The organism is Streptomyces sp. NPDC005752 (genome assembly GCF_040630715.1).
Taxonomy (GTDB): domain Bacteria; phylum Actinomycetota; class Actinomycetes; order Streptomycetales; family Streptomycetaceae; genus Streptomyces.
Genome location: NZ_JBEXYB010000019.1, coordinates 57,672 through 115,011, shown reverse-complemented (window position 1 = coordinate 115,011; position 57,340 = coordinate 57,672). Strand labels below are relative to the sequence as shown.

Genomic DNA, 57,340 nt, shown 5'->3' with positions numbered 1-57,340 from the left:
GGCATCGCCGCCGAACTCACCCTCGCCCGCGACCTCCTCGTCGACCTCGGACTGAAGGAGCTGCCATGACCGAATCCGGCACCAGCACGCGTCCCACCCCCCTCCTCGTCCTCGACGTCGTCGGGCTCACCCCCCAACTGCTCCAGCACATGCCGAACCTCCGGTCCATGGCCGGAGCAGGCACGAAGGCCCCACTCTCCACCGTCCTGCCCGCGGTCACCTGCGCCGCCCAGTCCACCTTCCTCACCGGCACCACCCCCTCCGAACACGGCATCGTCGCCAACGGCTGGTACTTCCGTGAGCTCGGCGACGTCCTCCTGTGGCGCCAGCACAACGGGCTGGTCGCGGGGGACAAACTGTGGGACGCCGCACGGCGCGCCCACCCCGGCTACACCGTCGCCAACATCTGCTGGTGGTACGCGATGGGCGCCGACACCGACTGGACCGTCACCCCGCGCCCCGTCTACTACGCGGACGGCCGCAAGGAACCCGACTGCTACACCAGGCCCCCGGCACTCCACGACGAGCTGACCGAGAAGCTCGGCACCTTCCCCCTCTTCCACTTCTGGGGCCCGGGAGCCGACCTCGTGTCCTCGCAGTGGATCATCGACGCCACTCGGCACATCCTCGCCACCCGCACCCCCGACCTGGCTCTCTGCTACCTCCCGCACCTCGACTACGACCTCCAGCGCTACGGGCCCGACGACCCCCGCTCCCACCGCGCCGCGGCCGAACTCGACCGCGCCGTGGCACCCCTGCTCGACGACGCCAGGGCAGAGGGGCGCACCGTCGTGGCCCTCTCCGAGTACGGCATCACCCGTGTCGACCGGCCCGTCGACATCAACCGCGCCCTGCGCCGCGCCGGACTGCTGGAGGTCCACACCCAGGACGGCATGGAGTACCTCGACCCGATGGCCTCCCGTGCCTTCGCGGTCGCCGACCACCAGCTCGCCCACGTCTACGTACGCCGGCCCGAGGACCTCGAAGCCACCCGCGAAGCACTCGCGGACCTGCCCGGCATCGCGGAACTGCTCGACGACGAGGGCAAGAAGGCCCACCACCTGGACCATCCCCGCTCCGGCGAGCTCGTCGCCGTGGCGGAGAAGGACGCCTGGTTCACGTACTACTACTGGCTCGACGACGACCGCGCGCCCGACTTCGCGCAGCTCGTCGAGATCCACCGCAAACCGGGCTACGACCCGGCGGAGCTCTTCATGGACCCCCAGGATCCCTACGTCAGGGTCAAGGCGGTCTCGGCGGTCGCCCGCAAGAAGCTCGGGATGCGCTACCGCATGGCGGTCGTCCCCCTGGATCCCTCACCTATCCGCGGCAGCCACGGCCGCCTCCCCACGAGCGACGACGAAGGTCCGCTCATCCTCTGCTCCACCCCCCACGCGTTCACCGGCCGAGTCCAGGCCACCGAAGTGAAGTCCTTGCTGCTCCAGCTTGCAGGACTGCACTGACAATCCGCCCGCCCGCACGTTCACAGGGAGATTCGTGATCATGAGCCGCACCCCGAAGGACCCCGAGCTCGCGCGCAGACTCAGCCGCCGCAACGTCCTGGGCGTCGCCGCCGGAGCCACGGCCGCGACCCTCCTCAGCGGCGCGGCCGCCCAGGCCGCCGGCCCGCACGCGGGCCACGGGAACGAGCACGGCCACGGCAAGGGCCACGGCAAGGGCCGTGCCGTCCTGCCTCCCGGCCGCCTCGGCATCCAGCTCTACAGCCTCCGCGACAAGGTCTCCACCCTCGGCTTCGCCCCCGTGTTCGCCGAACTCGAGACGTACGGATACGACGAGATCGAGTTCGCCGGATACACCCAGGGCTCTGCCGGCGCCATCACCCTCGCCCAGCTCAAGAGGCTGGCCAAGGACCACGGGCTGAACCCCATCGGCAGCCACGTCGGCTACTACGACGACAACAACCCGGGCGCCTACACCTTCGCGCAGAACCTCACCAAGGTCCTCGACGAGGCGGAGGCCCTCGGCCTCAAGCACATAGGCACCGCCTCCGGCCCCTTCCGCTACGGCTCCACCGTGGACGGCTGGAAGCGTGCGGCGGAGGACTTCAACACCTACGGCGCCGCCGCCCGCAAGCGCGGCATGAAGTTCTACCAGCACAACCACGCGGAGGAGTTCTCCTTCGCGACCGACAATCCCAAGGTGCGCCTCTACGACGTCCTGCTCGCGGAGACCGACCCCGACCTGGTCTACCTGGAGATGGACATCTACTGGGCGTTCTGCGCCCAGTTCCGCTTCGGCAAGCGGGTGGACGGCACCCCGGCGCCCTTCAACCCCATCGACTACGTGCTCAAGCAGCCCGACCGCTACCCCCTCTTCCACGTCAAGGACGGCACCCGCAACGACGCCGCCCGGGACGGCTACGACATGACGGACGTCGGGGACGGCGACATCGACTACAAGAACTTCCTGAGCCGGGTCACCGCGCGGACCCACCGCGGCCGCACCTACCACCACTGGCAGACCGAGCACGACAACCCGGCCGAGTCGTTCGCCTTCGCCCGCAAGTCCAGCGAGCACCTGCACTCGCTCCGCGAGAGCCGCTGCGGGGACTGACACCTGACGGCACACGCGCGTGGGGCCCGGTTCCAGGAACCGGGCCCCACGCGCGTGCCGCGGGCGTGCGATCAGTCGGTCTCCCGGATGATCGGTGCCGTCTTCGCCTTCACCAGTGGGTTGCCCTTTCGGTCGCGGCCGGGTGCCGCGAGGAACAGGGCGAGGAATCCCGCGAAGAACGAGATGCTGCCCGCCAGGATGAAGGCGCCGTTGAGCCCCCAGGCGTCGACGACCAGGAAGCCCATCCCCGCTCCGAGCCCGGAGACCAGCTTCGAGCTGTAGACCATGCCGTAGTTGGTGGCGTTGTTGTTCTCACCGAAGTAGTCGGCGGTCATCGCGGCGAACATCGGGAAGATGGCGCCACCGCCGAAGCCGGAGATCGCGGAGAAGAGCAGGAACAGGGGCAGGCTCTGCATCTCGGCCGACCAGATGATGCCGAACTGGGCGAGCCCCAGGATGACGCAGACGTGGAGCAGGCACTTCTTGCGGCCGTAGAGGTCGGAGAGCCAGCCGATGACGCCGCGACCGGTGCCGTTGACGATCGCCTTGAGCGACATCGCGGTGGCCACGATCCCGGCCGCGAAGCCCGCGTCCTGGCCGATGTCCACCTGGAAGGCGATGCCGAAGATGTTCACGCCGGACGTACAGGCGAGGCAGCACCACATCAGCGCCACGCGGCCGGTCCTCCAGGCCTCACCCGGGGAGTACTGCTTGATGGCAGGCGGGTTCTTCTCCAGCGCGCGACGTGCCCGTGGGTCCTCGGGCGGGTTGAGCGGGTCGACCTCGGCCGGCCACCAGTTCTTCGGCGGGTCCCGGAAGAAGAAGCCGGCGCAGGCCACGAGCGCGGCGAGGAAGACGCCCGCCGAGACCAGGACCCACCTGAAGTTGGTGATGTCCATGAATCCGGTGAAGATGAAGACGAACGGGACCGAACCGTAGGCGAAACCGCCGTTGACGAAGCCCGTCTTGCCGCCCCTGCGTTCCGGGTACCACTTGCCGACCATGTTGACGCAGGTGGCGTACACCATGCCCGCACCCATGCCGGAGAACACACTGAAGCCGATGTAGGCGAAGATCACGTGCGGCGCGTACGCCAGTGACAGGTAGCCGAGGAGTGTGCCCGTCGCCCCGAGCATCATCGCCCAGCGGGCCGGCAGCCTGCCTGTCTCCCGCAGCCTGCCCGCGGGCATCGCGACGGCGGCCTGGAAGAACACCCAGACGGTCATCATCCAGTAGATGTGACCGCTGTCCCAGTTGTGCGCGTGGTGCAGCGTGTCCTCCGCCGACGCGAAGGCGTACTCGGCCGAGCTGATGCCCATCATGCCGACCCACGGCAGGATGACCATCCACTTGCGCTTGCGGCCCATGATGTCGATGTCGCTCTCGCCGAGCCGGTACGTCCGGCCGTTGGCGTCCGTCACCTCCCTGAAGGGGACGGATGTGGAGAGGTCTGTTGTCGTCATTGTCGATCGAACCCCTTGCGTGGAAGAAGTCTGGCCGGCGCCCCCTGCCCGTTCTCACTTCGCACGGGGGTCCGCGGCCGATCGCTGCGCCGCAGACCCCGTGGTTCGAGCCGTGTCATCAGGTCATCGGTCACCGCCCAGCAACCCGGCGGCCCTGGCCCACCTGTACTTCGCACCGAGTACGGCGACCGGGCGCTCCGTGGTGTACGGATAGGCGACGACTCCCCGCTCGAACAGGTAGGCGCACGCCTCCTCGACCTCGGTGTCACCCGCAAGCGACGCCACCACGGGCTTCTCGATGCCGCGCGCCCGGAACTCCTCCACCACCCGGGCCGTCAGCTCGGCGAAGACCATCGGCGGGGTGACGATCGTGTGCCAGTAGCCCAGCACCAGGGCGTGGATCCGCGGGTCCTCCATCCCCAGCCGGATCGTCGCCTCGTACGTCGCCGGCGGCTCACCACCCGTGATGTCGATCGGGTTCCCGGCCGCCCCGAACGGCGGGATGAACGCCTTGAACGCCGTGTCGAGGTCCGGCGGGATCTCCATCAGCGAGAGCCCGTTGTCGACGATCGCGTCCGACAGGAGCACCCCCGATCCGCCCGCCCCCGTGATGATCACGACGTTGTCACCCTTGGGCGCCGGCAGCACGGGCAGCGCCCGCGCGTACTCCAGCATGTCGTTCAGACCCGGCGCCCGGATCACTCCCGCCTGCCGCAGGATGTCGTCGTACACGGCGTCGTCCCCGGCCAGCGCGCCCGTGTGGGAGCCCGCTGCCCTGGCGCCCGCACTCGTGCGGCCCGCCTTGAGGACCACCACGGGCTTCTTCGGTACGGTCGCGCGCGCCGCCTCGACGAAGGCCCGCCCGTCCTTGAGGTCCTCCAGGTGCATCGCGATGCATTTGGTGTTCGGGTCCTCGCCGAACCAGGTCAGCAGGTCGTCCTCGTCGATGTCCGACTTGTTGCCCAGTCCGACGATCGCCGAGACCCCGGTCTTCGTCGACCGCGCGAACCCCAGGATCGCCATGCCGATGCCGCCGGACTGGGAGGTCAGCGCCACCGGGCCCTTGACGTCGTACGGAGTGCAGAACGTGGCGCAGAGGTCCTGCCAGGTCGAGTAGTAGCCGTAGATGTTCGGCCCGAGCAGCCGTACTCCGTACCGCTCACCGACCGCCACGATCTCGTCCTGCAGGGCCTGTTCACCCGTCTCGGCGAATCCGGACGGAATGAGCACGGCGTTCGGGATCCCCTTGCGGCCCACCTCCTCGAGCGCCGAAGCGACGAACTTGGCGGGGATCGCGAAGACCGCCACATCCACCTCACCGGGAACGTCGGTGACACTCTTGTACGCCTTGCGGCCGAGAATGTCATCGGCCTTGGGGTTCACCGGATGGATCTCGCCCGCGAACCCGCCGTCGACGAGGTTGCGCATCACCGAATTACCGATCTTGCCCTGCTCGTTGGAGGCCCCGATGACGGCCACCGACCGTGGTTCCATCAGCCGGCGCATCGACACCAGGATCTCCTCCCGGCTGTACCGGCGCCGTGCCTTCACCTCCTCGGTCGTCAGCAGGATCCGGATGTCCGCGGCGACCGCGCCGTCCGGCGACGCGATGACGGGGTTGAGGTCCACCTCCGCGATCTCCGGGAAGTCCGTGACCAGTTGGGAGACCCGCCGGATCTGCTCCGCCAGCGCCCACCGGTCCACGGCCGGGGCACCGCGCACCCCCTTCAGGATCTCCGCGGCGCCGATCGAGTCCAGCATCGACCGCGCCTCGTCCGCCGTCACGGGCGCCAGCCGGAAGGTGATGTCCTTCAGCACCTCGACCAGGACACCGCCGAGGCCGAACGCCACCACCTTCCCGAACGTGGGGTCCGTGACCGCCCCCACGATGACTTCCTGTCCGGGCGGCACCAGTTGCTGCACCTGCACACCCTCGATCCGCGCGTCGGCCGCATAGGCCCGCGCGTTCCGCACGACGGTGCAGAACGCCGCGCGTACCTCCTGTGCGCCCGACACTCCGACGACGACACCGCCCGCATCCGTCTTGTGGAGGATGTCGGGGGAGACGATCTTGAGGACGACGGACCCGCCGAGCCGGTCGGCCAGCGCCACCGCCTCCTCGACGTCCCGGGCCAGGCCCTCGCCCGGCACCGTGATCCCGTAGGCGTCGGCGACGATCTTCCCCTCCGGGGCGGTGAGCGCGCTGCGCCCCTCTCCCCGGACGCGGTCGAGCAGCGCTTGGACGTGTTCCCGCTCCTGTGTCCCGACTGTTCCGGCCATCTCAGATGACTCCGTTCGTCTTCAGCAGCCGCAGTTCCTCGTCGCCCAGGCCCAGTTCGCCGACGTAGACCTCCGCGTTGTGCTCACCGAGCAGCGGGGAGGTGACGATGTCGACGGGGGAGTCGGACAGCTTCAGCGGGCTGCCGACGGTGGTGAAGGTGCCGCGCTCGGGATGCTCGACGCGGACCACCATGTCGTTGGCGGCGAGGGACTCGTCCTCGACGATCTCCTTCGTGGAGAGGATCGGGCCGCACGGGATGTTGTGCGCGTTGAGCTGTTCCAGGACGTCCCACTTGGGGAGCGTCGAGGACCATTCCTCGATCAGCTGGAACATCTTCCCCAGCTTCGGCAGCCGGGACTCCGGCGTCGCCCACTCGGGGTCGTCCGCCAGCTCCGGCCGGCCGATCAGCGCGGACAGGGGCTTCCAGCCGACCGGCTGCACGATGACGTACACGTAGTCGTTGGGTCCGCCCGGCGCGCACCTAACCGCCCAGCCCGGCTGTCCGCCGCCACTGGCGTTGCCGCTGCGCGGTACCTCGTCCGCGTAGGCCGTGTCCTGCGCGTTCGGGTACTCGGCGAGCGGGCCGTGCTCCAGCCGCTGCTGGTCGCGCAGCTTGACCCGGCACAGGTTGAGCACCGCGTGCTGCATCGCCACGTTCACCCGCTGCCCGCGCCCGGTGTTCTCGCGCTGGAACAGGGCGGCGAGGATGCCGGCGACCGCGTGGATCCCGGTGCCCGAGTCGCCGATCTGCGCGCCGGTGGCGAGCGGCGGCCCGTCGGCGAATCCGGTGGTGGACATCGAGCCGCCCATGGCCTGCGCGACCACCTCGTACGCCTTGAAGTTGGTGTACGGGCCCTCGCCGAAGCCCTTGATGGAGGCGTAGACGATCCGGGGGTTGATCTCCTGGATCCGTTCCCAGGTGAATCCCATGCGGTCGACGGCGCCGGGGCCGAAGTTCTCCACCATCACGTCGCTTCGGCGGATGAGTTCGGTGAGGATCTCCTTGCCGCGCTCGCTCTTGGTGTTGAGGGTGATGCTCCTCTTGTTGCAGTTGAGCATCGTGAAGTAGAGGGAGTCGACACCGGGCAGATCGCGCAACTGCTTGCGGGTGATGTCCCCGCCCGGCGCCTCCAGCTTGACCACGTCCGCGCCGAGCCAGCCCAGCAGCTGGGTGGCGGAGGGACCGGACTGTACGTGCGTCATGTCGAGGACGCGCACGCCCTCAAGAGCTTTGGTCATGCCGGCTCCTCTACTTGTACATGGTCTGGTTCATCGTTCCGGGGGCGTACGCGTCCGGGTCGACCCAGACGTTGATGAGCGAGGGCAGCCCCGACTCACGGGCCCTGCGCAGCGCCGGCGCGATGTCGGCGGGATCGCGCACCTCTTCGCCGTAACCGCCCAGCATCTGGGCGAACTTGTCGTAGTGGACGTCCCCGAGGGTGTTGCCGATCCGCTGGCGCTCGTCGCCGTACTTGGCCTTCTGGCCGTAACGGATCTGGTTCATGGAGGAGTTGTTGCCGACGATGCCGACGAAGGGCAGGTTGTAGCGGACCAGGGTCTCGAAGTCCCACCCGGTGAGGGAGAACGCGCCGTCGCCGAACAGGGCCACGACCTCCTTGTCGGGCCTGGCCTGCTTGGCGGCCAGCACGAAGGGCACCCCGACCCCGAGGGTGCCGAGCGGTCCGGGGTCCATCCAGTGGCCGGGGGTCCGGGGCTGTACAACCTGCCCGGAGAACGTGACGATGTCGCCGCCGTCCCCTATGTAGACGGAGTCCTCGGTGAGGAAGTCGTTGATCTCGCTCACCAGCCGGTACGGGTGGATGGGGGAGGCGTCCGACTTCAGCTGGGGCAGCCGCTTCTCGATCGCCGTCTGCTCGGCGGCGCGCAGCTCGTCCAGCCACGCCTTGCGCAGGGCCGATCCGCCGTTGAGCCGGCCGCTCGCGGCCTCCGTGACGGCCTTCAGGACCACCGACGCGTCACCGACGATCCCGAGGTCCACATCACGGTTCTTGCCCACGGTGCGGTAGTCGAGGTCGATCTGTACGACGGTGGCGTTCGGTGAGAGCCGCTTGCCGTAGCCCATCCGGAAGTCGAAGGGAGTCCCCACGATCACGATGAGGTCGGCGTTGGAGAACGCGTAGCGCCGCGAGAGCTGGAAGTGGTGCGGGTCGCCGGGCGGCAGGGTGCCGCGGCCGGCGCCGTTCATGTACGCGGGGATGTTGAGGGTCCGGACGAGCTCGGTAGCGGAGTCCGTGGCGCGCGTCGTCCAGACCTGACTGCCCAGCAGGATGGCGGGTTTCTCGGCGTGTACGAGCAGATCGGCGAGCTTCTCGATGTCGGCCGGGTCGCCGGCCGCCCGGGTGGAGGCGCGGTAGCGGCCCTCCTCGGGGACCCGCGCCTTCGCCGTCGGCACCTTCGCGTCGAGCACATCGCGCGGGATCTCCAGGAACGACGGCCCGGGTGCTCCGTGGTAGCACTCCCGGAACGCCATCGAGACCATGTCCGCGGCCCGCGCGGTGTCCGGCACGGTGGCCGCGAACTTGGTGATGGGCGTCATCATGTCGACGTGCGGCAGGTCCTGGAGCGAGCCCATCTTGTGCTGGGTGTGCGCTCCCTGGCCTCCGATCAGGAGCATCGGCGACTCCGCGCGGAAGGCGTTGGCGACACCGGTGACCGCGTCGGTCGTACCCGGCCCGGCGGTGACGACGGCGCAGCCGGGCTTCCCGGTGATCCTCGCGTAGCCGTCGGCCGCGTGGGCGGCGACCTGTTCGTGCCGCACGTCGACGACTTCGATGCCCTCGTCCACGCAGCCGTCGTAGATGTCGATGATGTGGCCGCCACAGAGGGTGTAGATGCGTTCCACCCCCTCCGCCTTGAGTGCCTTGGCGACCAAGTGCCCACCGGAGATGAGGTTCTGGTTGTCCTGGCTGTCCTCGGGCATGGCGATGTCCTGTCCCTTCGTAGGGGAGTGCGGGAGCCGGTCCGCCGCTCTCGCGGTACATTGCATACAGTCGACGAATACTGTATGAAACTTGTTATCCCGCATCCGGTGGGTGGTGTCCAGGGGGCGTGCGGCACTTTCACAATCGGCACGATCGGGAGTGGCTATGGATCTGTACGAGCACCAGGCAAGGCAACTCTTCGCGGATCACGGCATCGCCGTACCGGGCGCCGAGGTCGTGGACCACCCCTCGGCGGTCCACGCGGCGGCCGAACGGCTCGGGGGGCGCGTCGTGGTCAAGGCGCAGGTCAAAGTGGGTGGCAGGGGCAAGGCCGGCGGGGTGAAGGTCGCCGCGGACCCCGCGGCCGCCGTCGTCACCGCACGCCAGATCCTCGGGATGGACATCAAGGGCCACCTGGTACGGACGGTGATGCTCGCTCAGCCCGTCGACATCGGGGAGGAGTTCTACGTCAGCTACGTCCTGGACCGGGCCGCCGGGACCTTCCTCGCCATCGCCTCGGCGGAGGGCGGCACGGACATCGAGGAGGTCGCCGCCTCCCGCCCCGAGGCGGTGGCCCGCATCCCGGTCGACCCGGCCGAGGGGGTCACGGAGGCCAGGGCCGCGCAGATCGCCGAGGCTGCCTCGCTGCCGCCGGAGACCGCACCCGTACTCCAGGCGCTGTGGCAGGTCCTCACCCAGGAGGACGCCCTGCTCGTCGAGGTCAACCCGCTGGTCCGCACCACGGACGGCCGGATCCTCGCCCTGGACGGCAAGGTGACCCTGGACGACAACGCGGCTTTCCGGCGGTCCCTTCGGGGCGAGGACGCAGCCGACCCGCACGGCGACCCGCTGGAGGCGGCGGCCGCCGCCAAGGGAATCGACTACGTCAGGCTGGCCGGCGAGGTCGGCGTCATCGGCAACGGGGCGGGACTCGTCATGTCCACCCTGGACGTGGTGGCCGGCTGCGGAGCCCGCCCGGCCAACTTCCTCGACATCGGTGGCGGGGCATCCGCCCGCGTCATGGCCGACGGCCTCACGGTCATCCTCTCCGACCCGTCGGTGAAGTCCGTGTTCGTCAACGTGTTCGGCGGCATCACGGCCTGTGACGCGGTCGCCGACGGCATCGTCCAGGCATTGGAATCCGTCCACCTGACGAAGCCCCTGGTCGTCCGCCTCGACGGAAACAACGCCGCGCGCGGCCGGGCGATCCTCGAGGATCGTGCCCATCCGATGGTCCAGCAGGTCCCCACGATGGACGGCGCAGCCGACCGAGCAGCCCGACTCGCCCTGGGAGGGAACTGATCATGGCCATCTTCCTCAGCAAGGAGAGCAAGATCCTCGTCCAGGGCATGACCGGCGCGGAGGGCATGAAGCACACCCGGCGGATGCTCGCGGCGGGCACGCAGGTCGTCGGCGGCGTGAATCCACGCAAGGCGGGAAGCGCCGTGGACCTCGACGACCGTACGATCCCCGTCTTCGGCTCCGTGCGCGACGGCATGGAAGCCACCGGCGCCGACGTCACCGTCGTCTTCGTCCCGCCGCCGTTCGCCGGGACGGCCGTCGTCGAGGCGGCGGACGCCGGCATCGGTCTGGCCGTGGTCATCACCGAAGGCATCCCCGTCCACGACGCCGTGGCCTTCCAGGCCCACGCCCGGGCGCGGGGCACACGCGTCCTCGGGCCCAACTGTCCCGGGTTGATCAGCCCGGGCCAGTCCAACGCCGGCATCATCCCGGCCGACATCGCGACGAAGCCCGGCCGCATCGGACTGGTGTCCAAGTCGGGCACGCTCACCTACCAGTTGATGCACGAACTGCGTGAGACGGGCTTCTCGACGGCGGTGGGCATCGGCGGTGACCCGGTGATCGGCACGACGCACATCGACTGTCTCACGGCGTTCGAGAACGACCCGGACACCGAACTCATCGTCCTCGTCGGCGAGATCGGCGGTGACGCGGAGGAACGCGCCGCAGCCCACATCGCCCAGCACATCACCAAGCCGGTCGTCGGCTACATCGCGGGTTTCACGGCCCCCGAGGGCAAGACGATGGGCCACGCCGGAGCGATCGTCTCGGGCTCCTCGGGCACGGCCGCGGCGAAGAAGAAGGCCCTCGAGGCCGTGGGGGTCGCCGTGGGTGCCACCCCGACCGAAACGGCCCGCCTGGCGGAGAGGCGCCTGCGCGGCTGAGGACGTACCGGCCCCGTGCGCACGGCCTCACCCGTCCGGCGTTCAAGAACCGGGGCCCCGGTTTCGAGAAGGGGCGGGCAGGGGAAAGTCCGCCGCGGGCGCCCGACCCGCCCCCGCCCCGCCTACCCGCACTCCGCGCGTCACGCGCAGGCACCCGTATCACCACGCCCCGCACCGCGTCCCCCGCACCTCAGAGCGGAGATCTCATGACACCCTCATCTCCAGCCACGAACCTCATCCTCAAGCCGGGAACGGCATGGCAGGACCTCTGGCGTCGCTGCCTCGCCGCCGCCCCCGAGGCATTCCAGGACGACCGTGTCCGCAACCTCTGGGCCGCGGCCTGGCACTCCGACGGCCGTACCCTCCCCGCCACCAGCCCCATCGACGGCACCCCGGTCACCGGCCCGCCCCGCCTGGACGCGGCCACCGCCGGACAAGCCGTACGAGCATCCCTCGACCAGCACCGCGCCTGGCGCCACATCCCGCTCCCCGAGCGCCGCGCCCGCGTGTCCGCCACTCTCGACGCCCTCACCGAACACCGCGAACTCCTCGCACTCCTGCTGGTCCGGGAGATCGGCAAGCCCTGGCGCCTCGCCCTGGCCGACGTCGACCGCGCCATCGACGGCGTCCGCTGGTACGTCGACCACAGCGACCGCCTGCTGGCCGGCCGCACCCCCCTGGCAGGCCCCGTCTCCAACATCGCCAGCTGGAACTACCCCATGTCCGTGCTGGTCCACGCGATGCTCGTGCAAGCCCTGGCCGGCAACGCCGTGATCGCCAAGACCCCCACCGACGGCGGCGTCTCCTGCCTCACCCTGGCCTGCGCGCTCGCCGCCCGCGAGGGCGTCCCGTTCACCCTCCTCAGCGGCAGCGGCAGCGAACTGTCCGAGCCCCTCGTCCGGTCGGCCGAGATCGGCTGCGTCTCCTTCGTCGGCGGCAGGGACACCGGCGCCCGGATCGCCACCGCCGTCGCCGACCTCGGCAAACGGCACATCCTCGAACAGGAGGGCCTCAACACCTGGGGCGTCTGGAACCACACGGACTGGCCGGCCCTCACCGCCGTCATCCCGAAACTCTTCGACTACGGCAAGCAGCGCTGCACCGCCTACCCCCGCTTCGTCGTCCAGCGCACCCTCTTCGCGGACTTCCTGGCGGCCTACCTCCCCGCCGTACGCTCGCTCCGAACCGGGCACCCCCTCGCGGTGGAGCAGGCCTCGGACCCGCTGCCCGAACTGGACTTCGGCCCCCTGATCAACGCCACCAAGGCCAAGGAACTCCACGACCAGGTGACCGAGGCGATCGACCGCGGTGCCGTCCCCCTCCACCAGGGATCCGCGTCGGAAGCCCGCTTCCTCCCCGGCCAGGACACCAGTGCCTACCTCCAGCCGGTCACCCTCCTGAACCCGCCCCCCTCCTCGCCGCTCCACCACGCGGAACCCTTCGGCCCGGTCGACACGATCGTCCTGGTCGACACCGAGGCCGAACTCCTCGCCGCCATGAACGCGTCGAACGGCGCCCTGGTCGCGACCCTCTCCACCGACGACCCGGAGACGTACGAGCGGCTGGCCCCGCAGATCCGCGCCTTCAAGACCGGTCACGGCAAGCCGCGTTCGCGCGGAGACCGTGAGGAACTCTTCGGAGGCTTCGGTGCCTCGTGGCGCGGCGCCTTCGTGGGGGGCGAACTGCTCATCCGGGCCGTGACCGACGGCCCGGGGGAGGCCAGGCTGCCGGGCAACTTCCCGGACTACCACCTCATGCCGTAGCGGCGCCGTTCACGCGATCCCCTGCCGGTCCGGGCACAGCGCGAACGCCCGCCCGGCAGTCCCGGGCACCGTGCGCTCCACGGCTTCCACCAGGAGCGCACGGTGCCGCAGGAGCGGCTTCCGCCTCTCCTCGGCGGCGAGCAGGAGCAGATCGTCGAGCCCGGCCAGCAGCCGGCGCGTGACCTGAGGGCTCCCGGCCGCGCACCACCGGATCTCCTCGAACGCCAGATCCACGAGGTCGGTCCACCCCGGAACCTCCTGGACGAGCCGGACATCGCCCCGTGGGTCGCGGTGGTGCAGCGTGCCGAGCGGCAGCGTGACGGCGACGGAGAGGAGCTGCACGATCCGGTCGAGGCACTGCACCGCGGTGGTCGGATCGTGCACGGACGGCGACAGGGCACGCAGCGCGATGTCCGCCAACTGCCGCAGGCCGAACGCCGGATCCTGGTGCAGGGAGCGCTCGACCCCGACCGACAAGGTGTGTCTCAGCGCGCGCGGGGGCGGTGCTGCTCCGCCGTGCACGGCGAATACCGGTGTGCCCGGCACGACGAAGTCCCCGACCCGGGGCACCAGTCGCAGCACGACCCCGTGCCGCCGGGCCGCGCGCACCAGCCGTGCCACCGCCACGTCCCGCAACACCCCCGCCCGCCCCTCGCGCAGGACGTGCACCGCGCCGGGCCCCGGCGGCGGCTCGCCCGCCGTCCCTGCCGGCTGCCGTGCGAGCGAGTGCAGCGTCTCGCGGGTGATGTGGTCGAGGACGGGCCCGACCTGCATGAGCCGCAGGGTGGACGAGACATAGGCGACGAACAGCAGCAGGCTGAGACCCACCAGGCCGAGAGTCAGCAGGCTCTGCAACAGGGGCGCCGACGTCACCCGCCGGGGATCCGGCTCCGCCCCACCCTCGTACGAGGTCAGCACGAGCAGCGAGAAAGCGAAGGTCGCCAGGAAGACCGCCAGCGTGAGCTTGCTGATCCTGCTCCGCACGAAGATCCGGACCACGCGCGGCGTGAGCTGCCCGCTCGCCATCTGCACGGCCACCAGCGAGATGCTGAACACCACACCGATGAAGGTCATCATGGCCGCGCTGACCGTGGTGACGATCGTCCGGGCGTCCACGGCGAAGGAGAGCAGGTTGTCGAGTTCCGCGTACGCCCCCTCCGCCTTCAGATGCGCGACGATCCTGGTGTCCAGATCCGAGAGGACCCACCAGAGGACGAAGACGCACACCAGCCCGGCGGTCGGCGCGAACCAGAACGTGTCGCGCAGCCGCTCGCGCAGTGAGGTCAGCGCGGGGGGCGGCCGATGGACGCGCTCGCTCCCGCCGCTCGGGACGTTCTTCCCACTCATGCCCGCGAAGGTAGCCCGGTGCGACTCGGTGTACACGGCACGCCACGGTGTGTACGCGAGCCGGCGTCCGGTGTGCCTGACTGTGCCCGCACCGCACTGACCTCAGAAAACGCAGGTGAGAGGCGCCCCGAACCCCTGGTATTGTTTTCTTTGTCGCCACGGGGAGGACCCCGCAACGACAGACACCTTGTCCGGGTGGCGGAATGGCAGACGCGCTAGCTTGAGGTGCTAGTGCCCTTTATCGGGCGTGGGGGTTCAAGTCCCCCCTCGGACACCGGCGAAGACCCCAGTCAATCTGGGGTCTTTTCGCGTTTCCGAGGACCTCGCCGCCTCCGCCCGCATCACGATCCGGTCTCTTCCCCTCCTCAGGTACTTGTTTTCGGCCATGTAATCGATTCCAATCATCCGTGTAATCGATTCCACGGCTTGTTCCGCTGGTCTCGAGGCTCACGGAAACCACAAGGAGGTGGTCCGGAAATGGCGAGCATCAAGGATGTCGCGGCCCAGGCAGGAGTCTCTGTCGCCACGGTCTCCCGCGTCCTGAACAGCCATCCCTCCGTCAGCCCGGACGCACGCAGACGCGTCCTCGCCGCCGTCGACGCCCTCGGCTACCGGCCCAACGCCGTGGCCCGCTCGCTGCGCACCGACCAGACCCGCACGCTCGGCCTCGTCATCAGTGACGTACTCAACCCGTACTTCACCGCGCTGGCCCGCTCCGTCGAGGAGGAGGCCCGCGCGCTCGGCTACAGCGTGATCATCGGCAACGCCGACGAGCGGCCCGAGCAGCAGGACCACCACGTACGCACGCTCCTGGACCGCAGGATCGACGGACTCCTGGTCTCGCCCGCCGACGGGGAGTCACCGCTGCTGCTGGACGTCGCGCGCACCGGCACCCCGATGGTCTTCGTGGACCGCTGGATCCCCGGCGTGGACATCCCCGTCGTACGTGCGGACGGCCACCGGGCCATCCAGGACCTGGTCGCCCATCTCCACGCACTCGGCCACCGCAGGCTCGCCATCATCGCGGGCCCGGCGGCCACCACCACCGGCAACGAACGTGTCGAGGCCTTCCGCGAAGCGATGGCGGCCCACGGGCTCGCCCTGCCCGACGCCTACATCGGGCAGGGCGACTTCCAGGCGGACAGCGGCCGGCGCGTCACCGAGCAGTTCCTGTCGCTCCCCGAACGGCCCGAGATCGTGTTCGCCGCCGACAACCTCATGGCGCTCGGCGCCCTGGACGCCATCCGCGCGCGCGGCCTGCGCGTCCCCGAGGACATCGGCATCGCGGCCTTCGACGACATCCCCTGGTTCGTCCACACCGGTCCGCCGATCACCGCGATCGCCCAGCCGACGGGCGACCTCGGCCGTGCCGCCGTGCGCGCCCTCATCGACATCGTCGAGGGCCGCCCCCCGCAGTCCGTCACCCTGCCCGCCAGCCTCGTCGTACGCAGCTCCTGCGGCGAGCGCACCACCAGTTCCGGGAGCAACGAGTGAGTGAATCGGTCGAGTTGCTGCGCATCGAAGGCGTACGCAAGACCTTCCCCGGCGTCGTCGCCCTGGACAGTGTCGACTTCGACCTGCGCAGCGGTGAAGTACACGTCCTGCTCGGTGAGAACGGCGCCGGCAAGAGCACTCTCATCAAGATGCTCTCCGGCGCCTACCGCCCGGACGCAGGCCGGATCTTCGCCGGCAACCGGGAAGTGCGCATCCACGGCGCGCAGGACGCGGAGAAGCTCGGGATCGCCACCATCTACCAGGAGTTCAACCTGGTACCCGATCTGACGGTCGCCGAGAACATCTTCCTCGGCCGGCAGCCGCGCCGCTTCGGCATGATCGACCGGCGGCGCATGGAGGCCGACGCCGAGGTGCTCCTGCGCCGCGTGGGCCTGCACATCTCGCCGAGGGCCAGGGTCCGCGAACTGGGGATCGCCCGACTGCAGATGGTCGAGATCGCGAAGGCGCTCAGCCTGGACGCGCGCGTCCTGATCATGGACGAGCCGACCGCGGTCCTCACCTCCGAGGAGGTCGACAAACTCTTCGGGATCGTGCGGCAGCTCCGCACGGACGGCGTAGGCGTCGTCTTCATCACCCACCACCTCGACGAGATCGCCGCCCTCGGTGACCGCGTCACCGTCCTGCGCGACGGCCGCAGCATCGACCAGGTTCCCGCCTCGACACCCGAGGCGGAACTCGTCCAGCTCATGGTGGGACGCAGCATCGACCAGCAGTACCCGCGCGAACGCCCCGAAACGGGACCGCCGCTGCTCTCCGTCCGCGGACTCACCCGTGACGGTGTGTTCCACGACATCAGCTTCGACGTGAAGGCCGGTGAGGTCGTCGGCCTCGCCGGACTCGTCGGAGCGGGCCGCACCGAGGTCGCCCGCGCCGTCTTCGGCGCCGACCCCTACGACACCGGCACCGTGGACGTACAGGGCGAGCGGCTGGGCAAGCACGACGTGACCGCCGCCATGGGCGCCGGGATCGGGCTCGTCCCCGAGGACCGCAAGGGCCAGGGACTCGTGCTCGACGCCTCCGTCCAGGAGAACCTCGGCCTCGTCACCCTCCGCTCGGCGACCCGCTCCGGACTCGTCGACGTCAAGGGACAGCGCACCGCGGCCGCCCGCATCGCCGAGCAGCTCGGCGTACGGATGGCCGGCCTCGGCCAGCACGTCCGCACCCTGTCCGGCGGCAACCAGCAGAAGGTCGTCATCGGGAAGTGGCTCCTGGCCGACACCCGGGTGCTGATCCTCGACGAGCCGACACGCGGCATCGACGTCGGGGCCAAGGTCGAGATCTACCAGCTCGTCAACGAGCTGACGGCCTCCGGACACGCCGTCCTGATGATCTCCAGCGACCTGCCCGAGGTTCTCGGCATGAGCGACCGCGTGCTGGTCATGGCGCAGGGCCGCATCGCCGGAGAACTCCCCGCACACGAAGCCACCCAGGACGCGGTGATGGCCCTCGCCGTCAGCGCCGCACCCGTCACCACACCCACCGAGAAGGCAGAGGAGGGCCCCCGTGGCCACTGACACGCATCCGAGCAAGGCGCACGCGGGCGGCGCCGGACACACCCTCCGCCGCCTCCTGCTCGACAACGGCGCCCTGAGCGCACTGGTCGTCCTCCTGGTGGCGATGTCGCTGCTCTCCGGCGACTTCCTCACCACCCAGAACCTCCTGAACGTCGGCGTCCAGGCCGCAGTGACCGCGATCCTCGCGTTCGGCGTCACCTTCGTGATCGTCTCGGCGGGCATCGACCTCTCCGTCGGATCGGTCGCCGCGCTCTCCGCCACCGTCCTCGCCTGGTCGGCGACGTCCGCCGGAGTCCCCGTCTGGCTGGCGGTCATCATCGCCGTCGGCACCGGCATCGCCTGCGGCCTCGTCAGCGGAGCGCTCGTCGCCTACGGCAAGCTGCCCTCGTTCATCGCGACGCTGGCCATGCTCTCGGTGGCCCGGGGCCTCTCCCTGGTCATCTCCCAGGGAAGGCCGATCCCGTTCCCCGACTCCGTCTCCGTACTCGGTGACACCCTCGGCGGCTGGCTGCCCGTCCCGGTCCTCGTGATGATCGCCATGGGCCTGATAGCCGCACTCATCCTGGCCCGTACCTACATCGGCCGCTCCATGTACGCCATCGGCGGCAACGAGGAAGCGGCCCGGCTCTCCGGACTGCGCGTCAAGAAGCAGAAGCTGGCCATCTACGCCCTGTCCGGCCTCTTCGCCGCCGTCGCCGGCATCGTCCTCGCCTCCCGCCTGGTCTCCGCGCAGCCGCAGGCCGCCCAGGGATACGAACTCGATGCGATCGCGGCCGTCGTCATCGGAGGCGCCAGCCTCGCGGGCGGCGTCGGCAAGGCGTCCGGCACCCTCATCGGCGCCCTGATCCTCGCCGTGCTGCGCAACGGCCTCAACCTCCTCTCCGTCTCCGCCTTCTGGCAGCAGGTCGTCATCGGCGTCGTCATCGCCCTCGCCGTGCTGCTCGACACGCTGCGCCGCAAGGCCGGATCCGGAGCCGCCTCCGCCGGAGGCTCGTCCGCCGCGCCCGGAGGCCCCGGAAAGGGCCGCAAGGGAGCGATGCGGGCCGGTATCGCGGTGGTCTGCCTGGCCGCCGTCATCGCCGCCGTGACCTTCTTCAAGTCCGGTTCCTCCGGCACCACCACCAAGGTGGGCATGTCGCTCTCCACCCTGAACAACCCCTTCTTCGTGCAGATGAAGGAGGGCGCGCAGGCCGAGGCCAAGGCGGCAGGAGTCGATCTGACCGTCACCGACGCACAGAACGACGCCTCGCAGCAGGCCAACCAGCTGGAGAACTTCACCAGTTCCGGAGTGGACTCCGTCATCGTCAACCCGGTGGACTCCGACGCGGTCGGCCCCGGCGTCCGAGGCGCCAACAAGGCCGGCATCCCCGTCGTCGCCGCCGACCGCGGCGTCAACAAGGCCGAGACCGCCACCCTCGTCGCCTCCGACAACGTGGCAGGCGGCAAGCTCGCCGCGAAATCGCTGGCCGACCGGCTCGACGGCAAGGGCAGCATCATCGTCCTCCAGGGCACCGCCGGAACCTCCGCCAGCCGTGAACGCGGCGCTGGCTTCGCCGAAGGCATCAAGGCGTACCCGGACATCAAGATCGTGGCGACCCAGCCGGCCGACTTCGACCGCACCAAGGGTCTGGACGTCATGACCAACCTGCTCCAGTCCCACCCCGGCATCACCGGCGTCTTCGCCGAGAACGACGAGATGGCGCTCGGCGCGGTCAAGGCACTGGGCAGCAAGGCCGGGAAGTCCGTCTCGGTCGTCGGATTCGACGGAACACCGGACGGTCTGACGGCGGTCGAGGCGGGCAGTCTGTACGCGTCCGTGGCCCAGCAGCCCAAGGAACTGGGAAAGATCGCCGTACAGAATGCGGTCCGGGCGGCCGACGGCAAGAAGGTCGGCAGCATGGTGAAGGTGCCGGTCAAGGTCGTCACCCGGCAGAACGTCGCCGACTTCTCCTGATCAGGAAGGCACCACCCAGATGTACGGGAACGATGACTCCGCCCCCTCCGGGCCGTCCCGGTACGACCTGCTGGTCGTCGGGTCGGCCAACGCCGACCTGGTCGTCGGCGTCGACCGCCGCCCGGGGGCGGGGGAGACGGTGCTCGGCACCGACCTCGTCGTCCACCCCGGCGGCAAGGGCGCCAACCAGGCCGTCGCCGCCGCCCGCCTCGGTGCCCGGACGGCGCTGCTGGCCCGAGTCGGTGACGACGCCCACGGGCGGCTGCTCCTCGCCTCGCAGGGGGAGGCGGGAGTCGACACCGGGGGAGTCCTCGTCGGCGGGGCGCCCACCGGCGTCGCCCTCATCACCGTCGACCCCTCGGGAGACAACAGCATCGTCGTCTCCCCGGGGGCCAACGCCCGGCTGACGCCCGGGGACATCAGGGCCGCGGGGCCGCTGTTCGCGTCGGCCCGCGTCGTCTCCGTCCAGCTGGAGATCCCGCTGGAGACCGTCACGGAGACGGCCCGCGCCCTCGGCCCGGACGTGCGTCTGGTCCTCAACCCCTCCCCGCCCGCGCCCCTCCCCGACGAGGTGCTGGCCGCCTGCGACCCGCTGGTGGTCAACGAGCACGAGGCGCGCTACATCCTCGGTGCCGACGCCGGCGGCACCCCGGAGTCCTGGGCACGGGGGCTCACCGCGCTCGGCCCCCGGTCGGTCGTGATCACCCTGGGCGCGGACGGCGCCCTGGTCTCCGACACCCGGGCCGGCGCCCCCGTGCGCGTGCCGAGCCCCCGGGTCGCGGCCGTGGACACCACCGGTGCGGGCGACGCGTTCACCGCCGCCCTCGCCTGGCGGCTCGGCCAGGGCGAGGAACTCACCGAGGCCGCCGCGTTCGCCGTACGGGTCGGCGCGGCAGCCGTCACCAAGGAGGGCGCGCAGGCGTCCTTCCCGACCGCGGAAGAGGTCTCTGCGCTGTGAAGAAGACCGGCATCCTGAACCGCCACCTCGCGGGAGCCGTGGCCGAACTCGGCCACGGCGACGGCGTCCTGATCTGCGACGTGGGGATGCCCATCCCGCCGGGGCCCCGCGTGATCGACCTGGCCTTCCGGGCGGGCGTCCCGTCGTTCGCCGAGGTAGTGGACGGGCTGCTGGAGGAACTGGTCGTGGAGGGCGCGACGGCGGCCGAGGAGATACGGGACGCCAACCCGGAGGCCGCCCGCCTGCTGACCGCCCGTCTCCACGACCTGGCGTACGTGCCGCACGAACAGCTGAAGGCGCTCACCCCGTCCGCCCGCCTCGTGGTACGGACGGGGGAGGCCCGGCCCTACGCGAACGTCCTGCTGAGGTGCGGGGTCTTCTTCTGACCCCCTCCTCCAGGTGCCTGCACGGGCGCGGGCCGCGCCGCGTCGGCGGCGCGGCTACGGCCGCAGCACCTCCCGGAAGGTGTACACACCCGACGGCTCCATCCGGACCAGAGCCATCGGCTTGTCGTCCGGATTGCCGTCCGAGGCGAAGGATATGGGCCCGCTGAGACCCGCCACGGCGGCCCGGCCGCTGAGCTGGAGCAGCATCTGGAGCGTGGCGCCCGTGTTCACCTGACCCTTGCCGTCCGGGCCCGCCGCGTTGCGTACGGACACCCCCAGCGTCCAGACCGCGTCATGGCCCATGATCACCTGGCCGTCCTGGAGGACCTGCATCGTGTCGTCGGCCGCTCCGCCGAACTCCGTCCTGTACAGGGAGAGGAAGTCCGGCAGCGGATTGTTGGCCTCGGCGTAGAGGTGCCCGGCCAGCGCGGGGTGCGCCAGCGACGAGTACAGGACGGTCACCCTGCTGTCCGTCCACTCCGTACGGAACTTCTCCCGCCGCGACTCGCTCTCCAGCGAGCCGTAGTACGCGCCGACCGCGTCGTCGCCCGTGATCACCGTGACCGGGCACCGGCGGTCGGGTGCGGACATGGAGTAGATGAAGTTGCGGATGTCGACACCCCTGCCCGCGAAGAACACCGCGTCGGGCCGCAGGTCGCACACCTTGTCGGCGACGGACGAGAAGGCGTTGGACACGCCGTCCACACCGGAGAGGAACTCCAGTGCGCCACCGTCGAGTCGCAGACCCCGGTCGGCGGCCGCCCGGGTGAACGAGGCGGACATCGAGGTGTTGTATATGTCGTCCTCGTTGCGGTCGCGGATGACGGCGACCTCGAAGCCCGGGTCCTTCTCCTGCTGCTTCTTCAAGTAGGCGGCCGCGCCCCTGGCCTGGTCGCGGTTGGGCGCGGAGGTGCGGAAGAAGCCGGGCCGGGCCGCGTCGGAGAGGCTGTCCGCCGTCACCGTGGCGCCCATCATGGGGATGCCCGCCCCGCGCAGGGCGTCGACGGCGTTCTGGGTGCCCCCGCGGCTCTGGCCGAAGCCGGCGACGGCGACGAGGCGGTTCTCGTCCTCGGACATGGCCACGAGATCGTCCGTGAGGGACCGCCACTGCTCGGAGCGCAGGCCGAGATTGCCGACGAGCAGCCGTATCTGCGGCAGGTCGCCGCGTCCTGCGCCGAGGTCCGGGTCGTTCAGTTCGCGCTGTGCCAGGTACGCGCCCATCAGCTCGCCGCGCAGTCCGTTCTTGGCCTCCTCCTCGCCCTTGACCGTGGTCACCGGCTCGACGTAGGCGAGGGAGACGTACTTCTTGCCGGACTGCTCGACGCGATCGTTCTCCTCCTTGATCTTGCCCATAACCTCCTTCAGCAGGGGGTCGAAGGCGAACGATCCGTCACTGACGCCGATGCACTCCTGACGGACCCCCTTCTTGAGGATGCCCGGCGCACACTCGACCTTGTTGTGCTGCCACGCCTGGTACGCCTCCGTGCCGCCCCACACCGCCGCGGCCAGCACGACGACTCCGGCCACGATCCACGGTGCCTTGCGCCGGGGCGGGCGCGGGGGGACGAACGCGTCGTCGTTGAGGGCTACCACCACGGCTTCCTTTCGTAGCGCTGTGCCATACGCAGCAGCACATGGCGGTCGTGCTCGTCGCCGATGGGCCGGCGGAGCGTCAGGAACTCCTCGACGATGTCGGGGTACAGCTCCGCGTACGGATCACCCAGCGGATCCCCGTACGGCTGTGCGGCACCGTCCGGCCGCGGATGCGGGGTGATCCAGCCGGCCGCCAGCAGCCGGGTGATGGCGCGGCGCGCGGGGTCGCCCCCGGCGACGCCGACGAGGCGTTCGTACCGGTCGCGGGCCGCTTCGGGCAGCGCTCCACCCCAGCGGTACGGGGCACGCTGGAGCCAGGCCAGGTCCGCGCACCACTCGTCCGCGCCCGTCTCGTCGAAGCGGTCCCGCAGATAGTCGACCGCCGAGCCGAGATCGTCCAGTGCCAGGTCGTGGTACGCCACGGCCCGCCGGTCACCCCTGGCCACGGCTGCCGCACGCAGCGCCCCGTGCGCGCCCTTCCACGAGCCCGGCCCGCCGTCCTCCGGCGCGCCGTCCAGCCGACGCAGCAGCAGGAAGCGGGTGAGCCGGTGCAGCGCGGGGAGGCCACCGTCGGGCTCGGGCACGGTCCGCAGGTCGTCCGCGCAGTACCCGACGAACTCCCGCAGCACCGGCTCCTGCCCCTCCCACAGCGATTCGCAGGTCTCCGCCCGACCGAGGGTGACCCCTGCGGCGACCCGCGGCATCAGCCGTGACAACTGCGCGGAACAGTCACGCTGCAGCAGTTCGAGCAGGCCGGGCCCGGCCGACAGCGTGGGTACGGGCTGGACGCTGCCGTCCGTCGGGGCCAGGATCCGGTGGATCCGCGCGTCCCAGGGCAGGTCGGCCGGCATGCGGCGCAGCCCGCCCAGCACGGCGGCGGTGCCCGCCGGGTGGCCCCGGGTGATCTCGTACACGATCCAGCCGAGCCACTGGACCGCGTTGTCGGTGCGCGGCAGCACGGAACCGGCCGGCAGCGTGTCGAGCGCCGCTGCTGCCTGCGCCTCGACCTCGCGACGGCTGAGATCACGCAACTGGCCCGCCGCCAGGAGCGGTCCGGCCGACAGCGGCCGGAAACGGGCGGACTGCGGCCAGCTCTCGCGGTAGTCCGGACGGTGCCCGCTGCCGGTCTCCGCACGCACGAGGGTCTCCGGACGCCTGCGCGCGGTGGCCACGACGAGAAGCGGATCGGGGCGGCCGGAGCGCTCGCGCGATTCGAGCAGGAGCGTGAGGAATGCCTCCCCGACGGAGGAGTCCGCGTTGTCCAGGAGAGCGAGGCAGTGCGTGGTCCGCAGCCGGTCGGCGCGACCGGAGGCGTAGGCGCCGCGCAGGTCGGCCAGGAAGGAGTCGAGCAGCACCCGCTCGGCCTCCGCCCGCTGGGCCGGATAGCCGTGGTAGAGCCGGTTGACGCCGACCAGGAAGTCGGCCGTCGCACCGCGCCCCGGACCGGCGGCGGACGTCTCGGCCAGACGGCGGCGCAGCCGCAGCCCGAGCCGCATGCGGATACCGCCCTGGACGAGTGGGACCACGACGGAGCTCCAGCCGGGCAGCCCGAGGCCGGCGAGTTGGGCGACGCCGTCGACGATCCCCTGCAGCTCCTGGTACGAGTGCTCCCGCGCACGTCCCGCCCGCAGCGCCTCGGCCATGTCACGGACGGCCTGCTCCCGGCTGCGCGCGTCCACGGCGGTGCCGACGGCGGCGAGCAGCGAGCCCAGTGCGGGAAACCCCAGGCGGGGGATGCCGTCGTGATGGGCGCTCAGCTGAAAGGCCATGTCGATCAGTACGTCGATCGGCGTCCCGCCGTGCTCACCGACCGGCTCCGCGTCGATGCCGGCCAGCGGCACGCGCTGCGCCCACTGGCGCAGATGCTCCGTGAACGCGGTCTTCCCGCTGCCCCGCGGCCCCAGCAGCATGAGGACCGGAAGCGGACGTAACGGTCCCTGCTGTCTGTTCAAGGTCTCGGCCACACGCCGGCGCACGGCGATGTCCCGCTCGGACCGGCCCGCTCTGTCGTCGACCATTCAGCTCCCCCCGCGGACTGAACGATGCTTCCTTCTCGGTTTTCGAACTCGCCTGCCACGCAAGGCTATTCGTATAAGTGTCCCGCTGGTGCCATGCCCGCACCAGGCGCTCCCTACGCGCCTCCCGTGCGCCCTTCACGCGCCCCGGCGGGCCGGTGCGGTCGGCGCCGAAGCCGACAAGAGGTGTGCCGGGCGCGGATCGTGCGCGCGGACGGTCCTGGTCCCGGCACCTCATTCCCCTTCGACCGGATCACCCGAAGCCTATGGGGCGGCACTGACAGCCGAGGCGGCGAGACGGGCCCGGATCCGCCGGCTGTGACCCCAACTCCCGTCATCTGCTCTAGGATCGCCGGTGTGACTGCCGGGTCGGCCATGGGCCACATCAGAGAGAGTCGCCCGGCTGACGCGTGAGCGCGTGGCGGGCACGAGCCCCGCCGCCCTGTCGTGCCACCCCGCCCGGCGCCCTGTTGCGGCGCCCCCTCCCAGCGGAAACCACGACACGGAGACGTATCAGTACATGTCACACACACAGCAGCACCCGGACCATGCCCAGCAGGGCGTCGACGTCGTCCAACTGGACCACCACGCCGTGTACGCCAGGGACCGCAGCCTGTCGGCCGAGTTCATCGCCGCGGTCCTGGGTCTGGAGGTCGGCCCTCCGTTCGGGCCGTTCCTGCCCGTCGATCTGGGGAACGGCGTGACGCTCGACTACTACGAACTGCGGGACGCGCCGGTGCAGTCGCAGCACTACGCCTTCCTCGTCCCCGACACGCAGTTCGACACCATGATCGCCCGGCTGGGGGCGCTGGACGTCACCTACTACGCCGACCCCCGTCACACCGAACCCGGGCAGATCAACCGTCTCTTTGGTGGCAGGGGTGCCTACTTCCTGGACCCGGACGGCCACAACATGGAGATCATGACCCGGCCTTACGCCCGGCCCAGGTAGCCGCCCCGGTCAGGCCTCCGTGAGGCCGTCCACCAGCTGGGCCAGGGCGGAGGCCAGCGCCTCCAGCCCCGGCCCGGCGGGCCCTCCCGGTTCGGTCATGTAGAGGTCGCGACGGATCTCGATCATCAGCGCGCCGACCCGCGGGTTCGTCCCGTAGTGCTTGAGCGGCACGTACGTGCCGGGGAAGGGACTGTTCGGCGCCGTGCCGCCGAACCTGCCGAACGCGGCCTCCGCCAAGGCCAGTAGCCCGGGCGGGGTGTGGAAGCCGTCGGTGCCCAGACAGATCGGAGGGCGCGGGCCGGTGCCGTGGAGCTCGTACGGGAGGGCGGTGGTCGGGTAGGAGTGCACGTCGATGACGACGGCGCGCCCCGTGGCGGCCAGCCGTTCGTCGACGGCCGCGGTCATCGCCCGGGCGTACGGGTGGAAATAGCGGTCGAGCAGCGGTTCCGGGTCCGCACCGGGCGGGCGGAGCGGCTCCCGGTGGGTGGTGCGGGTGTAGACCGCGCCCATTCCGGCGGCCAGCATCTCCTCCCGGTCGTCGGGGAACCGCTCGGGGTCCACCACCAGCCGCGACAGGCCGTTGACGAAGCTCCAGGGGGAGACCGCGCAGGCCTCGGAGGCCAGGGCGGCCAGGCGGGCCGTGTGGGAGTCCGTGATGTGGTCGAGTTCGGTCTCCAGCGCCTCGTCGTCCAGCAAGATGCCGCTGCGTACCTGCTCGGGGACGGTTCTGGAGGAGTGCGGGACGTGCAGCAGCACCGGTGATCCGGCAGCGCCGGGGACGAGCTGGAACGGTGCGGGCTCGGGCGTCAACGATCGGTCCTCGTCGGTCGGGAACGGGCGGGCGGCAGTGCGCGGAGACGGGAGCCCGCGGCCCGGCCCGAGGCGCCGGGCGGCCCCGGGCCCCGGACCGGCCTCCGGGGGCCCGGCGGTAGTCGGCCCCCGGAGCACGGATCAGCCCGCCCAGACCTCGGCGTCGTCGGCGGGAACGGTGGACGCGAGCTTGAGCTCCTTGCGGGCGGCGACCGTCTTGCTCGGGTCGATGCCGGTGAAAGCCAGGTCGTAGGCGATGTAGAAGTCGTCCACACCGGCTGCCGTGGAGGCGTCCTTCCACGCGTCGGCGGTGCCCTCCAACTGTGTGCGGAGCTTGGTCGCCTCCGGCTGGTCCAGCTTCCCGAGGGCCGTCAGGTGGGTGCCCAGCGCCGTGGAAACGGCCTTGGCCTGCTTCTTGTAGCCGGCCAGGTCGTCCTCGATCTGTTCGGCTTCGGGCTGGTTGCCCCAGAACGCCTCGTAGACACCGTTGGAGCCCTTGAGGTAGGCGAGCTGGTCGGCGGTCAGGGAGTCGTTCTTCAGCGAGCCGGAGAACGTGCCCGACTCCTTGGCGTACGTACAGCTCACGGCCCGGTCGCCGGTCTTCCAGCTCTCGCTGGTCGGGTAGTAGTAGAAGAGGTCGACGCCCGCGGGCACCGCCCAGGTGTCGGAGACGAACTTCTGCGACTCCGCGGGGCACCGCTCGTCGGCTATCTTCGTCGCCCCGTCGTCACCGGGGTACTCCGACTCCCCTTCGATGTCGAACTCTCCGACGACCTGGCCCTTGTGGGCCTCCTTGCACGGCACGACCTCGACGGCGAGCTCCTCGCCCTCGGTCGTCCCGCTGTTCGGGTTGTAGCAGTCCCCCGGGGAGAGGGAGAAGACCGACCGCTGACGCACGGCCTCCTTGGCACCGGCCTTGGCGCTGTCGATGACATCGGCGCAGCCCACCGCGCCGATCGCGAGGAGGGCGACGGCAGCGGACATGCCGCGCGCTGAACGGGACGTGACACCGGAAAACATGATGTGGGCAACCTCAAACGGAAGAGCTGTGAACAGGTGTGCGCATCGTATGGCATAAGTGTGACCACGCTGTGCGCAGGTGATTCCGGGGGAGCCCCGTCCTTCCGGCGGCCTGCGACTCGGGGGTGCGCGAGATGAAGTGTATTGCTTGTGAACTCAGTCAATGACTGGCATGCTGGGAGGTGCGGCGACGGGGGTCGGTGAATTCCGGCAGATCTCCATGGCGGATCCACTTCCCGCGTGAGCCGGACTGAGTCGGTGGGGGCGACCGGGGGAGCGGCCCGAAGGTCCGAAGTTCAACTCACGGTGACCGGACGATCTCTGATAGGCATTCACCGGGGCGCGTACGTATACCCGGAGCGGCGTTCCGCCGGACTCCGCCGGGGAGGGGACAACAGATGAACACCGTGACTCGCAGCCAGGTCATCGCCGATGAGCAGAAGGCCGTCGACCGGGCCTACGACTGCTACACCGCGCGCCTCGCCGAGATGACCGGGAAGTCGGCCGCCAACGCCGCGGCCAGCGGCAAGGACGGCATCGCGAACCGGCTGGACACCGAGAAGAAGGCCGAGGCGTACGGGGGACTGGCCCACGAGTCCCTGGTGATCGCCCGTGTGGACGCCCCGGAGGACCCGGGTGACGCGCCCCGCCCCTGGTACGTGGGACGGCGTGCGGTCTCCGACGTCCGGACCCGTGACACCGTCGTCGTGCTGTGGACCAGTCCGCTCGCCACCAAGTGGTTCGAGGCGCAGCCGCACACGCCGGGCGATGTCGCCCTGCGGCGCCGACTGCGCTGCGCACAGCACGTCGTCGAGGACTACTTCGACGAGATCGCCTCCGTCGCAGCCGTTTCCCCTCCCGCCGTCCGCGTGCTCGAAGCGGTTCCGGAACCGAGGCCCGCCGGGGACGACACGATCACGGCAGAGCCCACCGCAGCCGACACCGGCACAAGGACGGAGTCCGGCGACGAGGAGCAGTCCCGGCCGGAGCCCGTCCTGCCCGGGAAGGACCGGCCGCCGTACACGCCGGCCGATCTCGCCCGGCTCCGTCGGCGCAAGCCCCTGCAGCCGGACGACTTCCTCCTGCGTGAACTCCAGCGCTCCCGCAGCGGACGCATGCGCGACATCGTCGAGACGATCCGCCGTGACCAGATGGACCTGGTCACGGGTTCTCCCGCCGACATACTGGTCGTCCAGGGCGGCCCGGGCACGGGCAAGTCCGCCGTCGGTCTCCACCGAGTGACCTGGCTCGTCAACAACGACCACTTCAAGGCCCACGACATCCTCGTCATCGGACCGCACCAGCGGTTCCTCGACTACGTCGGCCAGGTACTGCCCACCCTCGGCACCCGGGACGTCAACGCCGTCCAGCTGTCCCGGCTCTGGGACGGAGACGTACTCGGCACCGACACGCCCCCGGCGCGCCTCGTGAAGTCCGACGAGCGAATGGCTGCGGTCCTGCGCAACCGTGTCGAGCACGAGTGCCGCCCCGAGGCGCTCGACGGGCTGCTCACCACACCTTCCTTCGCCGGTGACGAACCGGCGTTCACCGTCGCCGCCGGCAGCACGACCCTGCGCGTGCCCCGCTCGGAACTCCACGCCCTCATCGAAGAGGTGCGCGGGGGCGACGGGGCGTACCGCGAGCGCCGCGACCGCTTCCGGAGCCTCCTCGTCGACCGTCTGCTGCGGGAGCTCGCCGCACTGGCCCCCCGACGCGGCGCAGACGGTACGATCCGCCGCAGCCTGGAACGCAACCGCCAGGTCGAGAGACTCCTCGACCGTGCCTGGCCCTCGCCGGGCGCGCGGGAGAGCCTGCGCAGCCTCTACGACTCACCCGAACTCCTGCGTGCCTGCGCGGACGGCGTGCTCGACGAGGACGAACAGAGCGCCGTCCTGCGACCCCGGGCGGACAAGGCCGAGGACGACCCCTGGACCCTGGACGACCGTGTCTGTCTGGAGGAACTCCGCCACCTCATCACCGGGGAGACGCCGCGGCGCTACGGCCACATCGTGGCCGACGAGGCCCAGGACCTGACGCCCATGCAGGCCCGTGCCCTGCGCCGCCGTGTCGCGCGAGGCGGCTCGATGACCGTCCTCGGCGACCTCGCCCAGGCCACCGGCCCCTGTCCGTACACCGGGTGGGACCGGCTGGGGGCCCTCCTGTCCGACCACGGGGACTGGCGCGTCGCGGAGTTGACGACCAGTTACCGTGTGCCCTCCGAGGTGATGGACTTCGTCGCCCCCCTGGCCCATGCGGTGGCACCCTCCCTGCCCTATCCGCAGGCCGTCCGCGAGGCCGGCCCCGATGCCGTACGCACCGTCGCGACCGAGCCGTGGAAGCTGCTCCGCGACACCGTCGCCCACGCCGTCCGCCTCGTCGGAAGCAGCGACGGGCGCACGCTGCGGTCCGTCGCCGTCATCGTTCCCGACGACTCCGGATGGCTCGACGAGATCGCCCGCCACCTGGACGAGGCCGACGGCATCACGGAGCAGGAGCGTGAAGCGGTCTCCGTCCTGGCGGCCGGTCAGGCCAAGGGCATGGAGTACGACCACGTCCTCGTCGTCGAACCCGCCACCATCGTCGACCGCGGCCCGTCCGGACTGAGCCGGCTCTACATCGCGCTGACCCGGAGCACCCAGAGTCTGACCGTCCTGCACACCGCCCCGCTGCCCGGTGTCCTGGTGCCCTCCGCCGCTCCGCGACAGCCGGTCCGGGGGACCGGAACGGCCGACGGGCCGGTGGCCGAGGGAGACGTCCCGGAGATCGGCACCGACATCAGGGTCCGGGTCGTCGGTCACACCAGCGGCGGCAACTACCGGGTCGAGGCCCTTTCACCCTTGACGGACCGCCCGCTCCTCATGGCCGTACGCCATGGCTCGACACCCCCTGCCGCAGGGACGGAGCTGAACGCCTGGGTTCTGCGCCACGCCTCCAGCGTCAGCTTCGTCACGGTGGACGAACGCGGACGCAGGCCGATCTCGCCCACCATGGCCAGGAGATACGCGGACGCCCTCGGCATCGTCGGGGAACTGGCTGCGGGGAACGTCCCGGACGACACCCGCGCCCGGCTCTCGGAGCTCAAGGGCATGGCCAACCGGTGCCTGCGCCTGGACCAGCAGGACTGGCTCGACGTCTGGCGCGTACTCGGGTCACCGGACCGCACCCGCCTGGGCGCCCTGCGGGACCTGGCTGTCGACGCCGGCCGTACGGCTGCCTCCGGCGCACACCAACCAGCCCGCTTCCGGGCCGCGCTGGAGCACAGCGGATGGTCGGCCGACCTGGCCGTGGCGCGACGCACCATCGAGCGCCGCATGCATGCCGCGGCCACGACCTCTGCCGTTACCGCCCCGGACGAGGAGCAGGACCCCACCGCTCCCGAGTCCTCGCCGTCCCCAGTACAGCCCACGTCGCCCGCACCGCTCGGCGAGCAGCCCGAGCAGCCCGAGCAGCCCGAGCCGAAAGAAGCCGAACCCATGACCACCCTCGAGGCCGTAGTGCCCGGCGCCCCGGAGGACGCGAGCGCGAACCTCCTCCACCTCCTGGAGACGTCGGCCGCCGCTGACCGCACCTGCAAGACGCACGAGGCCGTACGGTTCGAACTGATGGCCGCTCTTCTGCGCGCGGACCGGCAACTGTCCCTGCCCTCCCAGGTCGTCGACGTCGAGTGCGTCACGGAACAGGGACACCTGCTCTACGAGGTGCTGGGCGCGGGCCTCGTCACGTACGCCGACCTCCGCTCGGGAGCGGCCCGCCTCCACGAGATCAACCACACTCTGCCGAAGCCCGCGGACCGCCTCCACCTCGTCCTCGCGTCACCTCCGGCGGAGGACTGGTCGGCCACGCTCGTCCACGACGTCTTCGGCGTCCACGTCCTGTGGCGCACCGAGCACGGCTGGGAGGGCCGGGATACCGAAGCTGCCCTGGGACACAGCGCGGCCGCGAACTCCTCCTCCGTTCCGGAGCGCGCATGAGAACACTGCAGACCGCGGCACTCCTCGCCGCGGTTCCATGCCACGGCCGTGGGGGAGTCGGGCTCCTCGGCCGCCTTGGTCCGCTCGCGTGCGGTCGGCGAATGCCGCTCAGGGTCGAACTCGGTGGAACAACACGGGCAACGTAGCCGCGCCCGTCGCCACCCACATCGGCCAAGGAGACCAGCGGTCCCCGCTGCTCGAGGAACTCCGTCAGACGGGCAGCGCCCGGCGGATCAGGCCGCGATGACGACGGCCGGCTTGGCCAGGACCGGAGCGTTCGACGGTGCCGAGGACTGAGCGTTCGACGGTGCGGTGCCCGTCGTATTCGACGGTGCCGTGGACGGGGCGAAGACCACCGTCCTCAGCAGTACGAAACGCCCGGCCCCCGCCATCGCCGACGCGGACAGATACACGGCCTGCTCGACCAGCACGGAGGGGGCGGGCTGTACGGCGTGCAGCCCGAGAAGCGCGGCGGTGGTGAACGCGTAGCTCACCGCCACCGTCAGCCCGGACTGCAGGTGGACCCGCCACCCCTTGCGTTCGCTCCGGAAGGAGATCCTGCTGTGCAGCTCCGTCGCGATCACCGTGGAGACCACGGTGATCACGGCGTTGGCGAGGACCAGCGGCACCCGCTCCGCGAGCAGAATCAGCGCACCACCGGCTGCCAGTCCGACTCCGCCACCGCACACGACGAAGCGCACGAAGGCTTCGAGGAGCGGACGGGCGGTGCGCCTGGTCGGCAGATGCGCGTGGGCGGTCACGGGAAGGGCCTCCGGCAGGGATGTGGAAACGGTGCTCCTATTCCATCCCACAACCCACGGACGCACGTCCCCCTGGCGATGCACCCAGGCCCCTACCCAAGTCGGGGACATCCCTCATTCGGCAGTGGGGGACACCCGGCCCCGGCGCCCCCGGTCGTGCGTGACTCCTGGCGTTCCTCTCTCGTTGACCAATGCCGCGCGCTTCCTCCCGCGGCCCCGGTGAGGACTGGAGCGTTCATGTACGTAACCCGGCCGATGCCGCCGGTGCAGCCCGCCCCGGCCCCTGAACCGCCGGGCCGTCGGGCATCCGGTCCGCTGCCCTGGCTGACGACGGTCGCCGTGGTCTTCGTCGCTGTGCAACTGACGTTCGTCGTACCGGGCTCAGGGCTGGCCTGGGACGAGACCGTCTACGTCAGCCAGGTCGGCGGCAACGCCCCTCCCGCCTTCTTCAGCGCACCCCGAGCCCGCGGGATCTCCTACCTGGCAGCTCCTGTCGCAGCGCTCACGGCATCCACCACCGTGCTGCGGATCTACCTCGCCCTGATGTCCGCCGCCGCCCTGTTCGTCGCACTCCGGATCTGGCGAAAGGTGCTGCCCACGCCCGTCCTCGTGGGCGCCGGCGCGCTGTTCACCGGCTTGTGGCCGACCGTCTTCTACGGACCGGCCGCGATGCCGAACCTGTGGTGCGCCCTGGGTGCCCTGACCGCGACGGGCTGGGTGGTGAGAGCCCTGCGAGGTGCCGCCGGGCAAGCGGGGACGGCCGGAGCGGGGGCGGCCGTGGCACTGGTCGCTCTGATGCGGCCCGCCGACGGATTCTGGCTCGCGTTGCCGCTGGCGCTCGCGGCCGTCCTGGTACCCGGCCGCCGCCTGCCGGGTCTGTGCGCCGCGCTCGTCGGCGGACTGGTGGCGGGTTGCGCGCCCTGGACCACCGAGGCGTACGCCCATTACGGCGGCCTCGTCGCCCGACTGCACCGGGCCGGCGAGATCCAGGGCGGGCTCGGGTGGAACCTCGCAGTCGACGACCACCTTCGAGCGCTCGCCGGCCGGACCCTCTGCCGCCCCTGCGACATCGGCTGGGAGAGCCCTGCCACCGCGGTGTGGTGGGTGATGCTGCCTCTCCTTGCCGCGGGAGGGATCGCGGCGGCCCGGCGCTCGGGCAGAGGCGCCGTGGCACTGCTGGCCACGGCGACCGGGATCTCGACGGCCGTCCCGTACCTGTTCCTGGTCGAGTACGCGGCGCCCCGCTTCCTGCTCCCCGCGTACGCGCTGCTGGCGGTACCGGCGGCCGAGTGCATCGCTTACCTCTTCGTCCGGGCGCGCCGCACCCGACGTCCGGGCGGCGTCGCCGCACTGGCACTGGCCCTGGTCGCTCATCTCGGCGTCCAGTTCTCGGTGCTCACCCACGTGGTCCGCACCAGTCACGCCACGAGTACCGAGTTCGCCGCTGTCGCCGGTGCACTGAACTCGATGGGGGTGCGCGCGCCGTGCGTGATCAGCGGCGACAACGCGGTGCCGATCGCCTACTACGCGGGCTGCGCCTCGCGGCAGACCGCAGGGCACGACGCGAGTATCACCCCTGAAGCCCTCCGCGACCTCGCGCGCCGTGTTCCGGCGGCGATCGTGGTGACCGGTGGCCACGCGCCGCCACCGATCGTCGGCGGCTCCCGCGTGGTGCCGCTGCGGTCCTACCGGACCTATCTGCTGCCGGGCGCCGCTACGGGCGGAGCTGCGACCGTCCCGCCCAACTGACCGGACGGCCGCCCGGCGTGCGGCGCGTCCGGCTGCGCCCGCTGCCCTCGGACGGGCGGGCTCCGGTCCGCGCGAGCGGAACCGGCGATGAGGGCGGCGTGCGTGGATCCGCCTCCGCCGACGTCGCTGCCTGCACAGGTGGTGCCGCGACGCTCACAGGGCGCGTCTTCCGACCTGACCGCCGTGCGCGTGTTACGAATGCCGGGGTGGCGCACAGCCACCCCGAATCCCACCCGGGCGCCGCCTGAAACGTCCTTGCAATCCGCTCGGAGCGGGAGCCTTCTACCCTCGCTCGGGAATCGTCGGAGCAGCAGACGGAGGCGGTGCCGTGGCCGGCGCACCAGCACGCGGACGACAGGCCGAGCAGAGCGTGGAGCTGTCCCATCGGGTCATCCACGGCTACCGCCGTGCGTACAGGATGGCAGGGGAGGGGCCGGCCGTCCTGCTCATCCACGGCATCGGCGACTCCTCCGCGACCTGGGCGGAGGTGATCCCCGAACTGGCCCGCCACCACACCGTGATCGCTCCGGACCTCCTCGGCCACGGAGACTCCGACAAGCCCCGGGCCGACTACTCGGTGGCCGGCTACGCGAACGGCATCCGGGACCTGCTGGGCGTCCTGGGTATCGAACATGCCACCTTGATCGGCCATTCACTCGGCGCCGGTGTGGCCATGCAGTTCGCCTATCAGTATCCCGAACGAACCGACCGGCTCATCCTGGTGAGCGCGGGCGGCGTCGGGCGGGAGGTGAACCCCGTCCTGCGAGCCGTGTCACTCCCCGGCGCCGACCTGATGCTGTCGACGCTGCGCCTGCCCGGAATGCGCGGCCAGGTGGGCCTGTTCACCCGGCTGGTCAAGCTGCTCGACACCGATCTCGGCCAGGACGCCGGTGAACTGCTGGACCTCGTGGACTCCCTCCCCGACACCACGTCCCGGAGCGCGTTCATCAGTACCCTGAGGGCGGTGGTCGACTGGCGTGGCCAGGTGGTCACGATGCTGGACCGCTGCTATCTGGCGCAGGGCATGCCCACCCTCCTCCTGTGGGGTTCACGGGACGGCGTCGTTCCCGTGCATCACGCCTACGGCGCCCACGCGGCCATGCCGGGCAGCCGGCTGGAGATCTTCGAAGGCGCGGGACATTTCCCCTTCCACGCCGACCCCGCCCGGTTCCGCGCCCTGGTCGAGGACTTCATGCGCACCACGGATCCGGCCGACTGGAGCCCGGAGCGCTGGCGCGAACTCCTGAGAGCGGGCCGTCCCGGCAGTACGGACGGTGCACCTGACCCCGCGTTCGACCGCGCGATGGACCGCGACCTGCGGGAGGCGAGCGAACGCAGCGCGACATGAGGTGCAAGCAGCGCGACGTGAGGCGCAAGCGGCTGCCGCGCATCCGGGAACCCGTGAACCGGGTGCGGAGCGGCCGGGAATCCGCCGTCAGTCCTTGCGGGCGACCGCGCACCACATGGGGAGGGAGTCGTCCGCGGTGTCGGACGGTCCGGGACGCCAGCGGGTCAGGGTGACCACGCCCGGCTCCAGGATCTCCAGGCCGTCGCAGAAGCGCTCGACCTCCTCCCGGGTACGCGGGGTGGCGGAGGCATGGGTGGCGGCGCGCTCGTTGTAGATGCGCATGGATTCGGCGACCTCGGGCGCGGTGACGTCCGCCGCGGGGTGGGACAGTACGAGGTAGCTGCCCGGAACGAGTCGGTCCAGCAGGCGACGGGTGATGTCCCACGGGTCCTCGGCGTCCTTGACGTACTGCAGGATCGCCACCAGCATCAGGCCGACCGGCTGGTCGAGGTCGAGGGTGCGGGAGGCCGCGTCGAGGATCGCGTCCACGTCACGCGCGTCGGCCTGTACATAGTCGGTCTGTCCCTCGGGGCCGCTGACCAGCAGCGCCCGGGCATGGGTGAGCACGATCGGGTCGTTGTCGACGTACACGACACGTGATTCGGGAGCAGCCCGCTGGGCCACTTCGTGCGTGTTCTCCGCTGCGGGAATGCCCGTGCCGACGTCCAGGAACTGGCGGACCCCGGCCGCCGCGAGATGACGTACGGCCCGGCCGAGGAAGGCGCGGTTCGCCCGGACCGACGGCACGATCGTCGGGTTCGCCCCCGCTGCGAGTTCGGCTGCCTCCTGGTCCACCGGGTAGTGGTCCTTGCCGCCCAGCCAGACGTTGTAGACGCGGGCCGGGTGTGCGCTCGTGGGGTGGGGCGTGGGCAGCGGGTACTCGTTCATCGTTTCGTCACCTCGGGCGGCCGGGAGGCCAGGTCGGACTCGTGTTCGGTCACGCTACCCCCTGAACCGCCGTTCGCCACCGACCCGATGCCCGGTCACGTGCCGTCCCGGTGATCCCGCTGACCACTCGCCAGGAACTGCGGAGGCCGCCGTCCGCCCTGGCTCCCCCGGGTGGCCTCACCTCGGTCCTGGGAACCACCGGGCTTCGAGCGGGCGTTCGGCGGGACGGGTCACGGCTTGCGTGCCAGCCCGCCGTGTTCGCCGACGGGCCGGGGCGCGGGCGCGGTGCCGTCCGGGCGCCAGAAGGGCACCGACACGACCCCGGGGTCAAGGAGTTCGAGACCGTCGAAGAACGCGGTGATCTGATCGACGGGCCGCAGGAAGTACGGAATGGCGCCTGTGTCGTTGTACGCGTCCTGGGCCTGTTCGTAGTCGGCGTCGACGCCCCGGGAACCGTCGTTGAGGGAGAGGTAACTGCCGGACGGCAGCCCGTCCATCAGGCGGGCGACGATCGTGCGCGCCTGTTCGTGGTCGGCGACGTGGCCCAGGATGTTGCTGAGGATCAGAGCGGTGGGGCGGCTGAGGTCCAGTGTTCCGGCGGCGGCCGACAGGATGCGGTCGGGGTCAGCCAGGTCGGCGTCGACGTAGGCGGTCGCACCCTCGGGGGTCGAGGTGAGCAGGGCACGTGCGTGCGCCAGGACCAGGGGATCATGGTCGACGTAGACGATTTTGGCGTCGGGGGCGAGCCGTTGGGCGACCTCGTGGGTGTTGTCCTCGGTCGGCAGACCCGTACCGACGTCGAGGAACTGCCGGATACCCGCCTCGGTGACCAGGTGGGCGATGCTGCGGCCCAGGAAGGCGCGGCTGCTGCGGGCGACGGTGACGATGCCGGGGAAGACGGTGCTGTACGCGTCCCCCGCCTGCTCGTCGACGGGGTAGTGGTCCTTTCCGCCGAGCCAGTAGTTCCAGATCCGGGCCGAGTGCGGTACGGACGTGTCGATCTTCTGCTCGGGGCCGGGCGCTGTCGCGTGGTCGGTCATGAGTACCGTTCCGTCTTTCAGCCGAGGCGTGAACCGTCAGGGCACAACCTACGCCCGATGACCTCGCGAGGCGTGCCCACGCACCTCGCTCGTCGACGGCGGGCCGTGGCAGTCACCGCCCCTGTCCGACGCCGATGTCCGGTCGTGTGCACGGGGGTTGAGACGGACACGGGCCGGGGCGGCCGGGCGTGGTCCGGCGGTTCGCCCGTCCGGCTCGGGCCGCCGTACGAGCAGTGAGAGCAGGGACGCCGCGGCGCACAGGGCGCCGAGCGCCATCCAGACGGGAGCGTACGTCCCGGAGGCGTCGCGGGCGGCCCCGCCCCCGTACGCGGCCAGCGCCGCGCCCACCTGGTGGGCCGCGCTGACCCAGCCGAAGACCACCGCGCCGTCGTCGCCGTGGAACTCGCGGCACAGAGCGATGACGGGCGGGACGGTCGCGAGGTCGAGCAGACCGAAGGCGACGACGAACGCCATCATCGACGGCTGCACCGTGGCGCTCATCAGAAGCGGCAGACAGATCAGGAGCAGGCCGCGCAGAGCGAAGAAGGCCGCGAGCAGCCGTCGTGGATCGCGGCGGTCGGTGGCCCACCCCGACGCGACGGTGCCGATCACGTTGAAGACGCCGATGGCCGCGAGCAGGGAGGAAGCGGTGGTGGCCGGCATGCCGTGGTCGTGGGCGGCCGGGGTGAAGTGGGTCCACATGATGCCGTTGGTGGAGGCCCCGCAGACGGCGTACGCGCATGCCATCAGCCAGAAGGGGCGCGTACGCGCCGCGTCGCGCAGGACCGCGAGCGCCCGGCGGCCCGCGCCTTCGGCGGGCACGGGCGCAGGCACGTGACGGTCGGCGCCGTAGGGTTCCCGTCCGACGTCGGCGGGATGGTCGCGCAGTACGAGCCACATGAGCGGAGCCGTGGCACACGCCGCGAGCACGAGAGTGACGAGGGACGGGCGCCAGCCGTGCCGGTCCACGATCCAGGACAGGGCCGGAAGGAACACCATCTGCCCGAAGACGCTCCCTGACGCGAGCACGCCGGTGACCAGGCCGCGCCGCCTCACGAACCAGCGCTGGGTGACGGTGGCCCCGAAGGACGTCGCCATGGAGCCGGTGCCCAGGCCGACGAGCATGCCCCAGTACAGGGTGAACTGCCAGGCCGTCGTCATGACGGTGGTGAGTGCGGCTCCCGACGCGACGACCACGAGTGCGACGACCACGACGCGGCGGATCCCGAAGCGGTCCATGAGGGCTGCGGCGAACGGGGCGGTCAGGCCGTACAGGACCATGTTCACCGAGGCCGCCAGGCCGATGGAACCGCGGGACCAGCCGAATTCCCGGTGCAGGGGCCCGGTGAGCAGTCCGGGCAGGGTCGAGAAGGCGCCCGCGACGATGATCGCGATCAGGGCGGCAGCCGCCACCCACCAGGCGCGGTGGCCGAGGCGTCCGCGGTACGAGAGGCCGTTGTCAGCATCCATGCGTTCGATCGTCTTCGCGTATCCGCAGGGCAACCACTGGCCGGATGGACGACTTCTGCAAGAATCTGGCCATGACGCAGGCAAGGCATCGGGTGGTTGTGCTCGTGCGGCCAGGACTGCTCCCCATGGAGCTGGGGATCGTGCACCGGCTGTTCGGACAGGCGGTCTCGTCGGCAGGCGTGCCCCTGTACGAGGTCGTCACCTGCACACCGCGGCCGGGCGTCGTTCCGACGGACGCGGACTTCACCATCAACGTGGCCGACGGTCCCGGGGCGCTGGAGAACGCGGACACCGTCATCGTGCCGGCTGCCCAGGAGGACTACGAGCCGCAGGAACGCGGACGGATCAGCGCGGAGACGGCCCGCGCCCTGGCCCGCGTGCCCAGGGGAGCCCGGGTGGCGTCCATCTGCACCGGCTCGTTCGTCCTGGCGGCGGCGGGTCTGCTGACGGGACGGCGGGCCACGACGCACTGGAAGTCGTGCGAGGAGTTCCGGGCGCTCTACCCGGAGATCGAGGTCGACGCCGACGTGCTCTACACAGACGACCGAGGGGTCCTCACCTCGGCCGGTGTGGCCTCGGGCGTCGACCTCTGTCTCCACATGATCCGTACCGACCACGGTGCGGAGGTCGCCAACACGGTCGCCCGGGGAACCGTCGTACCACCGCACCGGGAAGGCGGCCAGGCCCAGTACATCGAGCGCCCGGTCACCCCACCCGAGCAGTGCTCGACGGCGCCGGCGCGGGAGTACGCCCTGCGGAACCTGGAACGGCCACTGAAGCTGGCCGAGCTGGCCGACCGCGCGTCGATGACCGTGCGGACGTTCAACCGGCGTTTCCGGCAGGAGGCCGGGCTCACGCCCATGCAGTGGCTCGTCCAGCAAAGGGTCTACCGGGCGAGGGAGTTGCTGGAACGGACCGACCTGCCGGTGGACCGGATCGCCGCCGATGCCGGCTTCGGGACCGGCACCGCGCTCCGGCAGCACTTCCACGCGGCGCTGGGGGTGTCACCGCGCGCCTACCGCTGCACGTTCAGGGGCGCGGTCGGCGGCGACCCGGTCACCTGAGTGACCGGGGGCTGCCTCAGTCACCGGGGCGACTGAGTGGCTGTCAGGCAGCGATGGGCGTACGGATGGCGGCGATGTCGAACTGGAGGCGCAGCCGCTCACTCACCATGGCGCCGCCCTCGGCCAGCCGGGCGTTGTAGGTGAGACCCCAGTCGGAACGGTTGATGGTGGTGGTCCCGTCGAAGCCGACACGCTCGTAGCCGAACGGGTCGGTGACGTGGCCGATGTACGTGAGGTCGAGGGCCACGGGGCCGGTGATGCCCCGGATGGTGAGGTCGCCGGTCATGCGGTAGACGTCCTTGCCGATGAGCTGAACGCTGGTGCTCGCGAAGCTCAGGCGCGGGTGCCTCGCGGCGTCCAGGAAGTCACGGCCGATCAGGTGTGCGTCGCGCTGCTCCACACCCGTGTCGACGCTCGCGGTGACCAGCGAGATCTCGGCCCTGGATCGGGCCGGGTCGCGCCCGTCGAAGTAGAGCCGGCTCTCGTACTCCAGGAACGCTCCACGCACCGTCGTCACCATGGCGTGCCGCACGGAGAAACCGATCCTGCTGTGCGCGGGGTCGATCATCCACTCCCCGGTGAGGGCCGCCAGACCAGGATCGGGAAGAACTGCGGCACCGGCGGCCGTCGATGCGGCGGCCGGCTCTTCTGTGCGGGGCTCCGGGCGGCGGAGCAGGGAGCTGCGGCTGAAGAGGTTCATGAACCAGTTAGTTACCCTCAGGCAAGTGATGCCCGCAAGGGCTGATCAATGAACCCGAACATCCGAGGTCAGACCTTCACAAGGTGACGTCGGAGAGGAGCGGGAGAGCATCGGAGGGCGGGAGTCCGGGTGGCCCACCCGATCGACGCGCCACAGGGCGATCGGCTCACGGCCCGCTCCGGTGAAGCGCGTGCGCGGACACCTACGAGGGTGCCGAATTGGCTGCCGACAGGCCTCTTTTCAGCCAAACAAGGTGTCTTCTGCGGTGAGAGGTGGTCACAGCTCCCTAGGGTCGTTGCCATCCTGGGGAAACTGCAATGCGAATGGTCGGTGTGCTCGGCAAAGGGGCGTGACGTGATCGAGTTGGCCAGTGTGATCAGGGACCTCAGGGACGAACTGGAGCAGGCCATAGGCGTCGCGGAGGGTGCGGCGCTGCGGTTCGAACTGGGAACCATCGAGCTGGAGGTGTCGGTCGCCCTGGAGCGGTCCGGTGGCGCCGGAGCGAAAGTGCGGTTCTGGGTGGTGGAGTCCGGCGCCGAGGCGAAGACGGCCCACACGGGGACGCAGCGCATCACACTCGCGTTGAAGCCGACCCTGGCCGGGTCGGTCGCCCCGCCGTACGTCTCGGGCTTCTCCGAGGCCGACGAGCGGTGAGCGCCGCATACAGCGGCGCGTACGGCAGAGCGTTCGATCCGGGCGGACTCGAACCACCGAGGGCGGCGCAGATCGTCGCCGTGCGTCACGCCGGCCTTCGTGTGCTCGGGTCGGGGTACCGGGTGACCGGGGACGCCGTACTCACTGCTGCGCACGTGGTGCGAGACGCCACATCGATCCTCGTTCGTTTCGTGACCGAGGACCGACATGCGGTGGATCTTCCGGCCAGGCTGGTCTGGGAGCACGACGAGGCAGACGTAGCGGTACTCAGCATCGCGGACGCCGCGCCGGCCGGTGGTCTGCCCACCGACGCGTTCACCCGGGTGCGCTTCGGTCGGGCGCACACGAAGGTGGACTGCGAGGCCCTGGGATTTCCGCGGTTCAAGCTGCGAGGTGATGCCACGTCCGGGGAGGTGTACCGAGACTCCCGACATGCCCACGGCACCATCACTCCCTGGTCGAACGTCCGCCGGGGCAGCCTGGAGTTCATCGTCACGGGCGCTCCGAACGACCGCCCCGAGCCGGCGGGTTCTGCTTGGGAGGGGATGTCCGGGGCCGCGGTGTGGAGCGGTGGATGTGTCGTCGGCGTGGTCTCCGAACAGCACCGTTCCGAAGGGCCCGGCACGCTTACGGCGAGCCGCGTGGAGAACTGGTACCAGCTCGTCGCTCCGGACCGGCTCCGGGAGCTCGGCGAACTGATCGGTCTGCCTGTGAGCGTCGGTGGACTCGAACAGCTCCCGCGCCCGCCGGAGCTCTCGGGCGGGGCGGCCGGGCGTGAGGAGGAGGTCATACGGCTCGCGGCCGCGGTGCGGCAGCAGTGGAGAGCCGAGCAGAGGCGGAGACGTCTCCATGACCCCTACGCGCTCGCCGTTCGTTTCAGTCCCGCGGACTCCGCGCTCTTCGACGCCGAGAGGGTCCCTGGCTTTCTGTCCGGGAGGGAGCCGCCGTCCCGACTGGCCGACCAGATCACGCAGGTCGTGGCGGGGTACCGGGCGATCGAGTCCGGGCGGATGGTGGTGCTCGGCGAGGCCGGGGCGGGCAAGACGGTTCTGCTCCTGTACGTCGTCATCGAGCTGCTGCGTACCCGTGCGCCCGGGGACCCCGTGCCGGTGATCTTCAGCCTGGGATCGTGGAATCCCGCCACCACAGGGTTGGACGAGTGGCTGTGCGACCTGCTGGTGCGGGACTACCCCGATCTGGCGCTCCTCGTGGCACCCGGAGTGAGTCTGGCCCGAGCGCTGGTCGACGAGGACCGTATTTTGCCCGTACTCGACGGATTCGACGAGATCGCCGCAGACCTGCGGGGCGAGGCGCTCATGGCGCTCAACGAGAGCGGTATGCCGCTTCTCCTGACCAGCCGCCCCCACGCATACGCCGCAGCCGTGAGGGACGCGAACGTACGCATCCATGCCCCTTGCATCGAGCTGGGAGACCTCACCCCGGACGATCTCGCCCCCTACCTCCGCGGCGAGCGCCGCGCCGGTGCGGACGGTGATCGCCGCGCTGACGCGGACGGTGATCGGCGCAGCTCCCTCTGGGACCCGGTCCTGGCACAACTGCGGGAGCAGCCCCGCTCTCCGGGTGCGTCGAACGTCGCTGCCGCGCTGACGACCCCGCTGATGGCCTCCTTGGCCCGCACCGTCTGCGGCGGTTCTCGGGGAGCCCAGCCCCAAGACCTCCTGGAAGTCGCGAACTTCTCCGACTCCGACGCCATCCAGGAGTACCTCCTCAAGGAGTTCGTGCCGGCTGCCTACCATCCGCGACGGACCGGGTCGACGAACGACCGGGGCACCGGCCGCCGGAAGAGGCGAGGTTGGGACCTTCAGGAAGCCGAGCACTATCTGGGCCACCTCGCCGGGCACCTCGACAGCCTCTCCCAGGGGTCCGCGTCCAAGAGCCACGACCTCGCCTGGTGGGAACTGGGCACCACGCTGCCCCGTTCCACGCGCACGCTCGTCATCGGTCTTCTGGCGGGCCTGGCCTTCGGGATCACGACGGCGATCGCGAACGTGCCGGTGGTCCTGGTCGCGACGTCGCAGGGGACCGGGTTCGCTCTTCTGCGGGGACTGCTGGCCGGACTTCTGCACGGACTCGCGGCCGGACTCATCTTCGGACTCGCCTACCACTTCACGTCCGAGGGCGAGGCCTTCAGGCCGTCACCGGTCCGCATCAGCGTCCTCGGCCGTCTGAGGACCTTCGGCGGCCCCCGGTTGACACACGGGAAGGTGCGCCCGAGGTTCATGATCGGTCTTGGCGGCGGCTTCGTCGTCGCACTCGCTCTGCTGCTCATCGACCGGGGAGTGATCGAGCCGCTCGGGCTTCCGGACGGTCAGGGCGGCGGTGGGTTCCGGGCCGCGCTCCTGTTCCTTGCCGAGATCTCTCTCGGGGGCGGACTCGTGTTCGGTCTCATGGCATGGCTCGAGACCCCCGTTCCGCCCCGGACCACCGTCAGGCCCGTTGATCTGCTGGACACGAACCGCCGGAACGTGATGTACCACTTGCTCGCCTGGGTATGTGTGCTGGGCCCCGTGGCGGGAATCATCGAGGGGATACAGCACGGGCCGGTGCGCGGCTTGGCGACCGGGCTCGTGTTCGGGCTCGTGTCCGCGTTCGCCGGCGGAATCGGGTACGGGCTGAGCATGACCGCGTGGTGCCAGTGGGTGGCCCTGTGCCGCATCTATCTGCCGCTGCGCGGGCGTTTGCCGTGGGCTCTGGTCGCTTTCCTGGACGACGCCCACCGACGAGGCGTACTGCACCGGTCCGGCGCGGTGTACCAGTTCCGGCATGCACGGCTCCAGGACCACCTCAGCCGCACCTTCCACGAACGTCACGGAAGAACCCCCGCACGACCGACGAGAACCGGAGGCAAACCATGAGGGCCGGGCGTGGGACGACAAGAACACGGATGGCGAAAGCCCTACGCATCACAGCGGTCCTGGGAGGCGCGGGCGGAATCGTGGGCATCCTCGGAGCCGGCCCCGCGGCGGCAGAACCGGTTTCTCTCACGCTGGCGTACGCGTGCACCTTTCCTGTGATCGGCGATCAGGACATCACCGCCCGTATCTCGATGGACCTCCCGACGGCCCATACGGTCGGCAAACCGAGCCACCGGTTCGCCATCCACGCCGAGGCGACGGTGGGCTCGGGCCTCACGCGCGGGCTCGCCCTGCTCGGGGTGAAGTCCGTCGACGGCACACTGGACGCGGAGACCCGTGTGACCGCACCGCAGGGCGACCTCGGCATCACCGTCCCCCTCTCCATCGTCAGGACCGCCATCCCGTCGTCGGGCGCCCTCCGTATCCCCGCGAACGGCATCGCGCCCACGCGTACCTTCACCGAAGCGGGCCGCGCGGAGATCGTCGTGGGTGACTTCGTCGTGCACCTCGTGCCGAGAGACGCGAACGGCGACCTGACGGCTCTGGGGAAGTTCAACGTGCCCTGCACCGTGCGGGCCGGGCAGCACCAGGTCATCACGTCCTTCACGATCTCGCCCGCACCGAAACCGTCCGCCTCGGCGGCCCCGGGGGAGGGCGGCAGCCCCGGCAGGACGGCCTCAGCGACCGCCACGTCCGCACCGGGTGACACCCCCGCGCCCGGCTCGTCCGGTACGGTGACCACCAAAGCTCCGACCATGACGCCCTCGGCCGTCAAGCCTCCGACCGGCCACCCCTCGACCGCCCACCCCTCGACCACCCGGACGTCGGTCGCGCCGGGAGGATTCCCGATCGACGACACGGCTACGGGGCCGACGGCCACGGCGGACGGTCAAGTCGGCCGAGGCCTGATCCTCGCGGCAGTGGGCGTTCTCGTCGTGGCTGCCGCCGCCTCGGTCTTCGGCCTGCGACTGAGGAACCGCCGCGGTCCCCACGACGAGGGCTGAGCCGCCGTCAGCTACTCCTGCGGCACGTCGACCGCCTCGACCGAGGGTGGCGCTGCGGGCAGTTCCTCGACAGGAGCAGCCCTCTCATCCACCTTGCCGGTCTCGGCGTCCACATACACCGCGTACGCGTCGGACCCGGACGAGGTGGGTACGAGCCACTGAGCTCGCCATCTTCCTTCGCGTCGTACCGCCAGCAGCTCGCCCGCCCCCGGCGTCGAACCGGGGGCGTACGCCGCCACGGCGGCACCGGCCTGCTTCTCATCCACCCGGCGCGGTGGAAGGCTCACGGAACCGCTCACCCGCCGGCTCAACAACTGTGCGACGTGACCTGACCTGTCGATGCGCACATCCAGCCGCATGGGCATCAGTACCCCGTCGACACGGCTGCGCCAACGGACGACCCAGCCGGACTCCGCATTCCCGCCGACGGGAACGGACTTCGCGTCGGACGCGGCCAGAGCCCAGGGAAAGCGCTTCTCCGCATACCGCGTCGCTATCCGAAGTGCGTCGTCCTCGCTCCTGGGTGCCGAAGGAGAACCTGTGACGGGGAAGCCGCCGTCGGCGGTCTCGCTCACGCCACCCAGGTCAGCCGAAAACTGTGTCCCGTCCGGCCAGCTCAACTCGGCCGACCCTGTCTCCATCGCGATCAGCAGTACGTCCGACGCGTCGTTCTGACCCCGCTGGAGCTGCACGTTCACCATCTTGACGTGGTCGTCGAAGGCCGTCGAAAGCGCCTGCCTCGCTGCTGTTCTCTGATCGGTTCCCGCGATCTGCAGGCTCGTCGAGTCGACGACCAGCGGGGTGATCCAAACCGTTCCCACCGCAGCGCACGCGAGGAATCCGGCACCGAAGACGATGGCCGTGGGCCGGAGGGCAGCGGTCACGGGGTGGAGTTCGCGTCGAGTCAGGTGGAGCGCGGCCCAGCCGGCGAGTGTTCCCAGCGCGGCGCCGAGAACGTTCATCTGTACGTCACTGGTGTCGCAGCTGCGGCCGAGCCAAGGAAGCAGCCCCTGGCACAGTTCGGTGACCGAGGAGAGCAGCGCAGCCCCCAGAAAGACGGGAAGAACACGTCGCACGGCCAGGACCCCGAAGAGGCCCACGGGCAGGAACATCACGAGGTTGAGCAGCCCCTGCTCTGTCGCGAAGGGCTCACCGACATCGCGGTTGATCACGCACTGTCCCGACACCGACCCCGGGGACGCGAGGAGGAGAGTGACGCTCAGTTCGGCGGCCACGACGGCGGTAAGCCCCGCACAGGCCCAAGGGCGTCGCGTGTACCTCTTCGCCGGCAGAAAGCTCAGGAGGCCCGCGAGCGCGACGGAGACAACGGCGATCAGGACGAATTCGCCCCGACCGTTGAAGACAGCTTCCAGCATCAGCGCACAGCACCTTCTCGCGAGAATGCCCGCACCGATGTGGACCCCGGCGAAGGCGTTACAGGATCAGTGGTCCGGGATACCCGAGTGACCCCTGGGGAAAGGGATGCACGGCAGGGGCGTCCGGTTCCCTCACGCGGGGTATCCGCCGGCTCCAGCCGCCACCGTGTCGTCGAGACCTGTCCGGGAGACACCTCGGCACCCCGGAACCGGAGGTGAACCGAACCCCGCGAGGCACATCGGGAAGGTCAGTGGGTTTCCCGCTCCGGGGGTGAGCCGGTTACCGCCGACCCGCCCGAGGAGTCGAGGTAGGTGGAGAGCTGACCGGCGGCGTACAGCTGGGCCAGTCCGCGGGACGTGAGGCCGCGCCGCCACCCTTCCAGTGCCCTCGCCAGCGCATCAAGGCTGCCGGCGTCGCGGAGTTCTCCGATGACGGTGGCGATGGTGGCCAGGGGCTGGCCTCCCCGACGCAACAGGTGCGTCAGTTCGGCGTCGCGCACATCCTGCGCAAGGTACTGGCGGTGCCTGGTGCGCGGGTCACGTGGTGGGGTGAGGATGCCGGCCCGTTCCCAGGCGCGCAGGGTGGCCGGGTTGAGCGCGAGCCGGCGGGCGAGCTCGCCGATGCCGTACGGCGCCCGAGTGCCGGCCGCAGCATCCGGGGCGACCGCTCCGAGGTGTGAGAGCGCCGCCTCGACGGTCCGTAGTGTGTCGCGGTCACGAGCCAGGAGTGAGTGTCCGTCGTCGACGTGCTCCAGCGCTTCGTCGAGCCGGCCGCAGGTGACAGCCTGCATGATGCGTCGGCTCGCCGAGTAGCCGAATGCGGGGACGAGCGCCAGGTAGGCCGCGAGGCCGGCGGCATGAGTGGCGGTGTAGTCCCGGTACCCCGTCGGGCTGCGGTGTGCCGGCGGGATGATGCCCGCGACCTCGTAGTTGCGGACCGCCTGGGTGGAGATGCCATGGCGACGGGCCAGGTCCACGGGTCGCATGTGACCTCCGATTGAGGGTTCCGACGTAGACGGGCGGAGGATTCGTCGGAAAGTCTCCACCGAACGTTCAAGGATATGGTTCAGAGACATGACGCAGAGAACGCAGACCGTGTCCGGAGACTTCGATCTGACGATGGACGAGCTGCGTGTCGTGGCGCGTTACGTGGTTCGGCACGCGGAGGACGTCCTGCCGGTCTTCGAGCAGGCTGTTCCCGATGATCCGTGCCCACGCGCGGCGATCGGCATCGCATGGGACTTCATCAACGGTGCCAACAGGACGAGAGCGCAGCGCGTCGCTTCTGCCGACGCTCATCGAGCCGCCCGGTCCGCGCCCTCCGAAGCCGCGCGGCTGGCCGCGCGATCCGCCGGTGACGCCGCGTCAGCTGCGTACCTGCACCCCATAGCCCAGGCCGGCCAGGTCGGCCACATCCTGCGGGCGTGCGCCGGCGCCGCGTACATCGGGGAGTTGGAGGCGGGCGGTGATCCCGCGATCGGGTACGCCCTGCTGGAGCGGTCACGGCGGCGTGCGACACCGGTGCTCATCGATGTGCTGTGCCGCTACCCGCCCGCGACAGGCGGCAGCAGTCGAGTCGCCCGGCTGATGACCGCTCTGGACCAATCCCTGCGTCGGACGGCTGACCGGCCTCGAGGCCGAACCGCCCCGAGCGGCACCGAGGTGTGCACGAAGGAGTGCACGTCATGATCCTCCCGAAGGTCCGGGACCCTCGCTTCGTGACGATTCGCCGTGGTGGGACTCTCACTGACGCGGATCACCGTCTCCTCGCGGTATGGGCTGCCGCCTGCGCGGAGCACGTCCTTGGCCTCTTCGAGTCTGCCGAGCCCGCGGACCCGCGACCTCGCCGGGCCATCGAGCACGCCCGGGCCTGGGTGCGAGGCGAGGCCAGGATGATGCAGGCCCGCGCGGCGGGCGGCCATGCGATGGGGGCAGCCAGAGACCTGCGTGGGGCGGCACGGCATGCCGCGTACGCCGCAGGCCAGGCCGGGGCCGTCGCCCACGTCGCCGCCCACGAACTCGGCGCGGCCGCCTACGCGATCAAGGCCGTACGCGCAGCGGCACCGGAAGGCGAGAGGGAGAACGCAGGACGACTCGAGTGCCGGTGGCAGCGCAATCAGCTCCCGGAGGAGATCCGCGCGCTCGTACTGGATGACCAGCGCCTGCGCAACGACATCTGCTGGTCGGTGTTCGACTGTTGAGAACACCGCGGAGCACCAGGACGTATCGCAAGGACTCGCGCGAAGGACTCGCGAGCGAGGCCGGCGGCGGAACGCTCGGATCCTGACGCGGTCGAGCGTGCGGCGTGACGCAGTTGCTCCGGGTGTGGCGGATCCGGGTCGGCGGCGGTGCCACCGGTCTCCCTCCACCGGGAGCTCGCCAGCAGTCCTTCGTCGCCGATACGCCCGCCCCTGAAAGGCTGTCGGCCGTCCGGTCGGTTCACCGGACCGCGCTGCCATGAGGGGCAGGCGCCTGGTGTCAGCTTTCGGGGGCACGGTCCAGGGCGCCGGTGTGGTCCAGGATCGCTGCGGTCAGCGGTGCGAGGACCTCTCGGGGGAGCGCGTGCCCCATGCCGGGGATCTCGACCGTGCGTGCCCCGCGGATCACCTGGGCGAGATGCTGCGGGTGCGGGGGAGGGAAGACCGGTTCGGCCGGGGCCGAGATCACGAGGGTGGGCACGTCGGTCCTTGCCAGTTCCTCGGTACGCAGCATGCCGGATGTGTCGGCACGGCCGTGCGCGGTGCTGGAGGCGTGGTGGCCGGTGTGCTCGATGATCCTCCGTTCCAGTGCCCGGGCGCCCTCCGCGTCGAAGGGGAGCTGGTCGCCGGCCAGTGCCCGCCAGTGCGCGACGCGAGCGTCGAGCTCCCCCTCCGGGCCGCGCTCCTCGGCCGGACGGGCCCAGATCTCCAGCACATGGGGTGCGATGCCGGGAAGATCCTCGGGCGGAACGCGTGTGCCGTCCGGTCGCATGTACGGAGTGGTGCTGAGCGCGGACGTACCGATGAGGGTCGCGCTCAGCAAGCGGTCCGGGTGGTCGGCGACGAGCAGTTGGGTGAGCATTCCGCCGAGGGACATGCCCACGACGTGCGCGCGATCGACGCCCAGGCCGTCCAGGACCGTGATCGCGTCCTCGGCGAGGTCGGTGACGGCGTACGGCTGCCGGTCGAACGCCCACGTGGAACGGCCGGTGTCACGGTGGTCGTAGCGGATCACCCGGTGGTGCGGGGCGAGCGCGTCCACCAGTTCGTCCGGCCAGCCCAGACCGGAGGCCTGCGCGCCCATGACGAGCAGCAGGGGAGGGGCATCAGCGGCGCCTCGCTCCTCCGCCCACAGGCGCACGCCGGGTGCCGCGTCGATGAAGTGGTCCATGGTGATCCTCCTGTGCGGGCCGGCGACCAAGACAAGCCGAGACGTTGCGTCTCGTTGTCACTGTAGCGCAGGCGCGGGCGAAACGGGCCGGCGCGCCCTCGTCCGAGAACGCGTAGATCCGGCGAGGACGTGCCGATCGGCCGACCACAGATCGGTGCGCGCGGGACGCGCGGGGAGGGGCTGCTTGCTGGTCATGTCTCGACGCTGACGCAATGTGGCCGTAAGTGACCAGAGGTGACAGGTTGTCGCGAGGCGGCTGTATGCGGTGTGCACCGGCCTGTACGCGCGAGGGGCGGCGGGCGGTGACCTCCGCGGGGCAGGGACGACCGGAGGAGCGGCCGGTGGCGGACCACCACGGTCGTCCAGGCGTCCCCACCCCGTTATCAGCCCTTCAGCTGGGTGAAGCGGAGGTGGTTGCCGAAGGGGTCGCGCAGGCCGCAGTCGATCCCGTACGGGCGCTCCGTCGGCTCGTCGGTGAACTCCACGCCCCGTGCCAGCAGCGTCTCGTACGTCTTGCGGCAGTCGTCCGTGGTGAGGATGAGCGCACTGCCCAGTGCGCCCTTCGTCAGCAGTTCGCGGACCTGTTCCGCCGTCTCCTCGGACATCGCCGGAGGGCCGGGCTTCTCCAGCAGGACCTGGCGGTCGGGATGGCCGGGGACGCTGACGGTCAGCCAGCGCATGAAGCCCATGTCGACGTCGGCGTTGACCTCCAGGCCGAGCTTGCCGACGTAGAAGTCGAGGGCTTCGTCCTGGTCGAGGACGTAGATCTGTGAGTGTGTGATCGCGGTGAACATGTGGACCACGCTAATCGGCCGGCCCGGCGAGAACTTATCCGAAACTGCTCAGTCGGCGGCCTGTGCTGAGGGCCGGCCGAGGCGTTCAGGCGCTCGGTCGCGTCCACGCCTTCGTGAAGCATGTGGGTACGTTCACGGCCGCCGTCTCCTTCCGGTACGTCCTCGGCGACCGGCCGACGATGTCGCGGAACGTGCGGCTGAAGGTACCGGTGCTGCCGAAGCCGACCTCGTAACAGATGTCCGTGACACTGCGGTCGCTCTCCCGCAGCAGGAACATCGCCCGCTCCACGCGGCGGCGCTGCAGATAGCGGTGCGGCGTCTCGCCGAAGGTGGCGCGGAAGGTGCGGGCGAAGTGTGCCGGGGAGACGTGGGCGATCCGGGCCAGGGCCGGTACGTCCAGCGGCTGGGCGTACGCGCGGTCCATCGCGTCCCGTGCCCGGAGCATGCGGCGGTTGGTCTCTTCGGCGGTGCGGCTCACGGCACCATCCCACCACAGGACGGCCCGGTGCCGGACGGCTCTGTCGTACCCCCTCAGTAGGCTCGGAACATGAGCGTCTCCCTCTACTACTGCGCGAGCCGGACCACGCCGCTGTCCGACGCCGAGTCGGCAGCTGTCGAGCGGATCGTGGCCGCCCACAGGGAGTCCTTCCCGTACGAGGACCAGGAAAGCCTGTACCTCTACGACAGCGATGACAGCCGACCGGACGAGATCGTTACCGGTTCGACCAAGATGCCGTTCGATCCCGGCGCGCTGCTGCCGGTGCTCGACCACGTGCTGGGCTCGGTCACGGAGCTGCGCCGCGCTCTGCCGGGAGCGGAGTGGCGCGTGCACCTGGACGATCTCGATGTCCCGTGGGACGAGACCGAGGGCTACGCCTTCCCCGGCATGCGCGACCCGGACCTGGCAGCCGAGCTGGACAAGCTCTGAGCCCCGGTCCCGGACAGCGAGGCTGCGAGCCGTTACGTGGCTGCCCGGTCCGGTGCACGGGGTTCGGTGTGGCGTCAGTTTTGGAACCACACCGAACCCCGCGTCTCAGATCAGGAGCCGTCGAAGAGTTCCTGCACCTCAGGCGGGATTTCTTTGCTGGAGTGAACGGCGAAAAGTGTGGCTGTCGTTCGTGTGTCCCCAATGGCGATGGCGACATTGGGAGAGATGCCGTCTACTTCGTAGGCATTGTCCGTCCGAACCGGCTCCTCGGTCTCGCTCTGACTGCCGGTGTCATCGCAGGGTGTTTGGGTTGCGACGCCGATTTTCTTCCCGAGTGTGAACTTCGCGTGTGGAGTCACGTCCAGATATGATCTGTCCTGGTAGGTGAACAGATTCGCGCACGAGGCATTCCCACCACCCTCGCCGCCGGATGTGCACGCGGCTACTGACATCACCATGGCCGCCACTACCAGCAAGCCAGTGGATCGCCCGGTCCAGCTCATACGAGTCCCCCTCAGCAGATGTTGCGAAGAAGAGAGGCGCCTCCTCTTCGCCGAGTGGTCTCGCCATCGCTCAGCACGGGAATGAGACCCTGCGGGTGGTGAGGCCCTCGTGTTTCCGCGGTTCGACGTGAGCAACTCGGATCAAGTTCCCTTGCTGCGCGTTCTTTCGGCCCGAGATGTGATCCTGCAGCCTGGGGCAGGCGGCAAGGACCACACTCAGGTCAGCTGGGCGGCGTCGGCCACTGTTCCTGGTGCACCGGCGGCGCTGTAAATCGGAGCAGCCGTGTGTGCAACGTCTCCCACATCTGCCGAAGGCTGGGAGCCGGGGGTGTTGGGCTGATCACCGGACGGTGATCAGCGGAATTCTGTTCCGGTTCCGGGTCCGCACGGGCGTCCCGTGGCGAGGCATCGGGTCCTTTCCGCGTCCCCGTGCGGAGGGCGGGAAGGGGACGGTATCGCAGGCTGGTGGAGTGCTTCTCGCCGAGACTGTCCGCCAGGCGCCACTCTTTGAGGGGAACCAGCGACGAACCCTGTGCGGGGGGATGAGTAGGTCATTACGGTGCCCGAGTGGGACGAGCCAAGGCGGGCGCTGCGGTCCGGGGCCTCGGACGCGGCTGACGCCGTCCTGACGGTTCAGTCGTGAAGTGCTGTCCGTTGTGTGACGGTTGGGCGTGAAGGTCGTGTTGTGCGTACGGGGACAGGCGGTGGCGGATGACGCAGGACGAGAGAGACGCGGACGTGGGTACGGGGGAGGCCGGGGAGCCGTCGTCGGCCTCACAGCCGGAGAGCAAGGCGGAGAACGGGGTAGCGGTCGCCTTCGGACGGCAGTTGAAGCTGCTGCGGATGCGGGCGGGGCTGGACCGGGTGGAGTTCGGGAAGCGGCTGGGGTACGCGGCGCAGTCGGTGGCCTCGTTCGAGCAGGGGCGGAGGATTCCGCAGCCGGAGTTCATCGACAAGGCGGACCGGGTGCTGGAGGCCGGGGGACTGCTGGCGGCGTTGAAGGAGGAGCTGGCGCGGTCACAGTACCCGGCGTTCTTCCGGGATGCGGCGCGGTTGGAGGCGAAGGCGGTGGCCCTCTGCGTGTACGGCCTCTACGCGGTGCCGGGCCTGTTGCAAACGGCAGAATATGCGCGGGCGGGATTTCAGCAAGAACGTCCGCTGCTTGACGACGAGGTGATTGAGCAGGGGGTGTCTGCTCGACTGGCGAGGCAAGAGATCTACGACCGCCGCCCTGCGCCACTGTTGAGCTTCATCGTGGATGAGGCTGTGCTACGCAGGCCGATCGGTGGTTGGTCATCGCTTTACGGACAGTTGGAACACATGCTGCGCCTTGGTAAGAAGCGCAACGTCGAAGTGCAGGTGATGCCCCTGGATCGAGAGGATCACGCGGCACTCGGCGGACCTTTCACGCTGATCGATACGGCGCAGGGGCAGCGCATCGCCTATGCCGAAGTGCAGGGGGACAGCCGTCTCTACACAGGCCGTGCAGCGGTCCGCGAGCTCGAAGCCCGCTATGGCATCATCCGGTCACAGGCTCTCACTCCTCGTGAGTCCTCGGAGTTCATCGAGAAGCTTCTGGGAGAGAAATGACTATTCACCACACGAGGCTGGCAACCCTCGATTTGGCGTGGTCCAAGAGCAGCTACAGCACCGGCAACGGCGGCGAGTGTGTCGAGTTCGCGGCCGCAGCCACCCACGTGCACATCCGGGACTCGAAGCAGGTCAACGGCCCCGTGCTGACCGTGGGACCCGACGCGTGGGCCGGGTTCGTCGGGCTCGTCGCCGGCTGAGCGACGTACGCGGGATGGCCCGGTCGCAGCGCCGAACCGACGCCGCGAGGGGCCATCGCGTACGTACGTGTACTACTCGTCCACGTCCTGCTCGTGGCGGATCATCCGCCACGCGGCCTGGCGGGCGCTGAGGTTCAGGTTGGGCCGGAAGTTCTTGTCGGGGCCGAAGTGCTGGCGCCCTATACCGGCGGCAGGCGTCTTCCTCGGCGAAGTCCGTGCCGAACTCGGCTTTGAACGCCTCGATCAGCTCCGACAGCAGCGACTTCTCCGCCTCGGATACGCCGCCTGACCTGTCACCGGAGCTCTGTCGAGCGACGGTACGACAAGACCTTGGCTGCCCCAGGATCTGACGTGTTCGGCGGTCATGTCGCTGCGGCCATCCACAGCTCCATGTCACTGACGAGCAGCCGGCCCGGCCGCTGAGCGGCGGTGTCCGGGACGACGGCCCGCACCACGGGCTGTTCGCCCTTCTCCACGGTCACCTTCGTGCCGTTGAACTTCGGCCGCTCGTCCCGGACCACGGTCCGCAGTTTCGTCTCCAGCTTCCTGGCCGTTGCCTCGTCCTTGATCACGAAGCAGAGCACCTCGGTGTTCTTCGAGGCGGACTCCGCCTGCTGACCCAGGGCGGACAGGCGGACCGGGTCGGTGGAACTCGGCGGGTCGAAATCCGCTCGGTAGACGTCGCCCAAGCAGTCAGCCGCGCGGCGGAACTCCTTCCTGTCGGCCAGGGAGGAGCCCTCCGCCGGGTCGACTACCGCCCTGGGGTCGGAGTTCCTGGTCGAGTGGGAGATCTTGTCCTCCGAGATGTGGAGGGAGCCCTTCTTGTCCGGATGCGTCCAGACTTCCTGGCTGTCATTCTCGCCTCGCGTGTAGCCGCTGGACGTCAGCGACTTGGTGATCGCCGATACGTCGAACGACCCCTCCCAGTAACCGGCCTCGGGAGTGTCGACCGCGGTGTCGATCTGGTCCTCCTTGAACTGCTCTCCCAGCAAGCCTGGCTGGTAGGGATTCAGCAGAGGGCTCGCCGGCCGCGAAATGGAGGTGAACCGCTCCGCGTCACCGTGGCTCAGCCTCCGCACCTCGGTGGCGTCGAGGAAGGTCACATACTTCGTGTCGGTGTCGCCGGCCAGGGTTCCAAGCCCCTTGAGCAGCTCGGAACCACTGTCACCGTCGTCGGATCCGGAAGAACAACCGGTGACCGCGGTCAGGAGGGCAACTGCGAGAGCGGCGCCGCCGACGGCCGATCGGTGTGCTGGTATGCGCATGATCCAGCAGGGTACCTCTGTGCCCGACGGAGAACGGGGCCGTCCCGGCCGCCGTTTCCGCCGCGCCCGCGACGTCGCGGGCTTTCGCTCCAGAGACCGGAAGAGGCTTCCGAGCCACTCGGGATCGTCCTCCAGGTGCCGAAGCGCCCACAGTGCGGCTGGCAACCAGTCGCCGAACGGCCGGCTGAGTGCTCGCCGGGACGCCTCAAGGGGTGGTGTCAGGACGATGGGGTCCGACCCGGGCTCAGCACCGCGGAACTTGGCAAGAGGGCCGTGATCATCATGGCGGAACGTGGCACCAGTTGGTGTCGCAGCAGTGGTTGGGCCAGCATGCGGTGCATGGACTGGATGCCTCTGCTTTGCACGCTGATGGGTGCCGTCATCGGCATCGCCGCAACCCTGAGTGATCTCCCTGTCGGCACGTGTCGCGCCGCCCTGTAATGTGTTGGTTCATACCTGTCAGACGTGTGCGGGGGCAGGTTCGCTGAGGAGACGGGGTCGGCGCATAGAGCACATCGGTGGATTGTTGACGGGCTGCGGGCCCTCGGTGGTGAAGGCGCTCAGGACTGCCGGGTGGAGATCAGGACGACGGATCGATCTGGAGACCTGGACACGACAACTCGCGGCGGCGGGTTTCAAGTTCAACGACGTAGCGACAGCGGTTTGGGCAGAGTTCGGCGAACTGGCGATCGAGAGTTCTCCAAATCGTGTCCCGTCCTCGTCGCTCCGCCTGGATCCTGTTGACGCCTGCATCGACACGTCTGCGGAGGCTCAGAGACTGAGGCGCCGATTCGGGGAGAACTACAGCCCTCTGGGCATGTGGTCAATCCAGTACAGGTCATACGTGGCGGCGAGCGGGCGTGTCATAGCCGTGGGACCCGGCGTCCTGTGGGAACTGGGCACCAGCTTCGCCGAGGCACTGATCTACGTGGTGGATGGCGATGGTGGCGCCGATCGTGCCGAGCGGGCAGCCTGGTTGTGATTCCTTCGCATACCGCGGTCGGCCGGTCTCTGCCCGGAGACCGAAACGACTGCAAGGCGTGGAAAGAGTCCGGAGCGAAGGCCGCTGTTGGTGGGGCCACGGTATCGGTGGCTGTCGGCCTGAGCCGCCGCGACTGGCGTACAGGGGGTGACGATCACTCACCGAAGCCGGGCTACGCATAGGGCCGGATGGCCACCGTGACATCCATGTTGAAAGCGTTCGCCCCCGCTTCGGACGGCAGGCCCAGGTGCCGGTCGAGCGCGCGACTCAGCGGGCCGCAGCCACTGGTGCCCGGGGCGGCGAACTCCGCGTCCTGGGCGCCGAAGGCGACGACCAGGGGGTCCGTGGATATCACCCGGGTGGGATCGGTGTCCTTGAGCACCAGGTGGACCGCGTCCTCATCGCTGCCCACCGAGCAGCCCGACGACGGCCGGGCCGGGAGCCCGTACGCCGAGCCTATGGCGAACTTGATGTCGAACTCGCCGCGCCGGGTATCGTCGGACAGGAAGTCCGAGTAGCCGCCGTACTGCGGAGTCAGGGTCAACGGAGTGCCTCCCGCTCGGATTGGCGCAGCTGTCATCTCGCCGAAGACCTGGCGGAATTCACCGTGCACACGGCCTTCCGCAAATGTGATCTTCATGGGTTCGGTGAGCGGCTCGTCGATGGCGCCCATGCGCAGATGCCCCGTGGCGTGCATGACCTCGCAGCGCCAGGTCCCGGGGTCCGCCCCCGCGGGCAGCTCATCGACGGTCGGACAGGCGGAGAAGTCGAACTCGCTCAGGAGCGGGGCCCGTTCAGCTCCGTGCGCGGGCACGGCCCCCAGGGCGAGTCCGGCAATAAGAGCCCCGGCGGCAGCATGTGCGAAGCGGCGGACTGTGCGATTCAAGGACACTCGGTTCGGCTTCATGCGCCTCAGCATTGCAGAGTTTACTCTGCAGAGGAAGGTCTGCAGAGAAAGAGCTGCAATCTTGATAGACTGTCGGCATGACCAAAGAGCGGAGAACGGAAGCCGCAGGGCGGCGCACGGTCGACAGTCCCGAGGTGCTCAAGGCGCTCTCGCACCCCCTGCGCCTGCGTATCCTGCGTCACGTCGGTGCGGCGGGCCCGGCCACCTCGACCACGCTGGCCGCCGCCCTCGGCGAGAACACCGGGACGCTCAGCTACCACCTGCGCATGCTGGAGCGCAGTGGCCTCATCGAGGACATCCCCGAGCGCTCCACAGGGCGGGAGCGCTGGTGGCGCGGGGTGCGCGGGCTCGACATCCGCAGACCGCCGCAGGGTGAGCTGACGGAGGCCGAGCGTGCCATGTCGGCCGAGCTGGACCGGATGAGGATGGAGGAGGACGTCGAGCTCGCCCGGCAGTTCACCGCCGGACAGGCGGAGTCCGAAGGCTGGATGCGGGGTTCCCGCAGTCTCAGCCACCTCACGAAGGGTGAGCTGGACGCATTCCATGACGAATATCTGGTCCTGCTCGAGCGCTACGCCCGCAGGCCCGAGGACGCCCCCGCCGACGCACGACCCGTACTCCTCCGCTG

Annotated in this window: 48 protein-coding genes, 1 tRNA gene and 1 pseudogene (2 of these 50 only partly in view); 28 read left to right on the top strand and 22 right to left on the bottom strand. The window is 70.1% G+C overall.

The window, feature by feature from the left end; genetic code table 11:
* The 3 genes in view from eboE to ABZ441_RS17920 are tightly spaced (at most 40 nt apart) and all read left to right on the top strand, a layout consistent with a single transcriptional unit that may run on beyond the window.
* Window positions 1-69, top strand: partial view of a metabolite traffic protein EboE gene (gene eboE, locus ABZ441_RS17930; RefSeq protein ID WP_358974563.1) — the 3' end only. The gene continues 1,107 nt to the left of window position 1, outside the view; 69 of the gene's 1,176 nt are visible here — the last part of the coding sequence; the start codon falls outside the window, past its left edge; it ends in the stop codon at window positions 67-69.
* Window positions 66-1,463 carry a nucleotide pyrophosphatase/phosphodiesterase family protein gene (locus tag ABZ441_RS17925; protein ID WP_358974560.1) on the top strand — a complete coding sequence of 466 codons (1,398 nt, stop codon included), beginning with the start codon at window positions 66-68 and terminating at the stop codon, window positions 1,461-1,463. The genes eboE and ABZ441_RS17925 overlap by 4 nt, the downstream gene beginning before the upstream one ends.
* 40 nt (window positions 1,464-1,503) lie before the next feature.
* Window positions 1,504-2,574, top strand: a complete 1,071-nt coding sequence (locus ABZ441_RS17920) for a sugar phosphate isomerase/epimerase (protein WP_358974557.1) — start codon at window positions 1,504-1,506, stop codon at window positions 2,572-2,574.
* A 71-nt stretch (window positions 2,575-2,645) separates the two neighbouring features.
* Here ABZ441_RS17920 and ABZ441_RS17915 read toward each other — a convergent pair whose 3' ends face one another.
* The 4 genes from ABZ441_RS17915 to ABZ441_RS17900 form a co-directional block, all read right to left on the bottom strand.
* Entirely contained in the window at window positions 2,646-4,037 is a 1,392-nt protein-coding gene (locus ABZ441_RS17915; protein ID WP_358974554.1) for an OFA family MFS transporter, read from the bottom strand.
* 123 nt (window positions 4,038-4,160) lie between these two features.
* Window positions 4,161-6,317, bottom strand: a complete 2,157-nt coding sequence (locus tag ABZ441_RS17910; protein WP_358974551.1) for an acetate--CoA ligase family protein — start codon at window positions 6,315-6,317, stop codon at window positions 4,161-4,163.
* Between the two features lies 1 nt (window position 6,318).
* A complete protein-coding gene (gene frc / locus ABZ441_RS17905) occupies window positions 6,319-7,557 on the bottom strand; it encodes a formyl-CoA transferase (RefSeq protein ID WP_358974547.1) in 1,239 nt (412 codons plus the stop codon).
* A 10-nt stretch (window positions 7,558-7,567) separates the two neighbouring features.
* On the bottom strand, window positions 7,568-9,259 hold the full coding sequence (locus ABZ441_RS17900) for a thiamine pyrophosphate-binding protein (RefSeq protein WP_358974543.1): 1,692 nt from the start codon (window positions 9,257-9,259) through the stop codon (window positions 7,568-7,570).
* Window positions 9,260-9,425: 166 nt separating this feature from the next.
* Between ABZ441_RS17900 and sucC the strand changes: the two genes are divergently transcribed.
* The 3 genes from sucC (at window position 9,426) to ABZ441_RS17885 (ending at window position 13,209) form a co-directional block, all read left to right on the top strand.
* A complete protein-coding gene (gene sucC, locus ABZ441_RS17895; RefSeq protein ID WP_358974540.1) occupies window positions 9,426-10,562 on the top strand; it encodes an ADP-forming succinate--CoA ligase subunit beta in 1,137 nt (378 codons plus the stop codon).
* Window positions 10,563-10,564: 2 nt separating this feature from the next.
* Window positions 10,565-11,446 carry a succinate--CoA ligase subunit alpha gene (sucD, locus tag ABZ441_RS17890; RefSeq protein ID WP_358974537.1) on the top strand — a complete coding sequence of 294 codons (882 nt, stop codon included), beginning with the start codon at window positions 10,565-10,567 and terminating at the stop codon, window positions 11,444-11,446.
* 206 nt (window positions 11,447-11,652) lie between these two features.
* A complete protein-coding gene (locus ABZ441_RS17885; protein WP_358974534.1) occupies window positions 11,653-13,209 on the top strand; it encodes an aldehyde dehydrogenase family protein in 1,557 nt (518 codons plus the stop codon).
* 9 nt (window positions 13,210-13,218) lie between these two features.
* Here the strand turns inward: ABZ441_RS17885 and ABZ441_RS17880 are convergent, their stop codons facing one another.
* Window positions 13,219-14,556, bottom strand: a complete 1,338-nt coding sequence (locus ABZ441_RS17880; protein WP_358974529.1) for a DUF2254 domain-containing protein — start codon at window positions 14,554-14,556, stop codon at window positions 13,219-13,221.
* Between the two features lie 189 nt (window positions 14,557-14,745).
* Here ABZ441_RS17880 and ABZ441_RS17875 point away from each other — a divergent pair.
* The 6 genes from ABZ441_RS17875 to rbsD all read left to right on the top strand — a co-directional run bounded on the left by ABZ441_RS17875 (window position 14,746) and on the right by rbsD (window position 20,883).
* A tRNA-Leu gene (locus ABZ441_RS17875) sits at window positions 14,746-14,830 on the top strand.
* Between the two features lie 203 nt (window positions 14,831-15,033).
* The gene (locus ABZ441_RS17870; protein ID WP_358974519.1) at window positions 15,034-16,050 is read left to right on the top strand and encodes a LacI family DNA-binding transcriptional regulator; all 1,017 of its coding nucleotides are present in this window, start codon (window positions 15,034-15,036) and stop codon (window positions 16,048-16,050) included.
* Window positions 16,047-17,585 (top strand): sugar ABC transporter ATP-binding protein, encoded by a 1,539-nt coding sequence (locus tag ABZ441_RS17865; RefSeq protein ID WP_358974516.1) that lies wholly within the window; start codon window positions 16,047-16,049, stop codon window positions 17,583-17,585. Before ABZ441_RS17870 ends, ABZ441_RS17865 begins: the two co-directional genes overlap by 4 nt.
* Entirely contained in the window at window positions 17,575-19,539 is a 1,965-nt protein-coding gene (locus tag ABZ441_RS17860) for a substrate-binding domain-containing protein (RefSeq protein ID WP_358974513.1), read from the top strand. Before ABZ441_RS17865 ends, ABZ441_RS17860 begins: the two co-directional genes overlap by 11 nt.
* 19 nt (window positions 19,540-19,558) lie before the next feature.
* Window positions 19,559-20,497 (top strand): ribokinase, encoded by a 939-nt coding sequence (locus ABZ441_RS17855; RefSeq protein ID WP_358974510.1) that lies wholly within the window; start codon window positions 19,559-19,561, stop codon window positions 20,495-20,497.
* Complete coding sequence (gene rbsD / locus ABZ441_RS17850) at window positions 20,494-20,883, top strand: D-ribose pyranase (protein WP_358974507.1); 390 nt, start codon at window positions 20,494-20,496, stop codon at window positions 20,881-20,883. Before ABZ441_RS17855 ends, rbsD begins: the two co-directional genes overlap by 4 nt.
* 54 nt (window positions 20,884-20,937) lie before the next feature.
* Here the strand turns inward: rbsD and ABZ441_RS17845 are convergent, their stop codons facing one another.
* Together ABZ441_RS17845 and ABZ441_RS17840 are read right to left on the bottom strand one after the other, a co-directional pair.
* Window positions 20,938-22,479, bottom strand: a complete 1,542-nt coding sequence (locus ABZ441_RS17845; RefSeq protein ID WP_358974504.1) for an ABC transporter substrate-binding protein — start codon at window positions 22,477-22,479, stop codon at window positions 20,938-20,940.
* Window positions 22,470-24,494 (bottom strand): ATP-binding protein, encoded by a 2,025-nt coding sequence (locus ABZ441_RS17840; RefSeq protein WP_358974501.1) that lies wholly within the window; start codon window positions 24,492-24,494, stop codon window positions 22,470-22,472. Before ABZ441_RS17840 ends, ABZ441_RS17845 begins: the two co-directional genes overlap by 10 nt.
* A 517-nt stretch (window positions 24,495-25,011) precedes the next feature.
* On the opposite strand from ABZ441_RS17840, the gene ABZ441_RS17835 reads away from it, so the two are divergent.
* Window positions 25,012-25,443, top strand: coding sequence for a VOC family protein (locus ABZ441_RS17835; protein WP_358974498.1), 432 nt, complete (start codon window positions 25,012-25,014; stop codon window positions 25,441-25,443).
* Between the two features lie 9 nt (window positions 25,444-25,452).
* Here ABZ441_RS17835 and ABZ441_RS17830 read toward each other — a convergent pair whose 3' ends face one another.
* Window positions 25,453-26,253, bottom strand: coding sequence for an N-formylglutamate amidohydrolase (locus ABZ441_RS17830; RefSeq protein WP_358974495.1), 801 nt, complete (start codon window positions 26,251-26,253; stop codon window positions 25,453-25,455).
* 141 nt (window positions 26,254-26,394) lie between these two features.
* The gene (locus ABZ441_RS17825; RefSeq protein WP_358974492.1) at window positions 26,395-27,273 is read right to left on the bottom strand and encodes a septum formation family protein; all 879 of its coding nucleotides are present in this window, start codon (window positions 27,271-27,273) and stop codon (window positions 26,395-26,397) included.
* 398 nt (window positions 27,274-27,671) lie between these two features.
* Between ABZ441_RS17825 and ABZ441_RS17820 the strand changes: the two genes are divergently transcribed.
* Window positions 27,672-31,244, top strand: a complete 3,573-nt coding sequence (locus ABZ441_RS17820; RefSeq protein WP_358974489.1) for an AAA family ATPase — start codon at window positions 27,672-27,674, stop codon at window positions 31,242-31,244.
* A 233-nt stretch (window positions 31,245-31,477) separates the two neighbouring features.
* On the opposite strand, the gene ABZ441_RS17815 is transcribed toward ABZ441_RS17820, so the two are convergent.
* Window positions 31,478-32,005 (bottom strand): GtrA family protein, encoded by a 528-nt coding sequence (locus ABZ441_RS17815; protein WP_358974485.1) that lies wholly within the window; start codon window positions 32,003-32,005, stop codon window positions 31,478-31,480.
* Window positions 32,006-32,242: 237 nt separating this feature from the next.
* Between ABZ441_RS17815 and ABZ441_RS17810 the strand changes: the two genes are divergently transcribed.
* Both ABZ441_RS17810 and ABZ441_RS17805 read left to right on the top strand, forming a co-directional pair.
* Window positions 32,243-33,754: a hypothetical protein gene (locus ABZ441_RS17810; RefSeq protein WP_358974482.1), complete on the top strand. Its 1,512-nt coding sequence runs from the start codon at window positions 32,243-32,245 to the stop codon at window positions 33,752-33,754.
* Window positions 33,755-34,082: 328 nt separating this feature from the next.
* Entirely contained in the window at window positions 34,083-35,102 is a 1,020-nt protein-coding gene (locus tag ABZ441_RS17805) for an alpha/beta hydrolase (RefSeq protein WP_358974479.1), read from the top strand.
* A gap of 87 nt (window positions 35,103-35,189) precedes the next feature.
* Here ABZ441_RS17805 and ABZ441_RS17800 read toward each other — a convergent pair whose 3' ends face one another.
* From ABZ441_RS17800 to ABZ441_RS17790, 3 genes are all read right to left on the bottom strand, one after another.
* Window positions 35,190-35,990, bottom strand: a complete 801-nt coding sequence (locus ABZ441_RS17800) for an SAM-dependent methyltransferase (RefSeq protein WP_358974476.1) — start codon at window positions 35,988-35,990, stop codon at window positions 35,190-35,192.
* Between the two features lie 230 nt (window positions 35,991-36,220).
* Window positions 36,221-37,030: an SAM-dependent methyltransferase gene (locus ABZ441_RS17795; RefSeq protein WP_358974473.1), complete on the bottom strand. Its 810-nt coding sequence runs from the start codon at window positions 37,028-37,030 to the stop codon at window positions 36,221-36,223.
* Between the two features lie 48 nt (window positions 37,031-37,078).
* On the bottom strand, window positions 37,079-38,500 hold the full coding sequence (locus ABZ441_RS17790; RefSeq protein WP_358974470.1) for an MFS transporter: 1,422 nt from the start codon (window positions 38,498-38,500) through the stop codon (window positions 37,079-37,081).
* A gap of 71 nt (window positions 38,501-38,571) precedes the next feature.
* On the opposite strand from ABZ441_RS17790, the gene ABZ441_RS17785 reads away from it, so the two are divergent.
* Window positions 38,572-39,564, top strand: a complete 993-nt coding sequence (locus tag ABZ441_RS17785; protein ID WP_358974467.1) for a helix-turn-helix domain-containing protein — start codon at window positions 38,572-38,574, stop codon at window positions 39,562-39,564.
* A 43-nt stretch (window positions 39,565-39,607) separates the two neighbouring features.
* Here the strand turns inward: ABZ441_RS17785 and ABZ441_RS17780 are convergent, their stop codons facing one another.
* Window positions 39,608-40,264: a YceI family protein gene (locus tag ABZ441_RS17780; RefSeq protein ID WP_358974464.1), complete on the bottom strand. Its 657-nt coding sequence runs from the start codon at window positions 40,262-40,264 to the stop codon at window positions 39,608-39,610.
* A gap of 354 nt (window positions 40,265-40,618) precedes the next feature.
* Here ABZ441_RS17780 and ABZ441_RS17775 point away from each other — a divergent pair, with 354 nt between their 5' ends.
* The 3 genes from ABZ441_RS17775 to ABZ441_RS17765 are packed head-to-tail and all read left to right on the top strand — an operon-like array spanning window position 40,619 to window position 44,798.
* A complete protein-coding gene (locus ABZ441_RS17775; protein ID WP_358974460.1) occupies window positions 40,619-40,918 on the top strand; it encodes a trypco2 family protein in 300 nt (99 codons plus the stop codon).
* The gene (locus tag ABZ441_RS17770; protein WP_358974457.1) at window positions 40,915-43,794 is read left to right on the top strand and encodes an NACHT domain-containing protein; all 2,880 of its coding nucleotides are present in this window, start codon (window positions 40,915-40,917) and stop codon (window positions 43,792-43,794) included. Before ABZ441_RS17775 ends, ABZ441_RS17770 begins: the two co-directional genes overlap by 4 nt.
* Before the next feature lie 29 nt (window positions 43,795-43,823).
* Complete coding sequence (locus ABZ441_RS17765) at window positions 43,824-44,798, top strand: DUF6801 domain-containing protein (protein ID WP_358974454.1); 975 nt, start codon at window positions 43,824-43,826, stop codon at window positions 44,796-44,798.
* Between the two features lie 11 nt (window positions 44,799-44,809).
* On the opposite strand, the gene ABZ441_RS17760 is transcribed toward ABZ441_RS17765, so the two are convergent.
* Together ABZ441_RS17760 and ABZ441_RS17755 are read right to left on the bottom strand one after the other, a co-directional pair.
* Window positions 44,810-46,174 carry a VanZ family protein gene (locus ABZ441_RS17760; RefSeq protein WP_358974451.1) on the bottom strand — a complete coding sequence of 455 codons (1,365 nt, stop codon included), beginning with the start codon at window positions 46,172-46,174 and terminating at the stop codon, window positions 44,810-44,812.
* 248 nt (window positions 46,175-46,422) lie between these two features.
* The gene (locus ABZ441_RS17755) at window positions 46,423-47,160 is read right to left on the bottom strand and encodes a MerR family DNA-binding transcriptional regulator (protein ID WP_358974448.1); all 738 of its coding nucleotides are present in this window, start codon (window positions 47,158-47,160) and stop codon (window positions 46,423-46,425) included.
* Window positions 47,161-47,248: 88 nt separating this feature from the next.
* Here ABZ441_RS17755 and ABZ441_RS17750 point away from each other — a divergent pair, with 88 nt between their 5' ends.
* Together ABZ441_RS17750 and ABZ441_RS17745 are read left to right on the top strand one after the other, a co-directional pair.
* Window positions 47,249-47,863 (top strand): putative immunity protein, encoded by a 615-nt coding sequence (locus ABZ441_RS17750; protein WP_358974445.1) that lies wholly within the window; start codon window positions 47,249-47,251, stop codon window positions 47,861-47,863.
* Window positions 47,860-48,375 (top strand): putative immunity protein, encoded by a 516-nt coding sequence (locus ABZ441_RS17745; RefSeq protein ID WP_358974442.1) that lies wholly within the window; start codon window positions 47,860-47,862, stop codon window positions 48,373-48,375. The genes ABZ441_RS17750 and ABZ441_RS17745 overlap by 4 nt, the downstream gene beginning before the upstream one ends.
* Window positions 48,376-48,652: 277 nt before the next feature.
* Here the strand turns inward: ABZ441_RS17745 and ABZ441_RS17740 are convergent, their stop codons facing one another.
* The 3 genes from ABZ441_RS17740 to ABZ441_RS17730 form a co-directional block, all read right to left on the bottom strand.
* Window positions 48,653-49,543 carry an alpha/beta hydrolase gene (locus ABZ441_RS17740; RefSeq protein WP_358974439.1) on the bottom strand — a complete coding sequence of 297 codons (891 nt, stop codon included), beginning with the start codon at window positions 49,541-49,543 and terminating at the stop codon, window positions 48,653-48,655.
* A 383-nt stretch (window positions 49,544-49,926) separates the two neighbouring features.
* Window positions 49,927-50,337, bottom strand: coding sequence for a VOC family protein (locus ABZ441_RS17735; protein ID WP_358974435.1), 411 nt, complete (start codon window positions 50,335-50,337; stop codon window positions 49,927-49,929).
* 85 nt (window positions 50,338-50,422) lie between these two features.
* Window positions 50,423-50,815, bottom strand: coding sequence for an AraC family transcriptional regulator (locus ABZ441_RS17730; protein ID WP_358974432.1), 393 nt, complete (start codon window positions 50,813-50,815; stop codon window positions 50,423-50,425).
* Between the two features lie 69 nt (window positions 50,816-50,884).
* Between ABZ441_RS17730 and ABZ441_RS17725 the strand changes: the two genes are divergently transcribed.
* Complete coding sequence (locus ABZ441_RS17725) at window positions 50,885-51,265, top strand: hypothetical protein (protein ID WP_358974429.1); 381 nt, start codon at window positions 50,885-50,887, stop codon at window positions 51,263-51,265.
* A gap of 110 nt (window positions 51,266-51,375) precedes the next feature.
* Here the strand turns inward: ABZ441_RS17725 and ABZ441_RS17720 are convergent, their stop codons facing one another.
* Entirely contained in the window at window positions 51,376-51,768 is a 393-nt protein-coding gene (locus tag ABZ441_RS17720; protein WP_358974425.1) for a DUF6281 family protein, read from the bottom strand.
* 711 nt (window positions 51,769-52,479) lie between these two features.
* Between ABZ441_RS17720 and ABZ441_RS17715 the strand changes: the two genes are divergently transcribed.
* Window positions 52,480-53,358, top strand: a complete 879-nt coding sequence (locus ABZ441_RS17715) for a helix-turn-helix transcriptional regulator (RefSeq protein ID WP_358974422.1) — start codon at window positions 52,480-52,482, stop codon at window positions 53,356-53,358.
* Complete coding sequence (locus ABZ441_RS17710; RefSeq protein WP_358974419.1) at window positions 53,355-53,558, top strand: DUF397 domain-containing protein; 204 nt, start codon at window positions 53,355-53,357, stop codon at window positions 53,556-53,558. Before ABZ441_RS17715 ends, ABZ441_RS17710 begins: the two co-directional genes overlap by 4 nt.
* A gap of 362 nt (window positions 53,559-53,920) precedes the next feature.
* Here the strand turns inward: ABZ441_RS17710 and ABZ441_RS17705 are convergent, their stop codons facing one another.
* On the bottom strand, window positions 53,921-54,823 hold the full coding sequence (locus tag ABZ441_RS17705) for a hypothetical protein (RefSeq protein ID WP_358974416.1): 903 nt from the start codon (window positions 54,821-54,823) through the stop codon (window positions 53,921-53,923).
* 547 nt (window positions 54,824-55,370) lie between these two features.
* Between ABZ441_RS17705 and ABZ441_RS17700 the strand changes: the two genes are divergently transcribed.
* A complete protein-coding gene (locus ABZ441_RS17700) occupies window positions 55,371-55,805 on the top strand; it encodes an SUKH-3 domain-containing protein (RefSeq protein WP_358974413.1) in 435 nt (144 codons plus the stop codon).
* A gap of 17 nt (window positions 55,806-55,822) precedes the next feature.
* A pseudogene (locus tag ABZ441_RS17695) lies at window positions 55,823-55,924 on the top strand (IS5/IS1182 family transposase); the annotation flags it as partial.
* A 53-nt stretch (window positions 55,925-55,977) separates the two neighbouring features.
* Here ABZ441_RS17695 and ABZ441_RS17690 read toward each other — a convergent pair.
* A complete protein-coding gene (locus tag ABZ441_RS17690) occupies window positions 55,978-56,697 on the bottom strand; it encodes a hypothetical protein (protein WP_358974662.1) in 720 nt (239 codons plus the stop codon).
* A gap of 92 nt (window positions 56,698-56,789) precedes the next feature.
* Here ABZ441_RS17690 and ABZ441_RS17685 point away from each other — a divergent pair, with 92 nt between their 5' ends.
* Window positions 56,790-57,340 carry the 5' portion of a helix-turn-helix domain-containing protein gene (locus ABZ441_RS17685; RefSeq protein WP_358974410.1) on the top strand. The gene runs 22 nt beyond the window's last position, so only the first 551 of its 573 coding nucleotides appear in the window; the start codon lies at window positions 56,790-56,792; the stop codon falls past the right edge of the window.

Bases quoted from the DNA above. Each gene is read 5' to 3' on its own strand.
- ABZ441_RS17925 (WP_358974560.1), top strand. From the start codon at position 66: ATGACCGAATCCGGCACCAGCACGCGTCCCACCCCCCTCCTCGTCCTC.
- ABZ441_RS17920 (WP_358974557.1), top strand. From the start codon at position 1,504: ATGAGCCGCACCCCGAAGGACCCCGAGCTCGCGCGCAGACTCAGCCGC.
- ABZ441_RS17915 (WP_358974554.1), bottom strand. From the start codon at position 4,037: ATGACGACAACAGACCTCTCCACATCCGTCCCCTTCAGGGAGGTGACG.
- ABZ441_RS17910 (WP_358974551.1), bottom strand. From the start codon at position 6,317: ATGGCCGGAACAGTCGGGACACAGGAGCGGGAACACGTCCAAGCGCTG.
- frc (WP_358974547.1), bottom strand. From the start codon at position 7,557: ATGACCAAAGCTCTTGAGGGCGTGCGCGTCCTCGACATGACGCACGTA.
- ABZ441_RS17900 (WP_358974543.1), bottom strand. From the start codon at position 9,259: ATGCCCGAGGACAGCCAGGACAACCAGAACCTCATCTCCGGTGGGCAC.
- sucC (WP_358974540.1), top strand. From the start codon at position 9,426: ATGGATCTGTACGAGCACCAGGCAAGGCAACTCTTCGCGGATCACGGC.
- sucD (WP_358974537.1), top strand. From the start codon at position 10,565: ATGGCCATCTTCCTCAGCAAGGAGAGCAAGATCCTCGTCCAGGGCATG.
- ABZ441_RS17885 (WP_358974534.1), top strand. From the start codon at position 11,653: ATGACACCCTCATCTCCAGCCACGAACCTCATCCTCAAGCCGGGAACG.
- ABZ441_RS17880 (WP_358974529.1), bottom strand. From the start codon at position 14,556: ATGAGTGGGAAGAACGTCCCGAGCGGCGGGAGCGAGCGCGTCCATCGG.
- ABZ441_RS17870 (WP_358974519.1), top strand. From the start codon at position 15,034: ATGGCGAGCATCAAGGATGTCGCGGCCCAGGCAGGAGTCTCTGTCGCC.
- ABZ441_RS17855 (WP_358974510.1), top strand. From the start codon at position 19,559: ATGTACGGGAACGATGACTCCGCCCCCTCCGGGCCGTCCCGGTACGAC.
- ABZ441_RS17840 (WP_358974501.1), bottom strand. From the start codon at position 24,494: ATGGTCGACGACAGAGCGGGCCGGTCCGAGCGGGACATCGCCGTGCGC.
- ABZ441_RS17835 (WP_358974498.1), top strand. From the start codon at position 25,012: ATGTCACACACACAGCAGCACCCGGACCATGCCCAGCAGGGCGTCGAC.
- ABZ441_RS17825 (WP_358974492.1), bottom strand. From the start codon at position 27,273: ATGTTTTCCGGTGTCACGTCCCGTTCAGCGCGCGGCATGTCCGCTGCC.
- ABZ441_RS17820 (WP_358974489.1), top strand. From the start codon at position 27,672: ATGAACACCGTGACTCGCAGCCAGGTCATCGCCGATGAGCAGAAGGCC.
- ABZ441_RS17810 (WP_358974482.1), top strand. From the start codon at position 32,243: ATGTACGTAACCCGGCCGATGCCGCCGGTGCAGCCCGCCCCGGCCCCT.
- ABZ441_RS17800 (WP_358974476.1), bottom strand. From the start codon at position 35,990: ATGAACGAGTACCCGCTGCCCACGCCCCACCCCACGAGCGCACACCCG.
- ABZ441_RS17795 (WP_358974473.1), bottom strand. From the start codon at position 37,030: ATGACCGACCACGCGACAGCGCCCGGCCCCGAGCAGAAGATCGACACG.
- ABZ441_RS17790 (WP_358974470.1), bottom strand. From the start codon at position 38,500: ATGGATGCTGACAACGGCCTCTCGTACCGCGGACGCCTCGGCCACCGC.
- ABZ441_RS17785 (WP_358974467.1), top strand. From the start codon at position 38,572: ATGACGCAGGCAAGGCATCGGGTGGTTGTGCTCGTGCGGCCAGGACTG.
- ABZ441_RS17780 (WP_358974464.1), bottom strand. From the start codon at position 40,264: ATGAACCTCTTCAGCCGCAGCTCCCTGCTCCGCCGCCCGGAGCCCCGC.
- ABZ441_RS17765 (WP_358974454.1), top strand. From the start codon at position 43,824: ATGGCGAAAGCCCTACGCATCACAGCGGTCCTGGGAGGCGCGGGCGGA.
- ABZ441_RS17760 (WP_358974451.1), bottom strand. From the start codon at position 46,174: ATGCTGGAAGCTGTCTTCAACGGTCGGGGCGAATTCGTCCTGATCGCC.
- ABZ441_RS17755 (WP_358974448.1), bottom strand. From the start codon at position 47,160: ATGCGACCCGTGGACCTGGCCCGTCGCCATGGCATCTCCACCCAGGCG.
- ABZ441_RS17750 (WP_358974445.1), top strand. From the start codon at position 47,249: ATGACGCAGAGAACGCAGACCGTGTCCGGAGACTTCGATCTGACGATG.
- ABZ441_RS17745 (WP_358974442.1), top strand. From the start codon at position 47,860: ATGATCCTCCCGAAGGTCCGGGACCCTCGCTTCGTGACGATTCGCCGT.
- ABZ441_RS17740 (WP_358974439.1), bottom strand. From the start codon at position 49,543: ATGGACCACTTCATCGACGCGGCACCCGGCGTGCGCCTGTGGGCGGAG.
- ABZ441_RS17735 (WP_358974435.1), bottom strand. From the start codon at position 50,337: ATGTTCACCGCGATCACACACTCACAGATCTACGTCCTCGACCAGGAC.
- ABZ441_RS17725 (WP_358974429.1), top strand. From the start codon at position 50,885: ATGAGCGTCTCCCTCTACTACTGCGCGAGCCGGACCACGCCGCTGTCC.
- ABZ441_RS17720 (WP_358974425.1), bottom strand. From the start codon at position 51,768: ATGAGCTGGACCGGGCGATCCACTGGCTTGCTGGTAGTGGCGGCCATG.
- ABZ441_RS17715 (WP_358974422.1), top strand. From the start codon at position 52,480: ATGACGCAGGACGAGAGAGACGCGGACGTGGGTACGGGGGAGGCCGGG.
- ABZ441_RS17710 (WP_358974419.1), top strand. From the start codon at position 53,355: ATGACTATTCACCACACGAGGCTGGCAACCCTCGATTTGGCGTGGTCC.
- ABZ441_RS17705 (WP_358974416.1), bottom strand. From the start codon at position 54,823: ATGCGCATACCAGCACACCGATCGGCCGTCGGCGGCGCCGCTCTCGCA.